This window comes from Cohnella sp. GbtcB17 (genome assembly GCF_019091135.1).
Taxonomy (GTDB): domain Bacteria; phylum Bacillota; class Bacilli; order Paenibacillales; family Paenibacillaceae; genus Cohnella.
Map to the genome: position 1 here is coordinate 1 of NZ_JAGXJW010000063.1, position 46,254 is coordinate 46,254.

At 60.7% G+C, this 46,254-nt stretch carries 42 protein-coding genes and 1 riboswitch; of the genes, 37 read left to right on the forward strand and 5 right to left on the reverse strand.

Annotated features, from left to right (window positions below; genetic code table 11):
* Positions 1 to 472: 472 nt before the first annotated feature.
* The 8 genes from KVT38_RS27205 (at position 473) to KVT38_RS27240 (ending at position 8,194) form a co-directional block, all read left to right on the forward strand.
* Positions 473 to 661, forward strand: a complete 189-nt coding sequence (locus KVT38_RS27205) for a glutamate decarboxylase (RefSeq protein ID WP_090109932.1) — start codon at positions 473 to 475, stop codon at positions 659 to 661.
* A 173-nt stretch (positions 662 to 834) separates the two neighbouring features.
* Positions 835 to 1,722, forward strand: coding sequence for an acetyl-CoA carboxylase, carboxyltransferase subunit beta (gene accD, locus KVT38_RS27210; protein ID WP_217596899.1), 888 nt, complete (start codon positions 835 to 837; stop codon positions 1,720 to 1,722).
* Entirely contained in the window at positions 1,712 to 2,677 is a 966-nt protein-coding gene (locus KVT38_RS27215; RefSeq protein WP_217596900.1) for an acetyl-CoA carboxylase carboxyltransferase subunit alpha, read from the forward strand. Before accD ends, KVT38_RS27215 begins: the two co-directional genes overlap by 11 nt.
* A 158-nt stretch (positions 2,678 to 2,835) precedes the next feature.
* Complete coding sequence (pyk, locus tag KVT38_RS27220) at positions 2,836 to 4,590, forward strand: pyruvate kinase (RefSeq protein ID WP_217596901.1); 1,755 nt, start codon at positions 2,836 to 2,838, stop codon at positions 4,588 to 4,590.
* A gap of 97 nt (positions 4,591 to 4,687) precedes the next feature.
* Positions 4,688 to 5,152: an acyl-CoA thioesterase gene (locus KVT38_RS27225; protein ID WP_217596902.1), complete on the forward strand. Its 465-nt coding sequence runs from the start codon at positions 4,688 to 4,690 to the stop codon at positions 5,150 to 5,152.
* Positions 5,153 to 5,285: 133 nt separating this feature from the next.
* A complete protein-coding gene (locus tag KVT38_RS27230; RefSeq protein ID WP_254639597.1) occupies positions 5,286 to 5,696 on the forward strand; it encodes an FxsA family protein in 411 nt (136 codons plus the stop codon).
* Positions 5,697 to 5,857: 161 nt separating this feature from the next.
* A complete protein-coding gene (ppk1, locus tag KVT38_RS27235) occupies positions 5,858 to 7,951 on the forward strand; it encodes a polyphosphate kinase 1 (protein WP_217596903.1) in 2,094 nt (697 codons plus the stop codon).
* An 81-nt stretch (positions 7,952 to 8,032) separates the two neighbouring features.
* Positions 8,033 to 8,194: a mechanosensitive ion channel protein MscL gene (locus KVT38_RS27240; protein ID WP_090109908.1), complete on the forward strand. Its 162-nt coding sequence runs from the start codon at positions 8,033 to 8,035 to the stop codon at positions 8,192 to 8,194.
* A 66-nt stretch (positions 8,195 to 8,260) separates the two neighbouring features.
* Here KVT38_RS27240 and KVT38_RS27245 read toward each other — a convergent pair whose 3' ends face one another.
* On the reverse strand, positions 8,261 to 9,793 hold the full coding sequence (locus KVT38_RS27245; RefSeq protein WP_217596904.1) for a Ppx/GppA phosphatase family protein: 1,533 nt from the start codon (positions 9,791 to 9,793) through the stop codon (positions 8,261 to 8,263).
* Between the two features lie 167 nt (positions 9,794 to 9,960).
* On the opposite strand from KVT38_RS27245, the gene KVT38_RS27250 reads away from it, so the two are divergent.
* The 6 genes from KVT38_RS27250 (at position 9,961) to KVT38_RS27275 (ending at position 16,840) form a co-directional block, all read left to right on the forward strand.
* The gene (locus tag KVT38_RS27250) at positions 9,961 to 10,272 is read left to right on the forward strand and encodes a hypothetical protein (protein WP_217596905.1); all 312 of its coding nucleotides are present in this window, start codon (positions 9,961 to 9,963) and stop codon (positions 10,270 to 10,272) included.
* Positions 10,273 to 10,589: 317 nt separating this feature from the next.
* Positions 10,590 to 11,702 (forward strand): citrate synthase, encoded by a 1,113-nt coding sequence (gene citZ / locus KVT38_RS27255; RefSeq protein ID WP_217596906.1) that lies wholly within the window; start codon positions 10,590 to 10,592, stop codon positions 11,700 to 11,702.
* A gap of 152 nt (positions 11,703 to 11,854) precedes the next feature.
* The gene (icd, locus tag KVT38_RS27260) at positions 11,855 to 13,150 is read left to right on the forward strand and encodes an NADP-dependent isocitrate dehydrogenase (RefSeq protein ID WP_217596907.1); all 1,296 of its coding nucleotides are present in this window, start codon (positions 11,855 to 11,857) and stop codon (positions 13,148 to 13,150) included.
* Positions 13,151 to 13,413: 263 nt separating this feature from the next.
* Complete coding sequence (gene mdh / locus KVT38_RS27265; protein ID WP_217596908.1) at positions 13,414 to 14,358, forward strand: malate dehydrogenase; 945 nt, start codon at positions 13,414 to 13,416, stop codon at positions 14,356 to 14,358.
* A gap of 111 nt (positions 14,359 to 14,469) precedes the next feature.
* Complete coding sequence (locus KVT38_RS27270) at positions 14,470 to 15,594, forward strand: M24 family metallopeptidase (protein ID WP_254639598.1); 1,125 nt, start codon at positions 14,470 to 14,472, stop codon at positions 15,592 to 15,594.
* Positions 15,595 to 15,607: 13 nt separating this feature from the next.
* Positions 15,608 to 16,840, forward strand: a complete 1,233-nt coding sequence (locus tag KVT38_RS27275) for an aminopeptidase (protein ID WP_217596910.1) — start codon at positions 15,608 to 15,610, stop codon at positions 16,838 to 16,840.
* Positions 16,841 to 16,963: 123 nt separating this feature from the next.
* Here the strand turns inward: KVT38_RS27275 and KVT38_RS27280 are convergent, their stop codons facing one another.
* Positions 16,964 to 17,812: a hypothetical protein gene (locus KVT38_RS27280; protein ID WP_217596911.1), complete on the reverse strand. Its 849-nt coding sequence runs from the start codon at positions 17,810 to 17,812 to the stop codon at positions 16,964 to 16,966.
* The gene (locus KVT38_RS27285; protein WP_368859170.1) at positions 17,809 to 18,357 is read right to left on the reverse strand and encodes an RNA polymerase sigma factor; all 549 of its coding nucleotides are present in this window, start codon (positions 18,355 to 18,357) and stop codon (positions 17,809 to 17,811) included. The genes KVT38_RS27280 and KVT38_RS27285 overlap by 4 nt, the downstream gene beginning before the upstream one ends.
* A 141-nt stretch (positions 18,358 to 18,498) precedes the next feature.
* On the opposite strand from KVT38_RS27285, the gene KVT38_RS27290 reads away from it, so the two are divergent.
* Entirely contained in the window at positions 18,499 to 18,924 is a 426-nt protein-coding gene (locus KVT38_RS27290; RefSeq protein WP_217596912.1) for a DUF2269 family protein, read from the forward strand.
* A gap of 77 nt (positions 18,925 to 19,001) precedes the next feature.
* On the opposite strand, the gene yfbR is transcribed toward KVT38_RS27290, so the two are convergent.
* Positions 19,002 to 19,631: a 5'-deoxynucleotidase gene (yfbR, locus tag KVT38_RS27295; RefSeq protein WP_217596913.1), complete on the reverse strand. Its 630-nt coding sequence runs from the start codon at positions 19,629 to 19,631 to the stop codon at positions 19,002 to 19,004.
* Positions 19,632 to 19,813: 182 nt separating this feature from the next.
* Here yfbR and pnpS point away from each other — a divergent pair, with 182 nt between their 5' ends.
* The 11 genes from pnpS to KVT38_RS27350 all read left to right on the forward strand — a co-directional run bounded on the left by pnpS (position 19,814) and on the right by KVT38_RS27350 (position 31,694).
* Positions 19,814 to 21,628, forward strand: coding sequence for a two-component system histidine kinase PnpS (gene pnpS, locus KVT38_RS27300; protein WP_217596914.1), 1,815 nt, complete (start codon positions 19,814 to 19,816; stop codon positions 21,626 to 21,628).
* Positions 21,629 to 21,741: 113 nt separating this feature from the next.
* A complete protein-coding gene (locus KVT38_RS27305) occupies positions 21,742 to 22,473 on the forward strand; it encodes a response regulator transcription factor (protein ID WP_217596915.1) in 732 nt (243 codons plus the stop codon).
* A 113-nt stretch (positions 22,474 to 22,586) separates the two neighbouring features.
* The gene (locus KVT38_RS27310; RefSeq protein WP_217596916.1) at positions 22,587 to 24,689 is read left to right on the forward strand and encodes a molybdopterin-containing oxidoreductase family protein; all 2,103 of its coding nucleotides are present in this window, start codon (positions 22,587 to 22,589) and stop codon (positions 24,687 to 24,689) included.
* A 656-nt stretch (positions 24,690 to 25,345) separates the two neighbouring features.
* A complete protein-coding gene (locus tag KVT38_RS27315) occupies positions 25,346 to 25,744 on the forward strand; it encodes a Fur family transcriptional regulator (RefSeq protein ID WP_217596917.1) in 399 nt (132 codons plus the stop codon).
* Positions 25,717 to 26,421, forward strand: coding sequence for a winged helix-turn-helix transcriptional regulator (locus KVT38_RS27320; protein ID WP_217596918.1), 705 nt, complete (start codon positions 25,717 to 25,719; stop codon positions 26,419 to 26,421). The genes KVT38_RS27315 and KVT38_RS27320 overlap by 28 nt, the downstream gene beginning before the upstream one ends.
* A gap of 153 nt (positions 26,422 to 26,574) precedes the next feature.
* Positions 26,575 to 27,525: a thioredoxin-disulfide reductase gene (gene trxB / locus KVT38_RS27325; protein ID WP_217596919.1), complete on the forward strand. Its 951-nt coding sequence runs from the start codon at positions 26,575 to 26,577 to the stop codon at positions 27,523 to 27,525.
* A 63-nt stretch (positions 27,526 to 27,588) separates the two neighbouring features.
* A complete protein-coding gene (locus KVT38_RS27330; protein WP_217596920.1) occupies positions 27,589 to 28,152 on the forward strand; it encodes a peroxiredoxin in 564 nt (187 codons plus the stop codon).
* A gap of 160 nt (positions 28,153 to 28,312) precedes the next feature.
* Positions 28,313 to 29,059: an oxygen-insensitive NADPH nitroreductase gene (gene nfsA, locus KVT38_RS27335; protein WP_217596921.1), complete on the forward strand. Its 747-nt coding sequence runs from the start codon at positions 28,313 to 28,315 to the stop codon at positions 29,057 to 29,059.
* A gap of 132 nt (positions 29,060 to 29,191) precedes the next feature.
* Positions 29,192 to 29,827 carry a hypothetical protein gene (locus KVT38_RS27340; RefSeq protein WP_217596922.1) on the forward strand — a complete coding sequence of 212 codons (636 nt, stop codon included), beginning with the start codon at positions 29,192 to 29,194 and terminating at the stop codon, positions 29,825 to 29,827.
* A 132-nt stretch (positions 29,828 to 29,959) separates the two neighbouring features.
* On the forward strand, positions 29,960 to 30,511 hold the full coding sequence (ssuE, locus tag KVT38_RS27345; RefSeq protein WP_217596923.1) for an NADPH-dependent FMN reductase: 552 nt from the start codon (positions 29,960 to 29,962) through the stop codon (positions 30,509 to 30,511).
* A 214-nt stretch (positions 30,512 to 30,725) separates the two neighbouring features.
* Complete coding sequence (locus tag KVT38_RS27350) at positions 30,726 to 31,694, forward strand: aldolase catalytic domain-containing protein (RefSeq protein WP_217596937.1); 969 nt, start codon at positions 30,726 to 30,728, stop codon at positions 31,692 to 31,694.
* Between the two features lie 69 nt (positions 31,695 to 31,763).
* Here the strand turns inward: KVT38_RS27350 and KVT38_RS27355 are convergent, their stop codons facing one another.
* Positions 31,764 to 32,069: a hypothetical protein gene (locus KVT38_RS27355; protein ID WP_217596924.1), complete on the reverse strand. Its 306-nt coding sequence runs from the start codon at positions 32,067 to 32,069 to the stop codon at positions 31,764 to 31,766.
* Positions 32,070 to 32,226: 157 nt separating this feature from the next.
* On the opposite strand from KVT38_RS27355, the gene KVT38_RS27360 reads away from it, so the two are divergent.
* The 11 genes from KVT38_RS27360 to KVT38_RS27410 all read left to right on the forward strand — a co-directional run.
* Entirely contained in the window at positions 32,227 to 32,691 is a 465-nt protein-coding gene (locus KVT38_RS27360) for a gamma-glutamylcyclotransferase family protein (RefSeq protein ID WP_254639599.1), read from the forward strand.
* 207 nt (positions 32,692 to 32,898) lie between these two features.
* Positions 32,899 to 34,515: a copper resistance CopC/CopD family protein gene (locus KVT38_RS27365; protein WP_217596925.1), complete on the forward strand. Its 1,617-nt coding sequence runs from the start codon at positions 32,899 to 32,901 to the stop codon at positions 34,513 to 34,515.
* 46 nt (positions 34,516 to 34,561) lie between these two features.
* The gene (locus KVT38_RS27370) at positions 34,562 to 35,431 is read left to right on the forward strand and encodes a sensor histidine kinase (protein ID WP_217596926.1); all 870 of its coding nucleotides are present in this window, start codon (positions 34,562 to 34,564) and stop codon (positions 35,429 to 35,431) included.
* Positions 35,400 to 36,119 carry a response regulator gene (locus KVT38_RS27375; RefSeq protein ID WP_217596927.1) on the forward strand — a complete coding sequence of 240 codons (720 nt, stop codon included), beginning with the start codon at positions 35,400 to 35,402 and terminating at the stop codon, positions 36,117 to 36,119. Before KVT38_RS27370 ends, KVT38_RS27375 begins: the two co-directional genes overlap by 32 nt.
* Positions 36,120 to 36,279: 160 nt before the next feature.
* Positions 36,280 to 38,076, forward strand: coding sequence for a sensor histidine kinase (locus KVT38_RS27380; protein WP_217596928.1), 1,797 nt, complete (start codon positions 36,280 to 36,282; stop codon positions 38,074 to 38,076).
* Positions 38,069 to 39,625: a response regulator transcription factor gene (locus KVT38_RS27385; RefSeq protein WP_217596929.1), complete on the forward strand. Its 1,557-nt coding sequence runs from the start codon at positions 38,069 to 38,071 to the stop codon at positions 39,623 to 39,625. Before KVT38_RS27380 ends, KVT38_RS27385 begins: the two co-directional genes overlap by 8 nt.
* A 187-nt stretch (positions 39,626 to 39,812) precedes the next feature.
* Positions 39,813 to 40,772: an ABC transporter permease gene (locus KVT38_RS27390; RefSeq protein ID WP_254639601.1), complete on the forward strand. Its 960-nt coding sequence runs from the start codon at positions 39,813 to 39,815 to the stop codon at positions 40,770 to 40,772.
* Between the two features lie 14 nt (positions 40,773 to 40,786).
* Positions 40,787 to 41,692 carry a carbohydrate ABC transporter permease gene (locus tag KVT38_RS27395; protein WP_217596931.1) on the forward strand — a complete coding sequence of 302 codons (906 nt, stop codon included), beginning with the start codon at positions 40,787 to 40,789 and terminating at the stop codon, positions 41,690 to 41,692.
* A gap of 105 nt (positions 41,693 to 41,797) precedes the next feature.
* A complete protein-coding gene (locus tag KVT38_RS27400) occupies positions 41,798 to 43,540 on the forward strand; it encodes an ABC transporter substrate-binding protein (protein WP_217596932.1) in 1,743 nt (580 codons plus the stop codon).
* A 212-nt stretch (positions 43,541 to 43,752) separates the two neighbouring features.
* Positions 43,753 to 44,370, forward strand: coding sequence for a YcnI family copper-binding membrane protein (locus tag KVT38_RS27405; protein WP_217596933.1), 618 nt, complete (start codon positions 43,753 to 43,755; stop codon positions 44,368 to 44,370).
* Positions 44,371 to 45,011: 641 nt separating this feature from the next.
* Positions 45,012 to 45,118, forward strand: a riboswitch (TPP riboswitch).
* A 363-nt stretch (positions 45,119 to 45,481) separates the two neighbouring features.
* On the forward strand, positions 45,482 to 46,254 hold a 773-nt coding region (locus tag KVT38_RS27410), incomplete at its 3' end, for a phosphomethylpyrimidine synthase ThiC (protein WP_217596934.1).

Below are 46,254 nucleotides of genomic sequence, written 5' to 3' on the forward strand. Positions count from 1 at the left end.
ATCGCTCGAAATAACGAGCTAGGCTGCGAAAATGGAATCACTGTGGGGCATGACTCCAGTTTTAGGGGGCCTAGCCGCTTTTGCACGATAGATCAGCCCGTTCGCTTTTTTTGGCTAACTACCGTCCACTTTTGCGCGATTGCAATGTGCGGCGGACGACAGTTCGACACGAAGGCCCGCAAACCGTGGGCGTCTTCTGGCATCTAGCAGCCGGCTTGCAGCCACACGCCGCGCGGCCTGCGCGAAATAAATTCGGCGCAGTCGGCGCGGGAATGCCGCGCCGTCCGAATGGCAGTCAAAGCCGCGCCGCAAGCGGAGATCGCCGCCGTACGCGGCCGCCGGGACGGCATCCCGCTCCGCCGCGTCAAGGCCCGCCGGCCCCGTCGCCAAGGGGCTCACGGTTGCTAGTCCCGATCTTTGTATGCTATCATTTCCTTATTGTAGAATCGATCACCTATGGAGGTACCGCGTCATGTGGACGGTCATTTATATTGCGCCGACCGCCAAGATTGCGGAGCGGATCCAGAGCCGTCTGGAGGGCGAGGGCTTTCTCGTCCGGGTCCGGGCGATCAATCTGGTCAAGCCGCAATACGAGATATTGGTGCCTTCCGGTGAAGTGCAGGAAGTTCAAGAAGTGCTCGGCAGTATATTGCATATGTGACTCATGCGGCAGATTGCCGTCCTTTCGCGGGTCGGATCGTCCTATGCATGTCGCGCCTGATAGCTGCGGATTTCGTCCGCGCGGGTCGCGTTTTCTCCGTACGGTGCATCACCGTGCGGAGCACCGCCCGCCGCCGGCGGGACCGCCATTTTTGCGCCTTGTGAGGTGTCGCTGTGTTTAAGGATTTATTCCAGAAGAAGAAATATGCTACCGTACCTTCCGTCTCCCAGGCCCCCGCGGCAAGCGAGCGGCCGAAGCGCGAGATTCCCGAAGGACTGATGAATCGCTGTCCCAAGTGCGGCAACATCCAGTTCAGCAAGGAGTGGGAGAAAAACCTCAAGGTGTGCTCCACCTGCGGACATCATTCGCGCCTCAACGCCCTGGAGCGCATCGCGATGACGCTCGACGACGGGCGTTTTTTTGAGATCGACGCGGACCTTACCTCCGAGGATCCGCTTGAATTCCCGGGCTACAAGGCGAAGCTCGAGCAGCAGAAGGCAAGCTCCGGCTTGAAGGACGCGGTCGTCACGGGCGAAGGCGAGATCGGGGGCGTCCCGGTCGTCGTCGGCGTCATGAGCTTCGACTTTTTCAGCGGCAGCATGGGTTCCGTCGTCGGCGAGAAGGTGACGCGCGCCATCGAGCTTGCCGCCGCGAAGAAGCTTCCGCTGCTGCTGTTCTCCACATCGGGCGGCGCCCGGATGCAGGAGAGCATCCTCAGCCTGATGCAGATGGCGAAGACGAGCGCAGCGCTTGCGAAGTTCCAGGAGGAAGGCGGCTTGTTTATCTCAGTCTTCACCGATCCGACGCTCGGCGGCGTATCCGCCAGCTTCGCGAGCCTCGGCGATTATATTTTGGCCGAACCGGGCGCGATCGTCGGCTTTGCCGGACGCATCGTCATCGAGCAGACGATCCGCCAGAAGCTGCCCGACAACTTCCAGACGGCCGAGTTCAATCTCAAGCACGGCCAGCTGGACAAGGTCGTGCATCGCAAGGACATGAAGGCGTTTTTGACCAAGCTGCTGGAGATGCATGTCGGAGGAGGTGCTTCAGATGGACAATAAGCTCCCCTTCGAAGGCCCGTTGTCCGAGCAGCGCCGCAAGATCGACCATCTCAAAAAAGTCGGCGTCGAGCAGAACATCGACTTCAGCGAGGAGATCGCCCGGCTCGAAGAAGCTTACAAGAAGCTGGAAGACGAGATATACAGCAATCTGTCCGGCGCGCAGATCATGCATCTCGCCCGCGTGCACTCGAGGCCGACGACGCTCGATTACATCAACGAGATTTTCGAGGATTTTATCGAGCTTCACGGCGACCGGCTGTACGGAGACGATCTGGCGATCGTCGGCGGCATCGCGAAGCTTAATGGCGTGGCGGTGACGGTCGTCGGCCACCAACGGGGTAAAGATACGAAGGACAACATCCAGCGGTTTTTCGGCAGTCCGCATCCCGAAGGGTTCCGCAAGGCGCTGCGCTTCATGCAGCAGGCGAACAAGTTTGGCCGGCCGATCATCACCTTCATCGATACGAAGGGCGCCTATCCCGGCGACTCCGCCGAGGCCAGAGGGCAGTCCGAAGCGATCGCCCGCAACCTTAAGGAGATGGCCCTGCTGCGGGTGCCCGTCATCTGCGTCGTCATCGGCGAAGGCGGGAGCGGCGGCGCGCTGGCGCTTGGCGTCGGCAATCGCGTCCTGATGCTGGAAAATTCGATCTACTCGGTCATCTCGCCGAACGGAGCGGCGTCGATTCTCTGGAAGGACGCCTCCAAAGCCGATCAGGCCGCCGAAGCGATGAAGATCACGGCCAAGGACCTGCTCGAATTCGGCATTATCGAGGAGATCGTGCCCGAGCCCAAGGGCGGCGCCCATCTGGATCCCGTCCGGACGGCCGAAGCCGTCAAGACCGCGATCTGGCGCCATCTCGAGGAGCTGTCCGGCATGACGCCGGAGGCGCTCGTGGAGGACCGGTACCGCAAGTTCCGCAGCGTGGGCAAGTTCGCCGCGCCAGAGTTGGTATGAGCAAGGCCACGCGCCCTTCCGATCCTCGGACGGGCGTTCGGCATGATTTTTAACGCATCAATGCCGCTCGCGGCGTCTGAACAGGCGTCAGGGCGGATACAATCGGTGGTATACGGTATGATCCGTTCGCCCGACATCCAATGGAGGTTATCTTAACCATGCGCAAAACGAAAATCGTCTGTACGATCGGCCCATCCAGCGAATCGCTCGAAAACACCAAAAAACTCATCAACGCCGGTATGAACGTCGCCCGCCTGAACTTTTCCCACGGCGACTACGAGGAGCACGGCAACCGGATCAAAAATATCCGCCAGGCTTGCGAAGAACTGGGCAAGACGGTCGCCATCCTGCTTGACACCAAAGGCCCCGAGATTCGTCTCGGCAAGCTGAAGGAAGAGCCGATCGAGCTCGTCGCCGGCGAGCATATCACGCTGACGACCGAGGAGATTCTCGGCGACCGCGAGCGCATCCCGGTCACCTACAAGGACCTGCCGGGCGACGTCCACGTCGGCTCGACGATTCTGATCGACGACGGCCTCATCGGCCTGACGGTCACCAAGGTCGAAGGCACCGAGATCGAGTGCCAGATCGTCAACAGCGGCCCGATCAAGAGCAAGAAGGGCGTCAACGTGCCGGGCGTCGCCATCTCCATGCCGGGCATCACCGAGAAGGACGCCAACGACATCCGCTTCGGCATCGAGCAGGGCGTCGACTTCATTGCTGCCTCGTTCGTACGCCGCGCGAGCGACGTGCTCGAGATCCGCGAGCTGCTCGAGAAGCATGACGCGCGCTACATTCAGATCATTTCCAAGATCGAGAACCAGCAGGGCGTGGACAACCTCGACGAGATCCTCGAAGTGTCCGACGGCCTGATGGTCGCGCGGGGCGACCTGGGCGTCGAGATTCCGGCCGAGGAAGTGCCGCTCGTGCAAAAGCAAATGATCGAGAAGTGCAACCGCGTTGGCAAGCCGGTCATCACGGCGACCCAGATGCTCGACTCGATGCAGCGCAATCCGCGTCCGACGCGCGCCGAAGCGTCCGACGTCGCCAACGCCATCTTCGACGGCACCGACGCCATCATGCTGTCCGGCGAGACGGCCGCAGGCAAGTACCCGGTAGAATCGGTCCAGACGATGTCCCGCATCGCCGAGCGCGCCGAGTCCGCGCTTCGCTACCGCGAGATTTTCACGAAGCAGGCCGAAGCTCAGCAGACGACCGTCACCGAAGCGATCAGCCAGGCGGTCGCCAACTCGTCGCTCGACCTGAACGCCAAGGCGATCGTGACCTCCACGGAGAGCGGCTACACGGCGCGGATGGTATCCAAGTACCGTCCGAAGTCTCCGATCATCGCAGTGACGCCGGTCGAGCAGGTTCGCCGTCGCCTGCAGCTCGTATGGGGCGTCATCACGGTGGACGGCAAGTCGGCTTCCACGATCGACGAGATGGTCGACATCGCCGTACAAGGCGCGATCCACTCCGGCCTCGTGCGCCTCGGCGACACGGTCATTATCACGGCGGGCGTGCCGGTAGGCCGTTCGGGCACGACGAACCTGATCAAGATCCACAACATCGGCGAACTGATCGCCAAAGGTCAGGGCATCGGCTCGCAGAGCGCGACCGGACGCGTCGTCGTCGCGACGTCGCCGGACGAAGCTGTCAGCAAGATGACGGAGGGCGCCATCCTTGTCACCCCGGCGACGGACAGGGAGTATATGCCTGCGATTCAGCAAGCCGCGGCCGTCATCACCGAGACGGGCGGCATCACTTCGCATACGGCGGTCGTCGGCCTGAACCTCGGCATCCCGGTCATCATCGGCGTCGAGAACGCAACCCAGCTGCTGCACGACGGCATGGAGATCACGCTGTACGCGGAGCACGGCGTCATCTACACCGGACAAGCCAAGGTACTCTAATACGACGGCTAATACACGGCAACGAACATCGGGACGACAGACGGAGCAAGCTCCGCTTGCGTCCCTTTCTTTTATGCACACAAGGAGGACTTAAGCAATGGCAAGCGCATGGCTCCTGCACCCGCTAAGAGTGAGGTACCAGGAATGCGACCAGATGGGCGTCGTTTATCACGCGAATTACGTGAACTGGTTCGAGATCGGGCGAACCGAATGGGTGAGGCGCATCGGCTGCGATTACCGGGAGATCGAGTCCAAAGGGCTGCTTCTGCCGCTCGTCAAGCTCGACGTCAACTTCGTGCAGCCGGCCCGTTACGACGATTGGGTGACGGTGTGCACGCGGGTCGCGGACAAGACGGCGCTGCGGATCGAGTTCGAATCGCGGATTATGAAGGGCGACCTGACGGAGAGCGTCGGACGCGTGTCCAAGGAAGATCCGGAGGGCGAACTGCTCGTATCGGGCGGTACCAAGCATGTCTGGGTGAACAAGCAATGGAAGCCGGTGCGGCTCGACCGGGAGCTGCCGGAGGTGTGGGCTGCCTTCAAGGCATTGGCCGAAGCTTAACCGGGCAAGAGAGACGCGCATTCGACGCCTTTTAACGATATCCCCTTCGGTCAGGAACGCCGTGCCTTCCGCGGTCCGCTGCAACGCCGCTTCCTGCGCAGCCGTATAAGAGAAGACGAGAGGAGAGTTTGCCATGCTGCTAAAACGCTTGATGTGGTTCGCAATCGTCTTCGTGCTGCTGGAGGCGTGCGGCATTTATATGATGCAACGATGGATCGGCGGCTGGCCGGCCTTCCTGCTGCTGCTCGCGGGCGCCGTCGTCGGCGCGCTGCTGATGCAATCCGAAGGCCGCAAAGTGTGGGGCGAAGCGCGTCGTCAGCTATCGTCCGGCCAAATGCCGGGCCACGCGATCCTGGACGGTATCTGCGTGCTCGCGGGCGGATTGCTGCTGATCGTGCCGGGCTTTTTGTCGGACCTCGTCGGTCTCGCGATGCTGCTGCCGTGGACGCGCTCGCTGTTCAGGCTCGGTCTTTACGGCTGGCTGGCCGGCAAGGTGCAGTCCGGGGCGTTTCGGATATCGGGCGGCGGATTTCGAAGGTTCTGAAGACGGAGAAGGTGGCGAAAAAAATCAGAACCGCTCGATTTTACATTCCCTTCACGTTCGATTGACGCTGCGATAACATCCCACTAACATAATGGTCATAAGACTGTAGCTCCATATATTGCAGCGCAATGGTTCGATTTGAAAAGGGGAGAGCGAGACGCATGCACGGATCCCAGAAATACATTAACCGTGATCTCAGCTGGACGGAATTCAACCGGCGCGTTCTGGAGGAAGCCGAGGACCCCGGCACGCCGCTGCTCGAGAGATTTCAATTTTTATCGATCGTGGCGAGCAACCTCGACGAGTTCATGAGCGTCCGCGTAGCCGGACTGCGCGAGCAGCTCAAGGCCGGCTTCAACAAGCCGGACTTTACCGGCTACACGCAAGGCGGCTTGCTGAAGCGGCTGTCCAAGCGGATCGGGCGAATGGTGAAGCTCCAGTACAAAACCTACAGAGAATTGCTGCGCCTGCTTTCCAAGGAAAATGTTGCGATCGCGTCCTGGGCCGATCTGAACGAAGAGCAGCAAGCGGCGATGGCGGTTTATTTTCAGGAGATCGTCTTTCCGGTATTGACGCCGATGGCGGTGGACACGAGCCGCCCCTTCCCGCTGCTGCACAACAAGGAGCTGTATCTGGCGGTCGTGCTCAGACCCGAGGACATGGTCGGGCATGACCAGGAGAACGGCATTTATTTTGCGATCGTGCAGGTGCCGTCCATCCTTAAAAGAACGATCGAAGTCGCCAAGCGCAAAGGAAGCCGCAAAAACGCTTATTTGCTCCTGGAGGAGCTGATCCGGGTGCAGATCGGACAGCTGTTCAGCGGCTACGTGACCGAATCGGTGCATGCTTTTCGCGTGACGCGCAATGCCGACCTTGCGCTGAACGAAGAAGGCGCGGAGGACCTGCTCAAGGAGATGGAGAAGGAGCTGCGCCGCAGGCGGAGAGGATTCCCCGTGCGCCTCGAGATCGAGAAGGGAATGTCGGTTCAAGCCAGAGAGCTGCTTATGGAGGAGCTCGAGATCGGCGATGAGGAAATATTCGAGATCGACGGTCCGCTCGACCTGACGTTTCTCTCGAAGTTCACGGGATCGCTTCCGAACATGGAGCAGCTGCGCTATCCGCCGATCGAGCCGGTCTATCCCGCCGCCTTCGACGTGTCGGAAGACATCCTGTCGGTGCTGCGGGAGCGGGGAGACGCGCTCGTCTATCATCCGTACGAATCGTTCGAGGTCGTTAACGACTTTATCAGCGAGGCCGCGGAGGATCCGGACGTGCTGGCGATCAAAATGACGCTCTATCGGGTCAGCGTCAACTCGGTGCTCGTTCAGGCGCTCGCGAGAGCCGCCGAGTCCGGCAAGCAGGTGACGGTCGTCGTCGAGATCAAGGCCAGATTCGACGAAGCGCGCAACATTGCGTGGGCCAAGCAGCTTGAGCGCGCGGGCTGTCATGTCGTCTACGGCCTGGTCGGCCTGAAGACGCATGCCAAGATCACGCTTGTCGTGCGTCGGGAGGCCGGCTCGCTGCGGCGGTACGTGCACGTTGGTACCGGCAACTATAACGAAAACACGGCCAAACTGTACACGGACGCCGGACTGTTCACCTGTCATCCGTGGATCGGCGCGGACGCATCGGCGCTGTTTAACGAGATGACCGGCTACTCTACGCCGCACGACTGGCGCGCGTTCGCGGTCGCGCCCGCGGGTCTGCGCCCCCGGCTGTACGAGCTGATCGACCGCGAGATCACCAGCGCGAAGCAGGGCAAGCCGGCGCGAATCGTTGCCAAGATCAATTCCCTGTCCAGCCAGCCTATGGTAGATAAGCTGTACGAGGCGTCGCAGGCCGGCGTCAAGGTAGATTTGATCGTGCGCGGCGTATGCTGCCTGCGTCCCGGCGTGCCGGGCTTAAGCGACAACGTGCGCGTCGTCAGCATCGTGGATCGTTTTCTCGAGCACGCCCGCATCCTGTACGTGTCCGCGGACGGCGAGGACGAGGTATTCATCTCGAGCGCGGACTGGATGAGCCGCAACCTGAGCCGGCGCGTCGAGCTGCTCTGCCCGGTATACGACCGCGGCCTCCGGCTCGCGCTTCGCAACATGCTTGAGCTGAACCTGCAGGACAACGTCAAAGCCAGGGAGCTCCTGCCTTCCGGCGGCTACGTTCGCGTCCAGAACGAGCATCGGCCGCTTCGCAGCCAGTTCGCTTCCTGCGACATTCCGCTTTGGAAGACGGTCGCCGACTCCAAAGATTTCACATGAATAACTAATTCGTCTAATCTGCCATTTACATTCCCGGCATAAGATAATATTGCGGGATGGAAATGGAGAGGAGGGACGAGGATGATCGAATTCGATGTCATCGTCGGCGGCGAAGTCAAGGAGACGCTGAGACCGAACACGTCGCGGCTGAAGGAAGTGTACGACTACATCAACGAGCAGATGAAGCTGATGCGAGGGAAGTACGGCTACGAAGTCCGAGTGATGCGCAGAATTTTATATTAAAAAAAAGGAAGCCCGCAGGCGTCCTTTTTTTTATGAACGAATAGGTAGCGACGATTCGAACGCGAGCTAGATGAGTCGCAGCGAAGGCGCGAGTCCCCAACATTTCTTGAAGTCCTTGGCAAGCGCAAGCACCTCGGTCGTCTCGACGGGCAGCGCATGGCTGGCCGCGGCTTCCAGCAGCAGACGACCGCCGCCGCCGGCGACATGCAGCGACGTGATCGCCTGGGATTCGCTGCGATCCAGCGCCGCCGCCAGCTGCAGCAGCATGCCGAGCTTGGCGCAGAGCTCCTCGTCGCCGGGACGAACGAGCGCCCGATAGGCGGACAGGCTGCGTTTCAGCGCATTTGCATTGCGGTAGGAGGCGATTGCCGCGACGAGCAGCTTTTCGCGATGGGACATGCCGTTCCAGTGCGCGTGCATAAGAATGTAGAACGTATGCTGGGCGCAGTCGTTGTAATCGAGCACGGCTCCGATGCGGAACAGCCGGGAGGCTGCGCTCAGCAGCCTGCGCCATTCGGCGGGCGTTTCGACGCCCGACGCGAGCTGGTCGTACAGCGCGAGCGAGAGCCGGTTCACCTGATCGAGATGGCTCGGCGGCGCTCCGGGGTACAGGGCGCGCAGATTGCGAATGCTCTCTTCCGCGACGGCGTCGTCGCCGTCCATCTGCAGATCGGGCAGGCAAGTGTCGTAGAACAAGCCGTCGCGGAGGCCCGCGCCGCATACGACGATGCCGGATGAGCGGCACGCGCGCAGCACGGCTTGCAAGATGACGAGCCCGGGGACGATGACGTCCGCGCGGTCCTTGGACAAGCCGGGCAGCTTCCTGCGCTTATCGACCGTCAGCGGCGCGAGCAGGTCGACGGAGACGTCCAGACTGGCGGACGAGATCTCGTAGCCGTGCAGGTTGGCAAAGGGATATTCGTCCAGCCGCTGCCGTAGCTTGCCGAGCGCGCGCACGGTGCCTCCCAGTCCGATGATCGGAAGTCCGGGCTGCCCGGAGATCCACGCTTGGGCCGACAGCTTGTCCAAAATGTCGGACTCCATCGCATCGAGCGTCGACTTGGCGACGGGGCCTTCGCCGAGCTCGAACCGGGTAGACGTATTGACGCAGCCGATGGGAAACGAGACCGAAGAGACGATCTCGCGATTGCGGAGCAGCGTGATCTCCGTGCTGCCGCCGCCGATATCGACGACGAAGCCGTCCTCGATGTTCATCGTCCGAAGCATGGCGAGGCTGCCGAGCCGGGCTTCCTCTTCGCCGGGGAGCAGCTCAATGACAAGGCCCGTCTCCTCGAAAAGCGCGGACAGCGCCTGGTCCCGGTTCGTCGCTTGGCGCACCGCGGCGGTCGCGACCGTGCGGATGCGCTCCACGCCGTGGATGCGGCAGATGCGCTTGTAGTGGCGCAGCACCTCGCCGAGCTCGGACACGGCTTCGGCAGGCAGCCTGCCGTCCGCCGTCAGGCGCTGGCTGAGCCTGGCCGGCCAACGGCCTTGATCGATGACGCGGTAGGCGCCATCCTCGGTCACGCGGTAGACCGACAGACGAACCGTATTGGAACCGATATCGATCATGCCCGTCGTTTGGGCTGTAAATGGCATAAGATCCTCCTCCGGCAGCGTTCGCGCTGAACGCTGTTATCGTTCTATTCTATCATCACCGGCCGCCGCGCAAAAGCGCCGGGCGCGCTGCAATGGGCGAGTGGGCATAATTCCGCGGAGCGCTTGGACACAATACGTGTAACATCAGCCAGCGCGGGGAGGATCTTATGGAAAAATCCAAGTATTACGTATCGGTCCAGGCCAGGACGATCAATACGCATCGCGGCGACGCCGCCTACGAGTTCGAGATCGAGGCGGGCGAAGAAGAGCTCGTGCAGCTTCAGGAGCTGTTCGATTCGATGGACGAATTCGACCAAGCCGGCTATTGGCGGGCCCATCAACCTTTTTTGGAATACAGCCACGATCCGGAAAACGACGGCTACGATTATTATTTGAAGGAAATCTATCGCCGCTTGAGCGATTGGGGCACGGAGGAGACGAAGCGCCATATTGCGACGATGGACGTCGATACGATTTGAGGCTCGGACCTGTACCGATCCTGCCGCCCGCGCGGCGATCCGAATGCTTCGGAATCGCCGCGCCGACGCGTCAACGCGCGAATGTGAGAGTATTCGTCTATATATGCGATAAAGCATTTTTATGCTTCGTTCGGTTCCATTCGCAATTGAAATCGTTTATCATTGAATAAGGCTTTAAAAACCGAAAGTAATTAGGGCTCCATGCGGATGAAGCGGAAGCGAGCCTGAGGGCACATCCGAACCGCCGGCCCTGAATTCCGTAAAGCGCATCGTGCGCTTATTTGATTCGTTATCTTGGGATTGAAGGAGAGAGAACCATGACAGCTACCAAAGGACTTGAAGGAATCGTCGCCGCATCCTCGTCCATCAGTTCCATTATCGACGGCGTGCTGACGTATCGCGGGTACAACATCGACGAGCTGGCCGAGAAGGCGAGCTTCGAAGAGGTCGCATATCTGCTTTGGAACGGCAAGCTCCCGACGCAAAGCGAGCTGGACGCGCTGAAGTCGCAGCTTGGCGAAGCGGCGGCGGTGCCTGCCGAAGTTATCGACGGCCTTCGTCTTTATCCGAAGGACGCGAACTCGATGGCGGCGCTCCGCACGGCCGTATCCAGTCTGGCGCTGTACGATGCCGAGGCGAACGATCCGGGCAAGGAAGCGAACTATCGCAAGGCGATCAAGCTGCAAGCCCAGATGGGCACCGTGATCGCCGCCTTCGCGCGCCTGCGCCAAGGCAAGGAGCCCGTCGCGCCGAAGTCCGGCGTCGGCGTCGCGCACAACTTCCTGTACATGCTGACCGGCGAAGAGCCGTCCGAAGTGGCGGTCACCGCGCTCGACAAGGCGCTCGTTCTGCACGCGGACCACGAGCTTAACGCTTCGACGTTCGCGGCGCGCGTCACCGTCGCGACGCTGTCCGACATCTACTCCGGCGTCACGTCCGCGATCGGCGCGCTGAAGGGCCCGCTGCACGGCGGCGCCAACGAAGCGGTCATGGTCATGCTGGACGAGATCGGCACGCTGGACAATGTCGAGCCGTACATCCAGAACAAGCTGAACAACAAAGAGAAAATCATGGGCTTCGGCCACCGCGTCTACCGGACGGGCGACCCGCGCGCCAAGCATCTGCAGCAAATGTCCAAAAACCTGAGCGAGCTGAACGGCGACAGCCGTCTGTACGACATGTCCGTCCGCATCGAGGAGCTCGTGACCAGCCAGAAGGGGCTGAAGCCGAACGTCGACTTCTACTCGGCTTCCTGCTACACGCTGCTCGGCATTCCGCGCGACCTGTTTACGCCGATCTTCGCCATCAGCCGTGTGTCCGGCTGGACCGCGCACATCCTCGAGCAGCTCGCGGACAATCGTCTGATTCGCCCGCGCGCCGAGTATGTCGGTCCGGTCGACCAGCACTACGTGCCGGTCGACGAGCGTTAATCGACCGCTCCAGGCAAACGGCGTGCCGTACGACCATCCGGTTGTGCAGCGCGCCGGTTTGACGCGCGTTTCCGCGCGCCTATGAGGGCACGGCGCGCAGATGTTTGCATCCTTTTCCACCATCACTTTTAATTCCAGGAGGCTACCCATCCATGCAACTCGAAAAATTCGAACTGCCGCAAGCCGGCGAACCGATCAAAGTCGACCAAAACGGCGTCCTGAACGTCCCTAACAATCCGATCATTCCGTTCATTGAGGGCGACGGCACGGGACGCGACATCTGGCGCGCTTCCAAGCGCGTGCTCGACGCAGCCGTCGAGAAAGCGTACGGCGGCGAAAAGCAAATCGCCTGGTACGAAGTGTTCGCCGGCGAAAAGGCGTTCAACGCTTACGGCGAATGGCTGCCTGCCGACACGCTGACCGCGATCCGCGAATACATCATCGCGATCAAGGGCCCGCTGACGACGCCGATCGGCGGCGGCATCCGTTCCCTGAACGTTGCGCTTCGCCAGGAGCTTGATCTGTACGTGTGCCTGCGTCCGGTTCGCTACTTCGACGGCGTGCCTTCGCCGGTCAAGCGTCCCGAGCTGGTCGACATGGTCATCTTCCGCGAAAACACCGAGGACATCTACGCCGGCATCGAGTATCAAGCGGAGACGGCCGACGCGAAGAAGGTCATCGAGTTCCTGCAGCAGCAAATGGGCGTCAAAAAGATCCGCTTCCCCGAGACTTCGGGCATCGGCATCAAGCCGGTATCCAAGGACGGCTCCGAGCGTCTGATCCGCGCCGCGATCGAATATGCGATCAAGCACAAACGCAAGTCGGTCACGCTCGTGCACAAGGGCAACATCATGAAGTTCACCGAGGGTGCGTTCAAGAACTGGGGCTACGAGCTGGCCGAGCGCGAATTCGGCGACCAAGTATTCACCTGGAACCAATACGACGCGATCAAGGCGGAGCAAGGCGAAGAAGCGGCTAACGCTGCGCAAAAGTCCGCGCTGGCCGAAGGCAAGATCCTCGTGAAGGACGCCATCGCCGACATCGCGCTGCAGCAAGTGCTGACGCGTCCGACGGACTTCGACGTCATCGCGACGCTGAACCTGAACGGCGACTACCTGTCCGACGCCCTGGCTGCCCAAGTCGGCGGCATCGGCATCGCCCCTGGCGCGAACATCAACTACATGACCGGCCACGCGATCTTCGAAGCGACGCACGGCACCGCGCCGAAGTACGCCGACAAGGACGTCGTCAACCCGGGCTCCGTCATCCTGTCCGGCGTCATGATGTTCGAGCACCTTGGCTGGCTTGAAGCGGCCGACCTGATCTACAAGGGTCTGGAAAAGTCCATCAACAGCAAGATCGTCACGTACGACTTCGCCCGTCTGATGGAAGGCGCGACCGAGGTTAAGTGCTCGGCGTTTGCGGATGAGATCATCAAGAATATGTAGTATTTATCGGGGGCTTGCCCCCGTATCCCCCTTCCCCTGCACAACCCCCTAGATCCCCCTTCAAAGGGGGACTCCGAGGGCGCTGCCCTCTGGACACCCTGCCGAATAACGGTTGGGGGACAGAGGCGCAATGGCGAGGGAATGCCGGGGGAGAATAGCTTGAATGACAGTCCTCTTTGTCGGTGCTTACGTGTCGGCGAGGGGGATTGTTGTTTTTCGGGGCGGGTAACCTATTCGTGAGGAACTTTTAGGAGGGAATTCGAATGGCAATGAAACGGGCGAAAATTACGGTCGTGGGCGCGGGATTTACGGGGGCGACGACGGCGTTGATGCTGGCGCAGAAGGAGCTCGGGGACGTCGTGCTGGTCGACATTCCGCAGCTTGAAAATCCGACGAAGGGCAAGGCGCTGGATATGGCCGAAGCGGCTCCGGTGCAAGGCTTCGACGCCAAGATCGTCGGCACCTCGGACTATGCCGATGCGGCCGATTCGGACGTCGTCATCATTACGGCGGGCATCGCGCGCAAGCCGGGTATGAGCCGCGACGATCTTGTGAGCACGAACGCGGGCATCGTCAGGTCCGTCTGCGAAAACGTGAAGGCGACCAGTCCGAACGCCTACGTCATCATCCTTTCCAACCCGGTCGATGCGATGACCTACGTCGCCAACAAGGCGCTCGGGTTTCCTAAAAATCGCGTCATCGGCCAATCCGGCGTCCTGGATACCGCCCGCTACAATGCATTCCTAGCGCAGGCGCTGAACGTGTCCGTCGAAGACGTACGCGGCGTCGTGCTCGGCGGACACGGCGACGACATGGTGCCGCTCGTGCGCTACACGACGGTCGGCGGCATCCCCGTCGAACAGCTGCTACCCAAGGACCAGATTGATGCGATCGTCGCGCGGACGCGCGTCGGCGGCGGCGAGATCGTCAGCTTGCTCGGCAACGGGAGCGCCTACTATGCGCCGGCCGCTTCGCTCGTCCAGATGACCGAGGCGATCCTGAAGGACAAGAAGCGCATTCTGCCCGTCATCGCCCTGCTGCAAGGCGAATACGGCTACGACGATCTGTTCATGGGCGTGCTGGCCGTGCTCGGCGGAGACGGCATCGAGAAGGTTATTGAGCTCGATCTGACCTTGGACGAGAAGACTGCGCTCGCCAAGTCCGCGGAGTCGGTCCGCAGTGTCATCCGGATCGTCGAAAATGCCTGATCTTGCCTGAACGAATATACGGCAGCTTGCGCTTGGCTTCGACTCCAAGGTCCGACGACCTTGGAGTTGTTTATGCCGTGACGCAGCGAACGAGCGAAGGAGTTGATCCGATTGTCATCGGAAGTGTATGAGGCCAGGCGAGATCGTCTTGTTTCTTATTTGGAAAAGGAAGGGATTCGAATCGGCCTGGTGACTTCGCCCACGAACGTCGCCTACCTCACGGGCTTCGTTTGCAACCCGCACGAGCGATTTCTGGCGCTTGCGCTGGACAGCGCGAATCGCGCTGCGAAGCTGTTCGTGCCGCTGCTGGACGCGTCGGCGGCCGAAGAAGCGGCGTCCGGCCTTGCGATCGTGCCGATCTCGGACGTCGACGACGCCTACGCGGTGCTGGGCGAGCAGATGCCCGCAGCAAGCGCGGCTTCGATAGGCGTCGAGAAAGGTACCGTCTCGCTCGCCAAGGCGGAACGGCTTCAGTCGGTTTATCCCGGCGCAGGCTTTGCCGATCTGGAGCAAGCGATTCTGGACATGCGGATCGTGAAGAGCGCAGACGAGATCGGTCGGATTCAGCGGGCGGTCGATATCGTCGAGGGTGCGCTGGCGCACGCCGTTTCGCAAGTTCGCATCGGGATGACCGAGCTTCAACTGGCTGCGGAGATCGAGCGCAAGATGAGAGAGCTCGGCGCGGATCGTCCGGCCTTCGAGACGATCGTGCTCACGGGACCGCGTTCGGCGCTGCCTCATGGCGTGCCGGGTCCGCATGCGATCCGCAGAGGCGACTTCCTGCTCATCGATATCGGCGTACAGGCAGACGGCTATTGCTCGGACATCACGCGGACCTTCGTCGTCGGCGAAGCTTCGGAGGAGCAGCGCGCCATATACGAAGCGGTGCTTGCCGCCAACGAAGCGGGCATTGCTGCATCCGCAGCGGGCGTACCTGTATCGGCAGTCGATGCTGCGGCGCGGGAGACGATCGGGAAGGCCGGCTTCGGACCGCTGTTCACGCATCGGGTCGGGCATGGCTTCGGCATGGATATCCACGAGCAGCCGTCCATGTCGGGTACGAACGGCACGCCATTGGCGCCGGGGATGGTATTTACGGTCGAACCTGGCGTCTATGATTCGGTCGTCGGCGGCGTACGAATCGAAGACGATGTCTATATCCGGGAAGACGGCACGGCCGGCGTGCTTACGCGTTACCCGAAGCAATTGTCCGTTATCCAGGCGGATCAACTTTAAGGAGGGCTCTACATTGAGCGAATTTGCGCAAAAGCTGGACCGCTATGCGGCGCTCATCGTCAAGGTCGGCGCCAACGTGCAGCCGGGCCAGACGGTGGCGGTCAACGCGTCCCTGGACAGCGCGGAGCTGGCAAGGCTGGTCGTCCGTAAAGCGTACGAGGCCGGCGCGCGCAGCGTGAAGGTATTTTGGACGGACGAGGTCGTCACGAGGCTGAAGTACGATCTGGCGCCGGACGAAGCTTTCCTGGAAGAGCCCAAGTGGTCTGCAGCCGAAAAGCTGGAGCTGGCCCGCGCGGGAGCTGCGTCGATCAATCTGATGTCGGACGATCCGGATTTGCTGAGCGGCGTGCCCGGCGAGCGGATCGCCAACGCCCAGAAAGCGGCGAGCCGGGTCATGAAGGACTATCGCGTGCTGTCCCGCGGCTTCAAGTTCAGCTGGACGATCGCGACCGCACCTTCGAAGGGATGGGCGGACAAAGTATTTCCCGACGCGCCCGAGTCCGATCGGATCGGACTGCTGTGGGAAGCGATCTTCAAGCTTGTGCGCGCGGACCGCGAGGACACGCTGGCCGCATGGGAGACGCATCTTTCCGAGCTGAAGCGCAGGGCCGATATTCTGAATGCCAAGCAGTATCGCGCACTGCGTTACGCGGCGCCGGGCACGGACCTGACGATCGAGCTTCCGACCGACCATATCTGGCTCGGCGGGCGCAAGCAGAACGCCGACGGCGTCTGGTTCGTGCCGAACCTGCCGACGGAAGAGGTGTATACGGCGCCGAAGCGCGACGGTGTGCGAGGCACCGTGTCGAGCACAAAGCCGCTGAGCTACGCCGGACAGATCATCGACGGCTTCTCCTTTGAATTCGAAGGAGGCAGGGCGGTTCGCACTTCCGCGGCGAAGGGCGCCGAAGCGCTCGCCACGCTCGTTCAAATGGACGAAGGCGCCGCGTATCTCGGCGAAGTCGCGCTAGTGCCGCATCGGTCGCCGATCTCGGACAGCGGCCTGCTGTTTTACAAGACGCTGTTCGACGAGAATGCGTCTTGTCATCTGGCCGTTGGCGGCGCTTATTCGGCTTGCATCGCGGGCGGGGCCGACATGAGCCAGGAGGAGCTGGCGGCTCGCGGGCTGAACAACAGCACTGTCCACACCGACTTCATGGTCGGCTCGGGCGAGCTGGACATTTTCGGCGTGAACGCGGACGGCGGCGAAGAGCCGGTATTTATTAAAGGGGCATGGGCGTTTTAAAAGGAGACTGCGCATCAAAGACCGGCTATCCGTACGGATGCCGGTTTTTTGGCGATTCCCGTTAAGGGACGAGGACGGCTGCATGGAGACGAGGAACAAACGTCAACCCCCCGGGTCATGACTTCAGGAGCTTTTATCCGGCATGCCGTTTGAATTTTGAACAAACGCCTTTGCCGACAAATCCAGCGTAAATGTGCGATCTCGCGGTCCGCCGGCCGACTCCCCGCCGGGCCCTTCCGAAGAAGGCAGGACCAGACGGTCTCCGCTGACCGAAGGGGGCTTGCCTGGCGGATAGTAGGACATGTCCGCCGTCGTCCCGTCTTCCTGCTCGAAGCGGAGAGGAAACGCCTGTCCGCTGTCGTCGACCGCATAGGCATAAAACGCAATCGCCCTGCAGTCGGCATATTGCGGAGCGAGCACGAATACCTCGGCTTCGGGGAACGTCAATTTCATCATTTGAACTTTGTCTGGCGAAGGCTGAACGAACGTCAGCGCGGGCAGCTCGGCGATGACGCGCTCGCCACCGTCCGCGCCGACATATTCGACGCGGTAATCGCCTTCGAAACGGATGTCCGTCTCCGTGCCGAAGCAGCTTGGCGCACCGAGCGACTCCTGCTTTTCCGTGCCGATCGGAACGACCTGCAGCCGTCCCGACTTCGCCATGCCTTCCGCCCGGACGATCGCGGTCGATGTAGACGCAGGGGGACTGCTGCTTCGCGCAGGAGAACCTGCGATCAGGCCATTCCTCCCGGATGGGTCCGGCCAATCGATCGGATATCGGATCAGCAGCAGGACGGCAAGCAGCGCAGCCGCAGCTCCGGCGAACGCAAAGGGAGACATTCCGCGCCTCGCCCGCTCTTGCTTGCCGGAGATGCGCCGTTCGATGCTCTCCCGCATTCTTTCATCGAATGGTTGGCGGACGAAGGGGCCTTTGCCCGCGCGTTCGTACCAAGCCGGTTTATCTTTTCTCATGACTGCGACTCCTCCTTCAATAGGCGCTGCACTTTTTCACGGGCGCGGTGCAATCGGGATTTGACCGTCCCCGGCGGGACGTTCAGCAGCTTGGACATGGCTTCCGTCGACAAGTCGTAGCGGATATCGAGCACGAGCGCCTCGCGATATTTGTCGGGCAGCGCCATAATCGCTTCCCAGATGCCGTCGGCATACGTTTCCTCCATATATTCGCTCTCCGCCGAACGGCCGGTTCGTCCGGGCCGGATGGAGGGAAGCAAGCGTACGAGACGCAAAAAGGAGGAGCGCTTGTAGCGAAACGCCGTGTTGCGCGCGATCGTCAGCAGCCAGGTTTTAAAGGAGGAGCGGCCCTTGAACGTTTCGATGCGGTAGTAGGCCTTGATGAACACGTCCTGCGTGATTTCGTCCGCCAGCTCTCTGTTTTTCGTCAAAAAGTAAGCATAATTCCATATATCGTTCCCGTATCGGTCCATGATCTCGCGGAGCGTGGCCGTGTCCATGGTCGTCGATACGTGCTTTAAAAATTCGTATTCCACCGCTGTCACCTCAACCAATAGGACTCCTTGGGCGGACGTTCGGTTCCATTTCCGAAAAATGAATTCGAAAGTCGGTTTTTTACTTGTCGGCCCGGTTTGTGTATACTAGGTGTGACTTGTCTTATTATGGTTGTGGAGGTACATATCGCGATGTATGACGTTATGATTTTTCTGCACATCGTCGGGGCGATCGGAATGGGGATTTATGCCATTCTGCCGTTTCTGGCCAAGCGCTTCCGCCAGCTGTCCACGCCGGCCCAGGAAGGTCTTGCCAGCGGTCTGGTGACCGCAGGCCGAATCGGCCAATATTCCTTGGTGCTGCAGCTGCTGACGGGAGGCTATCTGGTTTCTCAAGCGGATTACGCCGTTTCCTGGATGGTCACGATCGTTGTGCTGTTTGTAGCGATCGGCGCACTGTCGGGCATCGTGCAGGCGCCGCTCAAGCGCATCGTCTCCGCGGCTTCCGGCGGTCAGGACGCTTCGGGCAACATCTCGCGCGTGCAGACGCTGAGCTTCGTCATTTTGGTTCTTTTCCTGGTCATCGTCTGGCTGATGAAGAATCCCTGGTTAGCTTAAGTTTTGGCACGATTAAGCACTCATGAGGCTCTGCCCGGCGCGACATGCGCAGGCGGAGCCTTTTGCGTGAAGTCTCCTTAATCGGCATCGGCATCGTCACCTGGATCGTCCTCCCGCTCCCGTTCGGACAGCTCGTCGATCGTCTTTTCGAAGCTCGGGGCGAGCCGGTTCAGGAACCAATCGATCTCCGGCATGCCGAGTGCGGCGAGCCGTTCCTCGAACTGTCTGCGTGCGGTGGCGAATTCGCGATTGCCGGCCGACATCTCCGATACGCATTTGAGATAGCCGTCGAGGATATCGGCCGCCTTTACGTACCGGTTCATTTCGTCGTCCTGTGATTGACGCATAAGAAGGGGTTCGTAGGCATTAAGGAGCTCGGGCGGCACGGTGCCGAGCAGTCTTTCGGCGGCCAGCCGCTCCAAGTCCCGGAAGTTCGACAGCAGCGCAGGATTATGATGCTTGACGGGCGTCGGGATATCCCCGGTGATCACCTCGGTCGCATCGTGGAACAGCGCGCGGCTCGCCGCTTTGTCGGGATCGACGTCCCGTCCGAATACGTCTCTTGCGATTGTGCACAGCAGATGGGCGAGAAGCGCGGTATGGTAGGAATGCTCGGCAACGTTTTCCCTGGTGGAATTGCGCATAAGGCTCCATCGTTCGATGTATCGCAAGCGGTACAAGTAAGCTAAAAAATGATGCTGCTGCATATCGGCGAGCCTCCCTTATCGTTCCTTCCATAACTATAACGTACATCAAACGCCGCAGACACCCCGGCCGTCTGTAAAGTCGGTTCGAATTTACACTGCGCTAATACTCCTGTGTTAAGATGAAAGAAAAGTCCGCAATTGGAGGATTGGCTATACGCATGGCAAGCCGCACGGGAGCGCACATGAGCAAATTCCGCTTGAAGCTGACCGCGTTGTTTATGCTGCTCATCGGGTTGTCCGTACTCGCGGCGGGCATTTTCACGGGACAATTTTACAAGCACAACCATCTGGAAGCGTTAAGCAATCACATGGAGACCCAGCTTCACGTGCTCTCGGCCGCCGCGCCTTGGCCGAAGGACGGGTCCAAGGCGGCCCGGACTGAATATTTGGAAGCGCAGGCGATCCGATTCAAGGAACTGGCGGACATGCGGATCACGTATATCGGGACCGACGGCGAAGTGCTCGGGGACTCGGATCACGCGCCGGGTACGATGGACAACCACGCCGGGCGCGAGGAAGTGCGGGAGGCGCTTGCGAGCGGCCTGGGCCGGAGCATCCGGCATAGCGACACCCTTGACGAGAACATGCTGTACGTCGCTTATGCGGTCAAGGACGGCCAGTCGGGGCAGACGCTCGGCATCGTCCGGCTGGCGATGTCGCTCTCCGCTGTCGAGAACAGTCTCGATCGCATGTGGATAGCGCTTGCGCTCGGACTGCTCGCGGTATTCGCGCTCGCCGCGCTTGTCAGCTACCGGGTCGCGCTCAGCGTCACAAGACCGCTCGAGCGTATGACGACGGCGGCCAAGCGAATGGCGGGCATGGACTACAAGGTACGCATTCCCGACGCCGGCAAGGACGAGATCGGCGAGCTGGGCAGGGCATTGAACGCGATGGCCGCCAATCTTCAGGATCATATGGGAGAGATTCGCAGGAACGAGCTTCATCTTCAGTCGGTGCTCGACCATATGATCAGCGGCGTCGTCATGATCGGCCCGGACGGCCGGATCCGCATCTACAACCGGAGCGCCGAGCTGCTGCTCGGCAGCCTGGCGCGCGAGCGGGTCGGCCGCAGCTACACCGAGGCAAAGCAGCAGTACGAGCTGCTGCAGCTCATCCGCAGCGGCTTCGAGACCGGGGAGCCGATTCACGAGGAGCTGACGGTCTACTATCCGGAAGAGCGGCTGCTCGAACTGCATCTGGTGCCGATTCCGATGGACGACGATACGGCGCCCGGCCTGCTCCTCGTCCTGCAGGACGTGAGCGCGATTCGCCGCCTTGAGCGGATGCGCAGCGAATTTGTGGCCAACGTATCGCACGAGCTCAAGACGCCGGTCGCCGCGGTCAAAGGATTCGCGGAGACGCTGCTTGCCGGCGCGGTCAACGACCCGGAGACGGCTCGGTCCTTTCTGAAGATCATCCAGGACGAGAGCGACAGGCTAAACCGGCTGATCGGTGACATTCTGGAGCTGTCCAAGATCGAGTCGCGCCGTTCGCCGCTGCAATTTTCCCCGATCGACCTGCGTTCGTTCCTGGACAGGCAGCTGGAGTTCCTCGGGCCGGAGGCCGCCAAGAAGGAGATTTCCCTGGAGCTCGACGCGCCGGAGGAGCTGTTCATCGAAGCCGACGAGGATCGGCTTGGACAGATCACGCTGAACCTGCTGCAAAACGGGATCAGCTACACCCCGGAAGGCGGACGCGTTCGGGTGAAGGCGGTCATCGTCGAAACCGAGAGCGAGGAGGGCGGCGACCCTCTGGAGCATGTCCGGATCACCGTATCCGATACGGGCATCGGCATTCCGAAGAAGGACCTGCCGCGCATATTCGAGCGTTTCTACCGGGTCGACAAAGCTCGCTCGCGCAGCTCGGGCGGCACTGGACTGGGGCTGTCGATCGTCAAACACCTGGTCGAGCTGCACCATGGGACGATTCGCGTGGAGAGTATGGTCGGCGTCGGATCGACGTTTATCATCGAGCTCCCGCTGATCCAGGACTATTAGCATGAAGTAATTTTACATGGCGTTGACATTCGGATGATGCTGAATTTACGGCGGCATGATAAATTGACAGAAGAGCCGGGACGTCAAACGGACCGATCGGACTGGAGGAGCTTATGTCGGACAAGGTGCTTATTATTGAAGACGAACCTACGATAGCGCGTCTGGTTACGTACAACTTGTCGCAGGACGGCTATGAGACCGAGGTGATCGGCAACGGCGCCGAGGGACTGCACAAGGCGATCCAAGACGAATACGCGATTATATTTCTGGATCTGATGCTGCCTGGGATGAACGGCTTCGAGGTGCTTCAGAAGCTGCGCCAGCACGGCGTCAAGACGCCGGTCATCATCCTGACCGCCCGCAATGCGGAAGAAGAAGTCGTGCAGGGGCTCAAGCTCGGCGCGGACGACTATATCACCAAGCCGTTCGGCGTCGCGGAGCTGCTCGCGCGCACGTCGGCGGTGCTGCGTCGCTCCCGCAACGAGGAGACCAGGCCCAAGGCGGATCCGAGCGGAGAAAAGGTGATCTCGCTCGGCGCGCTGCAAATTTATCCCGACAAGTACGAAGTGCAGGTCGGCAGCGAATGGATCACGCTTCGTCCGAAGGAGTTCGAGGTGCTGCTGTACCTGGCCGAGCGTCCGGGCATCGTCATCACGCGGGACGATCTGATGAACGTCGTATGGGGCTTCGACTACATCGGCGGTCAGCGTACGGTGGACGTGCACGTCAGCTCGCTGCGCAAGAAGCTGGAGCTGAACCAGCAATCGGTGCAGATCGAGTCGATCCGCGGCGTCGGCTACAAGCTGACGGTTAGCCGGAAGACGGGTATTGCCGGCAAGGCGTGAATTGGCGGTTCAAGCAGGCAGTTCAAGCAGGACGGATTCGACCGTATCGGACGGCGGATTCGTCTTCTTTGTGTTAAAATTGGAGGAACGGATTTGAAGGAGTTGACGCGGAAATGAACGATTATACGGCGCAGCGGGACGGCGTGTTCCATTCGGTCTGCTCGCTCGATTGCCCCGATCAATGCGGCTTGCTCGTGCACAAGCGAGACGGGATCATCGTCAAGGTCGAAGGCGACCCGGATCACCCGGTTACGCGCGGCGCGATCTGCAACAAGGTTCGCCATATGGCATCCCGCATCTACGACGAAAAGCGTCTGACCACGCCGCTCCGGCGCATCGGTGCCAAAGGCGAAGGCCGGTTCGCACCGATCTCCTGGGACGACGCGATTGCGGAGATTACCGATCGTTGGAAAGCACTCATCGCGGCACAAGGTTCCGAAAGTATACTTCCATACAGCTTCTACGGCAACATGGGCCGCATCGGGACCGAGGGGATGGGGACGCGTTTTTTTAACCGGATGAACGCGTCGGAGCTCGACCAGACAATCTGCGAAGCGGCGGGGACGGTCGGCTACCGGTATACGATGGGCGGCAGCTACGGCACCGATCCGGAGCAGACGGTCGGCGCCAAGCTGTTCATCTTCTGGGGCATCAATGCGGTCAGCTCGACCATGCATCAGGTCACGAACGCGGAGCAGGCGCGCAAGGCCGGCGCGAAGATCGTCGCCATCGACGACCACCGCAACCGGACCGGCACGTGGGCGGATTGGTTTATCCCGCTGCGTCCCGGCACGGACACGGCGCTGGCGCTCGGCATCATGCACGTCCTGTTCGCGGAAGGGTTGACGGACGAGGCGTTTTTGCGCGAGTACACGGTCGGCCACGAGGAGCTTCGGGCGCATGTTGCGGCCTATGATCCGGCGACCGTATCGGGCATTACCGGCGTGCCGGAAGCGGACATCGTCGAGTTGGCCAGGTTGTACGGGCGCACTTCGCCGTCGTTCATACGCATCGGCAACGGCATTCAGCACCACGACAACGGCGGCATGAACGTGCGGACGATTGCTTGCTTGCCCGCGCTGACCGGGCAATGGCTCGTGCCTGGCGGCGGCGCGATCAAGGGCAACGGCGGCTACGTCTCGCACAACGCAAAGGCGCTCGAACGACCCGACCTACGGGGCGGCCGGCGCGCGCGGCGCGTCAACATGAATCGGATCGGCAGCGCGCTGCTGGAGCTGGATCCGCCGATTTCTTCTATATATGTATACAATAGTAATCCCGCTATCGTCGCGCCGGAGTCGAACAAGGTTCGAGAGGGACTGGCTCGCGAGGATCTCTTTACCGTCGTGCATGACCTGTTCCTGACGGAGACGGCCAAGTATGCGGATATTGTGCTTCCCGCGACGTCGGCTTTTGAGAATACGGACTTGTACCATTCGTATTGGCATCATTATGTACAAATTCAGCAGCCGGTTGTGGCGCCTTACGGACAGAGCAAATCGAACAACGAGGTGTTCCGGCTGCTTGCCGCAGGGATGGGATACGAGGACGATGCGTTCAAGGACGACGACGCGGAGATGATTCGACAGGCTGTCGATTTCCCGGGCAATTCCGCCTATGAACCGGTCACCTACGAAGCGCTGGTAGAAAAACAATACGTGCGCGCGGACGTGAAGCCGCTGTTCCCCGGCCGGCTGCGGACGCCTAGCGGCAAGATCGAGCTGTACTCGCAGGCGATGGAGCGGCACGGCTTGCCGCCGCTGCCGACGTACGCGCCGCTCAGCGAAGAAGGGGACGAAGCATTCCCGTTCGCTTTCATTCCGGCTCCGAATCACAATTTCTTGAACTCGACGTTTTCGAACAACGACAAGCACGCGAGCATGGAAAAAACGCCGAAGCTTCATATGAACGCAGCCGACGCGGAAGCGCTCGGCATCGAGGACGGGGCAGAGGTGCGAGTCTGGAACGCGCGCGGCGAAGCGTGGCTGACCGCCGCGATCGGTGAGGACGTCCTGCCCGGCGTCCTCGTCAGCCAGGGACTGTGGGCGGACAAGGGAGACGGGCGCAGCGCGACCGTCAACGCGCTCACGCCCGACCGGTTGTCTGACATGGGCGGCGGCGCGGTATTTTTCTCCGGCCGGGTCGCGGTAGAGCGAGCGTCCTTGGCTGCGGAGAAGCCGAACGCGCCGGCCGAGGCTATGGGCAGCGCGATCTGAGACGGATTGACCGCGCGGACCAGGAACTGCCTTATAGCAGGGCAGCGCCTGGTCCGTGTTTTTTGTTGCCCACTTTGTGGGAGCCGCACCCCCGTAAACTCGCAGACTATCGATTAACGTGCACACTTCAAGCGCCTTACTCTCGTGAATTCGCCAACTATCGAATTACGTGCATGATTGGGCAGGTTACTCCTCATGGTCTCGCCAACTATTGAACTACGTGCATACTTGGGCAGGTTACTCCTCGTGGTCTCGCCAACTATCGATTAACGTGCATACTTGAGCTGGTTACTCCTCGTGGTCTCGCTATCTATCGAACTACGTGCATACTTGGACTGGTTACCTCTCGCGATCTCGCCAACTATCGAACTACACGCACACTTGGGCTGGTTAATCCTCATGGTCTCTCTAACTATCGATCTACGTGCATACTTGAGCTGGTTACTCCTCGTGGTCTCGCCAACTATCGAACTAAACGCATACTTCGAGCGCTGCACCTTAGCATATTCGCCAACTATCGATCAACGTGCATACTTCAAACGCCGCACCCTCGCATGCGCTTGACAAAACCATTAAATAAATTTAAACTAAATCTAAATTTAAATAACGCATTGAATTCCGCACACCAATCCAATTCAAATAAAGAGGGGATTCCCATGACCAAGCGCAATTTGACGGCCCCCCGCAAGCTTGTCTACGACATCGTGATGCAGGCCGACGATCATCCGACGGCCGCGGACATTATCGATCGCCTCAAGGCGCAGGGACAATCCGTCGCTTACGCCACCGTATACAACTCACTCCGCTATTTGACCGACGAGGGTCTCATTCACGAGCTGAAGCTCGAAGGCAAGACGAGCCGGTACGACGGCCGCGGCGAGGACCATGCGCACATCGTGTGCGTATCCTGCGGCAAAGTCGACGAGGTGATGACGCCGCCGCCGGCCGAATGGCTGGTTAAGGTCGCCCAAGAGAGCGGATACGCGCTGACGGACGAGCAATTTATTTTCAAAGGAGAGTGCCCCGCATGCCGGACATCCAAGCAGAAGAATTGATGGGCGCCTACTGCGACACGACGCGTCGGATCGTCGTCGTCAGCGCGTACCCGGCGCGGCTGCAGCCGCTGCTCGCCGAACTGACGACGCGCTGCTACGACGTGCTCGTCTTCCGCCATGGGCAGGAGGCGCTGCTCTCCAGCCTTCAGATCGATCTGCTCATCGCCGACCGTTCGGTCGCGGGTCACGATCCGCTTAGCGGCATGTCCGAGCTGAAGACGCCCGCGCTATATCTCGTCGAACCCGCCGCGCTGCAGGACGAGCATGCCGTCCCGGGCACGGAAGCAAACCCAAGCGAGGCTTGGCCAAGCGACGTCGGCGCACTGCTCGCGCGTATCGAGGACTTGGCAGGCAAGAGCGCCCCGGCAGCCGGACCCGACGAAGCGGCTTTCAAGGACATCCGCATGGATCTGCGGCGGGTGACCGTCCAGCGGGACGGCCGGCGCGTCGAGCTGACCAAGACGGAGTTCGATATTTTGCGGGCATTGCTAATGTCGGGCGGCGGCGTGCTGTCCCGTCAGGACCTGATGGAGAAGCTGTGGGGCGAAGGCTACTTCGGCGGCAGCAACTCGATCGATGTCCATATCAAGAGCTTGCGCAAAAAGCTCGGCGACGACCCGAAAAATCCGCGCTATATCGTGACCGTCCGCGGCGTGGGCTATCGGACGGCTGACTAGCCCGATCCCGTTCGCCGGACGATGGCAGACGACGGCGCCTTCGCCTTTTCTTCATCAAACGTTCATGCCGCCTTCATTCGGCCTTCATGCCGACACGGCGGTCCGGTGTTAAGATAAATTCATCGAACGCCAAGGTTGAGAGGAGAGAGTCATATGAGACACACGATCATCGTCGGCACGGGTCCTGCGGGACTGACCGCCGCCATCTATCTGGCCCGCGCGGGGCTCGCTCCGCTCGTCATCGAAGGCCCCGAACCCGGCGGCCAGCTCACGACTACGACAGAGGTCGAGAATTTTCCGGGGTTCCCCGATGGTATCATGGGCCCGGAATTGATGGATAATATGCGCAAGCAAGCGCAGCGCTTCGGCGCCGAATTCCGGAGCGGCTGGGTGACGAAGGCCGATCTGTCGAAGCGTCCGTTTACGCTCACGGTCGACGGCAAGGAAGAGCTGCAGGCGCAGACCGTCATCGTCTCGACGGGCGCGTCGGCCAAGTACCTGGGCATCCCCGGGGAAAAGGACAATGTCGGACGCGGCGTCAGCACCTGCGCGACGTGCGACGGCTTCTTTTTCAGAGGCAAGAAGATCATCGTCATCGGCGGCGGCGACTCCGCGATGGAGGAAGCGAACTTCCTGACCCGCTTCGCGTCGGAAGTTGTGCTGGTCAACCGCCGCACCGAGCTGCGCGCCTCGAAGATCATGCAGGAGCGCGCCCGCGACAACGCCAAGATCAGCTGGAGCCTGAACCGCACGCCGCTTGAAGTGGTCGCCGGACCGCTCGGCGTGAAGGGTCTCAAGGTGCTGAACAACGAGACCGGCGAAGAAGAACTGATCGAAGCGGAAGGCGTATTCGTGGCGATCGGCCATACGCCGAACACGAAGTTTCTGGAAGGCCAGCTGAAGACGGACGAGACCGGCTACATCCTCGTCACGCCCGGCACGACCGAGACGAACATCCCCGGCGTATTCGCCTGCGGCGACGTCCAGGACAGCAAGTACCGCCAGGCGATCAGCGCCGCGGGTACCGGCTGTATGGCCGCGCTGGACGCCGAACGGTTCCTGGAGGCGAACGAATCGCCAGCTGCGATCGCTTCCGTTTTCTGAGAAGCCTTTGTTGAAATAGATTATGCCCATACATCAAACTACATTCAGGAGGATTTATCCCTTATGACGACCATCGCCAATCCGTATCCTTTCGCCAAAGTCGGCCTTCCCGCTCCATCGTTTAACCTGCTGTCCACGAAAAACCTCGACTCGCTCGAGGAAAAAGTATCGCTTGAAGATTATCGCGGCAAATGGCTCGTTTTCTTCTTCTGGCCGTTCGACTTCACGTTCGTCTGCCCGACCGAGATCCGCGGCTTCAGCGACAGCTACGACGAATTCAAAGCGCTCGATTGCGAGGTGCTGGGCGCGTCGGTGGACAGCATCTACACGCATAAAGCGTGGATCGAGACGCCGGTCGAGAACAACGGCATCGGCGCGATCAAGTTCCCGATCGTGTCCGACTTCACGAAGGAAACCGCGCATGCTTACGGCATTCTCGACGACGCGTCCGGCGCGGCGCATCGCGGCCTCTTCATCGTCGATCCCGAAGGCGTGCTGCGCTACCAGGTCGTGACCGACATGAACGTCGGCCGCAGCGTGGACGAGACGCTTCGCATTTTGCAGGCGCTCCAATCCGGCGGTCTGTGCCCGGTCAACTGGAAGCCGGGACAAAAGACGCTCGGCTAATCCACAATAATACGATAGGATGGACCGGAAGCAAGACTTCCGGTCCATTTCCCCGTTGGCGGCGGAAGCTTCAAGGTTGCGTAATGAGGGGAAAAATGGGAAGAAGCTTGCGGCTTGGCGAAAATGGAAGCAGGCGGAAGAAGAGAGGGGGGATATCGCGATGAACGAGGTTGTCGCGCAGCTTATGCAGCACCGCTCCGTTCGATCCTTCGATCCGACGCCGGTACCCGAGACGGATCTGCGCGAGATCGTCGCGGCCGGACAGATGGCGTCGACGTCGAGCAACGTACAGGCTTACAGCGTCGTTGCGGTCACGGACCCGGCACTCAAGCGCGAGCTGTCCGTCTTGACGGGCAATCAGGCGTATGTCGAGACATGCCCGGTCTTTCTCGTCTGGTGCGCGGATTTGAACAGGCCATCCAGGGCAGCCAACACGTATATAGAATCGGATGCCGACGTGTACGCGGATTCTGCGGAAAGCTTTATCGTCGCGACGGTGGACGCGGCGCTGGCCGCGCAAAACGCCGCGATCGCCGCCGAGTCGATGGGCTACGGCATTTGCTATATCGGAGGCATTCGCAACCGGATCGAGGAAGTATCGACGCTGCTCGGCCTGCCGAGCCTGGCGTATCCGGTGTTCGGCATGTGCGTGGGGCTGCCGGTTCAACCGAGCGGACAGCGGCCAAGGCTGCCGGTCGAAGCGGTGCTCCATTGGAACCGGTATGACGCCGACGGCGTATTCGGGCCGGTCGCCGAGTACGACGAGACGATGACGCGATATTTGCGAATGCGGACGGAAGGCCGCAAGAGCACGCCCTGGACGAAGATTATGGCGGAATGGCTGACGCGTCCCAATCGGCTTCACATGCTGGATTACTTAAAAAATCGGGGCTTCCTGAAGCGTTAAAACGGGTCTTTTTTGTGACAGCCGTCGCTGCGCTTGTGATCGCGCCGTCCGTTGGCCTATACTACTTTTATTGCGGCACCTATTGCGACACGCCGGCTCTTGAGAGCCGTTTGAAGGAGGATGGACGCGATCTTGAGTCCAGTATGGAAAGGGGCGGCAGCGGCGCTGCTGGCTGCGGCGCTGCTCGCCGGATGCGCGTCGGGACGCTCGAATACAAACGGCGAATCCGGTACGGCGGCAGCTTCCCCGACGGCATCCGCGCAGGCTTCCGCCCCGGCGAGCGAGGTATTGCCGGCCGACGGCGAGGCGAAGACCTACCACTTCGACCTGAAGTCGACGTCGGTCGAGCCGCTGCCCAAGTGGGCCGGGCAGGTCGATATGACCAAGAAGGATCCGCTGTACGTATCCGGCACCGATCTGGAAGGCGCGCTTTCGATCGATCTGAAGCTGTCGCGCAAAGGGAACTATTTGATCGCCGGCGGAGAGGGCGTACTCTGGAACGGGCAGCGCTCCGTCAAGTTCGCCATGCCGGACAATTCCACGTTGATTGAAAAACAGCTGAGCGCGGACGGCACGCTTGTGTTCGGCGGCCTGCAGGCGCATTCGGACGAGATCGACCGCGACTTTTCCTTCGATCTTCGTTTCGTCCCGGAAGCCAGCGAGCTCGAGCTTCGCTTGCCGAACAAGGACGGGCTGATCCGTTTCGGCCAGAGCGCCGTGCTTGAACGGCACAAGGAGGAGGTCGCGCAGATCACTGCGGCTTCCTGATGTTCGGTGCCCCATCTTCAGACAGATGGGGCTTTTCGCGCGGGACGATGCTTGACCCCCGCCAAGGCAGCGCTTATAATGAATTAAAATCCGATGGCAAAAATCGGAATAACGGAAAAGGTGTGAGCATTCATGTCCAAGATCGTCATTTTGCAAGGCAGCCCGACCGCTAAATCCCGATTGAACGGCGTGCTCGATCGCGTGCGCAGCCAGATCGAAGAGAGCGGCGCCGAAGTGTCGGTGATCAACGTTCGCGATTTGCCCGCGGAGGACCTGCTCCATGCCCGGTTCGACAGCCAGGCAATCGCCGAGGCCAATGCGCTCGTAGCGGCCGCGGACGCCGTCGTCATCGCTTCTCCCGTATACAAGGCATCCTTCACCGGGATTTTGAAGGCTTATCTCGACCTGCTGCCGCAAAAAGGGCTGGAAAACAAAATCGTGCTGCCGCTCGTCGTAGGCGGCACGATCGCGCATCTGCTCGCCATCGACTACGCCTTCAAGCCGGTGCTGTCGGTTCTGGGCGCCAGAAACATCCTGACCGGCGTATTCGTGCTGGATACGCAGGTGACTTGGGGCGAGGACGGCAAAGCCCTGATCGAAGAAGACATCGCGGGCCGTATCGACGCGGCGACTTCGCTGCTCGTGCAGGAAGCGCGCTGGCAAACCGAGCGGTCGCAGGGCTAAGCGTTCAGGCCTCTTTCATACGCCGTATATACGCAACCGATCGGAGGCGAATGCGCAGCCGATCGGTTGCTTTTTGTTAAATCGTGAGCAAAAGCTTGTGGACGAACGCCCTTTCGTTATAAAATTGATGTCATGTTGTGTATTGCGGGGATATGTTGAGAATACGAACGGTGGACGTTAGCGATACGGCAGCCAAAAGGAGAAGGTAGTCATGATGACCATTCACAGCAAAACGAGCCATTGCAAAATCGTCGATTGCACGGTGCGCGACGGCGGACTTGTCAACAATTGGGACTTCAGCGCCGAATTTGTGCAGGATCTGTACCAGAGCCTGAACGAATCGGGCGTCGAATATATGGAGATCGGCTACAAAAATTCGCCGCGCCTCCTGAAGGGCGCCGACCAGGCCGGACCTTGGCGTTTTCTGGACGACGACTTCCTGCGCAAGGTGATCCCGCACAAGCTGAACACGAAGCTGTCGGCGCTCGTAGACGTCGGCCGCGTCGACGAGAACGACATCCTGCCGCGGAGCGAGTCGCTGCTGGACCTGATTCGGGTCGCCACGTACGCGCGCGACACGGAGAAGGCGATCGAGCTCGGCACGCTGTTCCACGAGCGCGGCTACGAGACGACGATCAACATCATGGCGCTGTCCAACGTGATGGACAACGAGCTGAACGAGGCGCTGGCGATGATCGGCGACAGCCCGATCGACGTTGTCTACATCGTCGATTCCTACGGCAGCCTCGATCCGGACGATATGCGTTTTCTCGTGGAAAAGTTCAAGCGCACCCTGAAGCACAAGCGTCTTGGCGTGCACACGCACAACAACATGCAGCTGGCGTTCGCCAACACGCTGGCCGCGGCGGATCTCGGCGTCGAGCTGCTTGACGCTTCCGTCTACGGCATGGGCCGCGCCGCCGGCAACACGCCGACCGAGCTCCTGCTCGCCAAGCTCACGAATCCGAACTACAGCCTCCGTCCGGTGCTTGGCATGATCGAGCGCCACATGCTGAAGCTGCGGGAAAAAGAGGAGTGGGGCTACCTCATTCCGGACATGATCACCGGCACGCTCGACGAGCACCCGCGCTCGGCGATGGGCTGGCGCGCTTCGCCGGAGCGCGACCGCTTCACGGATTTTTACGACAAGATGACGACGCCGGAGGTTTACCCGGGCAAATAAGCGAAAAAACGGGACGAAGCAGCGCCGCCTGCTTTGTCCCGTTTTGCGTTTGCAGCGATATTCCGCCGTTTAGCGATAGCCGCCGAGCTCACCCTGGCCGCGGACGGCAGCTGCGCGTTTTTGGGGATTGGGGTGGAAGAAGGCGTCTCCGCTCAGCGACTTGCCGCCTACCGTGACCGCTTGAACGGAGACGTCGATGTCCAGCGATTCGGCGAACCGCTGAAGCAGCTCTTCCTGCTGCATGCCGTCCAGCTCGATGTACCAGGAAAACGTGCCGTATTGCTGAATGACGAACAGCCGCGCGCGCTCGAAAGTGACCGGCCATTGTTCCGAGCCTTGGCGCACTAACAGGGATGCCAGTTCAAAAGTTTCCATGATTGCAAAATCGCTCCAGTCGTTGAAGGAATGCCGGCCCGGTTGGCGGGACGAATGCGGCGAGCTATGATAGAGAGAACGAAGGCTGTCGCGCCTCTGTGGATTCATTGTAGCCGTTCGCGGGGCATGCGCGCAAACGAGGAAGGGAGCAAGGCGGATGAGCGAAACGGGAGCGGACAAGAACATGTTGAGCGACAGCCGGCTTCGGACCGCGGGACTTCACCGGATCTTCGTATACGGATCGCTGCTGCCCGGACTGGAGAACGCCGGCCTCATCTGGCCTTTCGCCCGGTCTGAGCCGCAGCCGGGTGCGGTGAGCGGACGTCTCGTTGCTGTGGAAGGTTATCCGGCGCTAGTTCCGCCGCGGCCGGGAACGCCTTCCGATCGGCGCGTGCGCGGCCTGTGGACGCTCGTGGACCGGGAGACGCTGGCGCGCCTCGACCGGCTGGAGGAATATTTCGGACCCGAAGAAAATAACGATTACGAGCGCGTCCGTGTGCGCGACGCCGACCGACCAGATGTGCAAGGCTGGGTCTACGTGTGGCCGGACGACAGAGGACGACCCGACGCTGGCGTCGATTGGTGGCCCGACGCGAGGCCTGGTCTGCGTTCCGCGGATTAAAAGCGGTTTATGCGCTGTCGATTTCCGCGGCGAATATGGCCCCTTCGCGTCATGCGAAGGGGTCAAGGCTTCGCTTATACTGATAGTTACGAATTTTACGGACCGACGGAAGGCGGGGAATGCGGCGACATGAGAAGTTTTGAAATAGCCGGAGCAGGCAACCGCGGTTGGCGGAGTATGGCCGTGCGGAAGGCTCGGCGGACGGGGATGCTGGCACTATGGCTCGTCCTGATCGCCTCCGTGACGGCGGTGTTCGCGCCGGCCGCATCGGCGCACGCCGTATTGGAGAAAGCCGTGCCGGCACAGGACGCACAGCTAGCGGCGGGGCCCGACTTCGTGGAGCTGACGTTCAACGAACGGCTCGACGGCGGCTCGTCCGCGCGTCTCTCCGTCCTGAACGGCGACTCGAAGACGGTGGCATCGGGCAAGCCGGAGCGGCTCTCGCAGGGAAAGGGGCTGCGGCTTGCGCTGCCCAAGCTTGGCGAAGGTCATTACACCGTGAGCTATTCGGTCATCTCCGCGGACGGGCATCCCGTCGAAGGGGCGTACGTTTTTACGGTGGGCGATCCGCCCCCGCTGACGGACGCGGCCGAACTCGATCCGCACGCCCAGCTCGGACATAATTCCCACAACCACGGGGGCGAGCAGGATCTGACGACCACCCGATTTATTTTTTACGCCAGCCGGGTGTTGTTTTTCGCTTCCCTGCTCGTGCTGTCCGGGCTGCTGCTGTGGGGGCTGCGGCGCGAGGCGTCGGCCGCGGAGCGGACGTCCCGGGAGACGTGGATCGGCTGGACGGCCCAGTTCGGGGCGCTGGCGACGCTCGTCTACGTCGTCCTCCAGATGTCGAACCTGACCGAGGGCGAGCCGTTCTCCGAATGGGGACGCATCTTGACCGATACGACGGTCGGCCGTCTCTATGCCGCCCAGCTCGTGCTGGCGTTCGCGGCGCTGTTGCTTCGCGGCTTGAACCCAACCGCCAGACTAGCTTGGGTGCTGCTCGCGCTTGCGGCCGAGACCTGGAACGGACATGCCGCCGCCTTCAGCCCCGAAGCCTACACGCTGGCGCTCGACTTCGTCCACTTGCTCGCCGCGGCCGTCTGGTCGGGCGGACTCGTGCTTCTCGCCGCCGTCTGGCATCGCGAGCGGCCCGAGGCGGGCAGGTTCGCGATCCGTTTTTCCAAATGGGCGCTGCTCTCCTTCCTGGTGCTCGCGCTGACGGGCGCGCTCAGCACGCTGCAATATTTGCCGACGCTCTCCTATCTGTTCGAGACGTCCTGGGGAACCTGGCTGCTCATCAAGATCGGCCTGTCGCTGCTGGTCGTCGTCACGGCGTTCCTCATTCGCTTGCGGCTGCGCAAGGGCGAGCTGCCGCGCGCCGGCCTGCTGAAGGCGGATCTCGGCCTGCTCGGGGCCATCGTGCTGAGCGTCGGCGTGCTGACCTACCAGAATCCGCTGCCGGCCAACGAGCCGATCTCCTACCACGAGATGGGCACGGACATGCACGTGACGCTTCGCATTACGCCCGGCGTGCCGGGAGACAATGCGTTTACGCTGAAAATATGGCTGCCGGACAGCGTCGGCGCGCCAAAAAAGGTCGCGCTTCGCCTTCGTCCGCTCGGCAGCGGGGACGTCGGATTCATCGACGTGCCGCTCGAAGCTTACGAGGATTCGGAGCTCGACGATTTCCCCGACTTCACGAAGGCGACCTTCCAGTCGAAGGGTCCTTATCTGGCGTTCCGGGGGCGCTGGGAGGCGCAGATTCGGGTAACGGACAGCACCGATACGGAGATCGTCAAATCGACGGATTTCCGGATTTATTGACGGATCGCGGACGAAGCCGCAGCGAGCGGGGACGGGAGGAAAGCCGATGAACGATCGCCGGATTAAATGGATGATCCTGCTCATCCCGACGCTGACGATCGGCTTGTGGGAGTATGTCCGGCATGCCTTTCTGCTGCCGTACATGACGATGGACCTGGGCAATTTTCTCGCGCCGTTCATCGTGCTGGCCGTGACGCTTACGCTCGTGCGGGGGCTGTTCGCGAGGCTTGAATCGTCCCAGCGCGCGCTTTCGCGCGAGCGCTCGCTCAGCGCGGCGCTCGAAGAGCGGGAGCGGCTCGCCGGCGAGCTGCACGACGGCATCGCGCAGTCGCTGTTCCTGCTCGCCGTCAAGCTGGACAAGCTCGATGCGTCGCCGAACGAAGCGGCGCGCGCGGCGACGGCCGGCGAGCTGCGCGAGACCGTCCGCGATGTGCACGAGGACGTGCGCCAGGCGATCGCCAGGCTGCGTCTGCCGCCCGAAGCGGCCGATCACGGCTGGGTGGAGCCGCTGCGCGAATTGCTCGGGGAGACGGCAGCTTTGACCGAGGCGGAGGCGGAGTTCCGCTGGGACATTCCGGAGGACATGCTGGGCGCCAAGGAAAAAGTCGAGCTGCATGCGTGCCTGCGCGAAGCGCTGGTCAACGTGCGCAAGCACGCCCGCGCGGAGCGCGTATACGTCGTCGGCGAGCGTACGCCGGACGGCGGCTTCCGCTGCGCCGTCGTCGACGACGGCGTCGGCTTCGCGGGCGATCCGCTGGAGGCGCCCGGCAGATTCGGCTTGCGCATGGTTCGCGAGCGCGCGGGCCGCATGGGGTGGACGTTCCGCGCAGAATGCAGGGACGGTCTGACCGTGATCGAGCTGACCAAAAAAGGAGCGAACGCGGATGGAAGGCAAATGGCGGGTTCTGCTCGTTGACGACCACCGGCATGCACGGCAGGGCATGCGGGAAATCGTGGAGGGTTGTCCCGATTTTCTCGTCGTTGGAGAAGCTGCGAGCGGCGAGGAGGCGATCGGCCTCATGCCGGACGCTTGTCCGGATCTGGTGCTGATGGACATCCATATGCCCGGAATGGGCGGATTGGCGGCGTCCAAGACGATCAAGGAGGCTTATCCTGCGGTCAAGATCGTCATCGTGACCGTGTCCGACGAGCCTGCCCACCTGTTCGAGGCGCTCAAGAAGGGCGCGCAGGGCTACTTGCTCAAAAATCTCAATCCATCCGCCTGGCGGGAATATTTGCGCGCCGTCGCGGCCGACGACGCTCCGCTGAGCGCGGATATCGCGCTGTCGATTCTGAGAGAGTTCGCCGGACGCGGAGGCGCGGCCGCCAGTTCGGGCGACGGCGCGGCCGGCGCGCGCAGCCAGGGCAAGCGGGCCGAAGGGCCGGAGAGCGGCGAGCCGCTGCGCGAAGACCTGACGCCAAGAGAGAAGGAGATTCTCCTCGAGGTGGCGCGAGGACTGACGAACCGGGACGTCGCGGCCGCGCTCGGCGTATCGGAGCATACGGTCAAAAACCATTTGAAAAACATTTTGCAAAAGCTTCATCTCGGCAACCGGGTGCAGTTGACCCGGTATGCGTACGAGCAGGGGATCGTCGACACATGACGGTCCGCTGCTTTTTTTCGATTTTCAGAAAAAACGCTGATTTTGATATGAAAAATCGTATACTTGAATAGGTTTCCGATATCGGCAGGCCTCGCTACAATCAAGCTGAATGGAAATGACAGCGCTTACCAATTCGCGGCGCGCGAAAGAGGGGCGGAATATGCGGACGTTTTTCCGCCACTTCACCAATCACATGAAAATCAGGAACAAGCTGATCGTTTCCTTTATCGCCGTCGTCCTGGTGCCGACGTTGATCGTCGGCGTCTACCTCACCGTGGAGCTGAGGAAAATGGCGTTGCGGGGCGCGGCGGAGCAGATTGAGACGAATATGGACCGGGTCAAGAAACGGACGATGGACATGCTCAACGTTTCATACGACATTTCCTACCGATTGTCCAACGATACGCGTCTCGGCCAGCTCGCCAACGGGACGTACAATTCGACCTACAGCGTCGTCGACGCTTACCGGGAATATCCCGACTTCAAGGAATACGTGAACCTGTACCGTGAGATTACGAGCATACGCCTGTACGTGGACAATCCGACGCTGCTCGACAACTGGGAGATCATCCCCACGGACGAGCAAACGAAAAATACGGATTGGTACCGATGGGCCAAAAAATCCGACGGCCTGATTCGCTGGAGCTATATCACGGATGCGAGAGACGGGCTGCGCTATCTCAGCTTGATCCGGCGCATCGACTTTTACAAGCATTCGACGAACGGCGTGCTCGTCATCAACGCGAATTCGGCGATGCTGAACGGCATCCTGAGCCAGGAGTCGTTCGATACGATGCTTGTCGCCGACCGCGACATCGTGGCGGCGAACCATCCGGAGTCGGTCGGCAAGACGCTGCAAGATCTGGCGATCGATCCCGATATCGCCGATCGGCGAAGCGGCGCTTTTATGACCAAGCTTGGCGAGCGCCGCGTGCGGATCCAGATCGTCGATCTGTATCCGGACAACGCGCTCATCAATCTGCGAATTCTGTCCGTTTTTTCGGTCGACGATATCGTACGCGAGCCCAACCGGATCATCCGGTCGGCGCTGGTCGCGATCGGACTTAGCCTCGTCGTCGCGCTTGTTCTGATCCTCGTCCTGTCCAAGCTGATCGGCGGCCGGCTGCTTCGCTTGAGCAAGCACATCTCCAGAGTCGCGACGGGCAAACTCGATCTGAGGCTGGCGATCGACGGGAAGGACGAGATCGGGCAGCTCTCCCGCCAGTTCAACGCGATGCTCGGCAGCATCCGGGCGCTCATGGGGGAGGTGAACGAATCCAACCGGCAGAAAAGAGAGCTGGAGACGAGGCAAAGCGAGATCAAGCTTCGAATGCTGGCCAGCCAGATCAATCCGCATTTTTTGTTCAACACGCTGGAGTCGATCCGCATGAAGGCGGTCGTGAGAAAAGAAACCGATATCGCCCGGACGGTAAAGCTGCTCGGCAAGATGATGCGCAAAAACCTGGAAGCGGGCAGCGGCGTCATCCCCGTCTCTGCGGAGATCGATATGATCGGTTGTTATCTGGACATTCAAAAATTCCGCTACGAGGACAGGCTGCAGTACAAGCTGGATATCGATCCGGCCGCGCTGTCCGAGCGCATTCCGTCGCTCGTCGTTCAGCCGATCGTCGAGAATGCCGTCATCCACGGCATGGAAAACAAAGAGGAGGCGGTAACCGTTGAAGTCGCGCTGCAAAGCAGTGCGGAAGGACTGCTCGTCGAGGTGAGGGACGACGGCGCCGGCATGTCCGAGGAGCGATTGGCGGAAGTGATCGCCAGCTTGAAGGATCCGGGAGGCGCGGAGTCTTCCGATCATATCGGTCTGCGCAACGTGAACGCTCGCCTCCAGCTTTCTTACAGCGCCGAATACGGGCTTGCCATCGAGAGCGCACCCGGCGCGGGAACGCGCGTCCGATTCATTATACCGAGAAGGAAGGGGGATCAGGCGGATGTATAAGATCGTCCTCGTCGACGACGAGCCATCGATTCGGGAGGGGCTTGCGGAGCTGCTGGACTGGGAATCGCTCGGGTATCGTATATCCGGTTCAGCTGCGAGCGGCAAGGAAGCGCTGAATCTGAATGCGCGAATCCGGCCGGATCTGATGATCGTCGATATCCGAATGCCGGGCATGGACGGCATGGAGCTCATTCGCGAGCTGAAAAAAGAGGAAGCCGATGTCCGCGTGCTCGTCCTGAGCGGCTATGCCGACTTTAACTACGCCCGGCAGGCGATCGCGCTCGGCGTTGACAATTATATGCTGAAGCCCGTGGATGAGGACGAGCTGGCGGACAATCTGCGCGCGATCAAGCGTACGCTCGACGAAAGGGAGGCAAAGCGCGAAGCGGAGTTGCGAACGGTGGAGGCGCGTCTTTCCGAACGGCTGGAAGCGATGCTGTCCGAAGCGCCGGCGAGCGACGGGACATGGGCGGCGGAGATCGCTTCTTGGGCCGGGGAAGACGCGGGCTTCCGGGTCGTGTTGATCGACGTGGCTGCCGACGGCGATGGGGCGGCGCCCGCGCACCGGCAGATCGCCGAGCGGCTGAAGGGCATGTATGAGAAAACGGGCTCGGGTCTCGTCTTCGACGCGGGAGCGTCGATCGGGCTGCTGCTCGCGGACCGCCTGCTTCGCGATTCCGTACGGCGCCGGCTGACGACGGCCTTGCGCGACTGGGAGGCGCTCGCCGGCTGCCGGGTGTTCGCGTCGGCAGGCGAGGGCGTCCCGGACGCTGCCGGCATTCCTGTCTCGCTCGCGGCGGCCAAGCTGCGCGCCCGGCAGCGGTTCTTTTACGACGGCGCGGACTTTATCGACGACGAGACGGCATGCCGCTTGCCGTCCCGACCGGCGATCCCGTTGGATCCCGAAGCGCTGCTTCGGCAGGCGGAGCGGCTGTATCTTGCGGTCTGTTCGGGCAGCGAAGCCCGCGTGGCGCCGCTGGTCGAGGAGATCGGCGATCTGATGCTGGCTGCCGGCGAAGGAGAACATTCGCTCAAAGTCAGATTCGTCCAGCTGCTGACGCGTCTGCTGGAGAAGCTGTCGGCCCGTCGGCCCGGTGCCGGCTCCGTCCCGGCTTTGCTCGAGTCGAAGCTGCTGGCGATACACCGCGCGGGCGGCTACCGGACGATGCTCGATCAGATCTCCGTCCTTCTGGGAGAAGCGATTCGCCTGACGGACGACGGCGGGGGCGAGCGTCAGATTCGCAAGATGATGCAGCTGATCGACACGCATTACAAAGACAATTTGAAGCTGGAAAAGCTGGCCGAAGCGTTTAATTACAACAGCGCTTATCTGGGTAAGCTGTTCAAGTCCGTGACCGGGGACTCGTTTAACGCCTATCTCGACAAAGTCCGGATCGCCAAGGCCAAGCAGCTGCTTCAGGCCGGGCATAAAGTATACGAGGCGGCGGAGCAGGTCGGCTATCCGAACCCCGATTATTTTCACGGCAAGTTCCGCAAGTACGAGGGCTTGTCGCCTGGCGCGTACCGAAGCCGGTTTGAATCGTCGTGAGCGCGGATCCAAAAGGACGGATAATGCAGCGGATTCAGCTGTTTTATCCGTCTTTTTCAGAGACTTTCTGAAAACGTTTTCTGAAATCGCTGATTTTAGACGGAAAGCGGGGCGGATTTGCCGGGTAGGAGCATTGAAAGCGTTCTCCTATAATGAGATCAAGCAAGGAGGTCATCGCATGAGATCAATGCCGGCAAGTCAAGAAAGACCGCTTGAAAGCGCATCGCGCAAAAAGGGCGGCGTCTTCTGGAAAACGTTTTTCCAGCAGCGCTACCTGTACCTGATGTCCGTGCCGTTCGTCTTGTGGGCGTTCGTATTCAGCTACTTGCCGTTATGGGGCTGGACGGTGGCCTTCCAGAAGTTCAAGCCGGGCATCGCCTTCGGGGACCAGAAGTGGGTCGGCCTCCAGTACTTCCGTGAGCTGTTCGCGGACGAGCAGTTTTACCGGGTGCTTCGCAACACGCTCGCCATGAGCACGATGGGGCTCGTGGCCGGCTTCGTCGTCCCGATCGTGTTCGCCGTCGTGCTGAACGAAGTGCGGGCGATGCCGGTCAAGCGGTTCGTGCAGACGGTCTCCTATCTTCCCCACTTCGTCTCCTGGGTAGTGGTGGCGGGGATCGTCACGAAAATGCTGTCCACCGAAGGCGGCGTAATCAACGAGATTCTCGTCTCGCTCCATATCGTCGACGAACCGATCCAGTTTATGGCCAGAGGAGGACTGTTCTGGTACATCGTCACCGCCTCGGACGTGTGGAAGGAGATGGGCTGGAATACGATCATCTACCTCGCCGCCATCGCGGGGATCGGACCGGATCTGTACGAGGCGGCCAAAGTGGACGGGGCTAGCCGGCTGCGGCAGATCTGGCACATTACGCTCCCGGGCATCCGCCCGACGATCGTCGTCCTGCTCATCATGTCGATCGGGCATTTGGTCGGGATCGGCTTCGAGAAGCAGTTCCTGCTCGGCAACCCGCTCGTCAGCGACTATTCCCAAGTGCTCGACCTGTACGCGCTGAATTACGGTCTCGGTCTCGGACGTTTCTCGTTCGGCACCGCGATCAACATTTTTAACTCCGTCATCAGCGTGTTCCTGCTCCTCGTCGCCAACGGCATCTTCAAACGCACGACCAAAGAAAGCATCTTCTAAGGAGGCCGGCCCGCATGCAGGCGATCAGACGTTTTGCCGGCCGTCCATGGTCGGATCAGCTATTCGAACTCGTCGTGTATTTCATCTTGATCGTCGTTACTGTCGTTACGCTCTACCCTTTCCTGAACGTGCTCGCCATCTCGCTGAACGATTCGACGGACAGCGTGCGAGGCGGCCTGACGATCTATCCCAGGGTGCCGACGTTTAAAAACTACGAGACCATTTTCGCATTCGGCGGCTTGATCACGGGGCTTAAAATATCCGTGCTGCGCACGGTCGTCGGGACGGTGCTGGGGCTGGTCAGCGCATCCATGCTGGCGTTCACGATCAGCAGGGCCGATTTTCAGGGCAGACGGTTCGTCTCCGCGTTCCTGGCGCTGACGATGTACGTATCCGGCGGGCTCATTCCGTTTTATATCCTGATCCGCGACCTCAACATGATGAACACGTTCGCGGTGTACGTGCTGCCCGGTCTCGTGAGCGCCTTCAACGTCTTTATCATCCGCTCGTTCATCGATGGCATTCCGTATGCCTTGCAGGAATCCGCGAAGCTCGACGGCGCGAACGACTGGACGATTTTCTGGCGCGTCATCCTGCCGCTTACGAAGCCGGCCCTGGCCACGATCGCTCTTTTCCTGGCGGTTGGGCAATGGAACGCCTGGTTCGACACCTATCTGTATAACGGATCGGACGAAAAGCTCACGACGCTGCAATTCGAGCTCATGAAGGTGCTGCAAAGCACGACGACGAACGCCGACCAGTTCCGCGGACGGAATATGACGGAGGTCATGCGTCAGATCTCGCCCGAATCGGTCAAAATGGCGATCACGATCGTCGTGACCGTGCCGATTCTCGTCGTCTATCCGTTTTTGCAGAAGTATTTTGTCAAAGGCATGACGCTCGGCGCGGTCAAGAGCTGAAGCTGACGCTGTTGGTCACATGCCGCCGCTTGCCGAAGGGATCCGCAGGGCTCGCTCCTGTCCACATACGGTCCACCATTCAGATCAAACGGAGGGTTTCAAGCGATGAAAAAGAGAATGAAGGTAAACGCGCTGCTGCTCGCCGGCGCCATGACGCTGAGCTTCCTGTCCGCCTGCAGCAAGGATAACGGCGATAGCGGCGCCGCAAGCTCCAAGGCTGCGCCATCCGGTTCTTCGGCGGCTTCGGACGCGGGCAAGCAGGATGAAGACTTGTCGCCCGTCACATTTACTTACTTTTCCGAAGACCCGAATCCGAACTGGAACAACATGCAGGACGACGTCTCCAAGGAGATCACGAAAAAAACCGGCGTCACGCTGGATGCCGAGTTCGCGGTCGGCGACCCGGCGCAAAAAGTCGCGCTCATGGCCGCAAGCGGCGAATATCCCGACATCATCGCGGCCAAAGGCGACATCGGCAAGCTGGTCGACGCGGGCGCGGTGCTTGACCTGACCGAGCTGATCGACAAGCACGCGCCCAACATCAAAAAAGTGCTTGGCCCCTATTTGAACCGGGCAAAGTATACGACCGAGGATCAATCGATCTATGCGATCCCTACCTGGTCCGCGGTGGACGAGGTCAAGGCGGTCGCGGGCGGGGGCTTCGAGCTTCAGCATCGCGTCGTGAAGGAAGCGGGCTACCCGACCATCCGCACGGTACAGGATTACGAGAAGGTCATCAAGGACTACCTCGCCAAGCATCCGACGGACGAGAACGGCAACAAAAACATCGGCTTGTCGCTGAACGCGGACGACTGGCATATGTACATTTCCGTGACGAACCCGGCGACCTTCGTGACGGGCGGTTCGGACGACGGCGAATATTTCATCGACCAACAGACGCACGAAGCGATCTACCACTTCCGGCGCCCGGAGGAAAAGGAATACTTCCGTTGGCTCAACCACATGAACGCGGAAGGACTGCTCGACAAGGAAAGCTTTGTGCAAAAATACGACCAGTACAAAGCGAAGGTCGCCTCCGGCCGCGTGCTCGGCCTGATCGACCAGGACTGGGATTTTAACGACGGCCAGCATGCGCTCAAGACCGCGGGCAAGTTCGATCAGACGTACGGCCACTATCCGGTCACGATGGGCGAGCAGTACAAGGAGACGTCTTTCTGGCCGACGGGCTTCATGGGCGGATACGGCATCTCGATCTCCAGCAAAGCCAAGGACCCGGTTCGCATCATCAAGTTCCTCGATTACCTCGCTTCGGACGAGGGCCAGGTGCTGAACAACTGGGGTATCGAAGGCAAGCATTATGTCGTCGAAAACGGCAAACGCGTCGTGCCCAAGGAAGTCCAGGAACGCATCAACAACGACAACACCGCGTTCACCAAGGAGTCAGGCATCGGCTTCTACTGGAACATCATGGTCCACTACGGAGACGGCGTGAAGGACCCGACCGGCAACTATTACACGAAAAACAGTCCGGAGCTGATCACCGAGGGCTACAGCGACGTGGAGAAGGAAACGCTGGCGGCATACAAGGCGACGACATGGAAGGACTTGTTCCCGAAGGAAGACGAGTTTAACGTGAAGGCGTACGGCGCCGCGTGGAACATTCAAATTCCGGGTGAGGACGAAGTGTCCATCCTCGGCAACAAGATGAAGGATATCACCTGGAAGCGGATTCCCGAGGCCATTCTGGCGAAGCCCGAGGACTTCGACAAGATTTGGGATGCCTATCAGAACGACCTGATCAAAGCGGGCGTCGAAAAGATGGAGAAGGGCTATACCAAGTACGTGCAGGACCGCGTGAAGCTGTGGAGCGCGGACGAAGGAAAATAACAGTCGGCCAACCTCCGCGTCCTGTTTGGGACTGCGGAGGTTTTCTCGTGTGCGGCTTGTATGTGACGGCGGAGGTTTTTTCGTATGCGGTCTGTTTGGGACTGCGGAGGTTTTTCTCATATGCGGCGGCTATGGCTCTTTGGAGTCATGCGCGAGGGAGGCGGGGGGGCGTACAATGGGGCTTATCCATCGTTATGAAAGGTTGGTTTGCGTTGAAGAAATTTGGAGCTTTGCTATTCGCCGCCACGCTGGCGTTCGGCTATGCGGGCATGGCGAGCGCGCACGTCCGGGTCGAGCCTGCGGAGGTCGCGCAGAACGCGTACCAGGTGTTCACGATTCGCGTCCCGAGCGAAAACGAGGGCGTCAACACGACACAGGTCAAGCTGGACGTGCCCGCTGGCGTGGAAGTATCGCGCTTCGAGCCGTATCCGGGCTGGACGAGCACAACCGAGAAGGATGCGGACGGCAAGGTCGTCTCCGTCACCTGGAAGGCGGACGGCCAAGGCATTAACGAAACGGAGTTCGTACAGTTTCTGTTCCAGGGGCATGTCGCGGAGGATGCGAAGGAGCTGGTGTGGAAGGCGCATCAGACTTACTCCGACGGCGCGGTCGTCGACTGGAGCGGCGCACCGGACGCCGATACGCCGGCATCGGTGACGGCAGTAGTCGCCGGGGCAGCCGACGGCGACGGGCACGGGCAAGCCGGCGCCGCTTCGGCGGACGCATCGGACAGCGACCGCGATCCGCTGACGCTGGGCCTTGCGATTGCAGGCCTGGTAGCGGGCCTGGCCGCGCTCGCGACCGCGCTGCTGCGCAAGAAGTCGCGCTGATCGGAAGGCGGTAGGGCGCTGGCGGGAGGCGGCGCTAGCCCGCGAGGCGTTAGCGGCATCGCGGGCCGCCATGGCCTCCAAACTAGCTGCCTCGGGGCCGATAGCGGAAGAAAGTTCCGCTATGGTCTCCCAAACTAGCTGCCTCGGGGCCGATAGCGGAAGAAAGTTCCGCTACGGTCTCCCAAACTAGCTGCCTCGGGACCAATAGCGGAAAAAAGTTCCGCTATGGTCTCCCAAACTAGCTGCCTCGGGGACGATAGCGGAATAAAGTTCCGCTATAGTCTCCCAAACTAGCTGCCTCGGGGCCGATAGCGGAAGAAAGTTCCGCTATGGTCTCCCAAACTAGCTGCTTCGGGGCCGATAACGGAATAAAGTTCCGCTATGGCCTCCCAAACTAGCTGCCTCGGGACCAATAGCGGAAGAAAGTTCCGCTATGGTCTCCCAAACTAGCTGCCATAGCGCCGATAGCGGAAGAAAGTTCCGCTTTGGTCTCCCAAACGTGCTGCCTCGGGTCGCTCGCCAACAAGCGCTTGCGTCAGCGAATGCCGCTAATGGCTAAAGGGGCGTTCGCCAGCGAGCGATAGCGGTCGCGGGAACCTTGGATTGACACCTGGTCGGCGGCCGTTGTACAGTTGAAACATGAATTCCACTGGGGGCGCCCGCAAGGGCTGAGATAAGGCAGCGATGCCTTGGTCCCTTTGAACCTGATCTGGGTCATGCCAGCGTAGGAAAGTGGACCAATGTGCGTAGCAAGCTGCATCGGATCGCAGCGTCGCGTGCCGTTAGGCCGGGGCGTTGCGGGATTGAGTCGTCTTTTCGCATCCGCGGGAGGCGTTCGTCCTTATATCCGCCCCATGCAGTTCGAAGCTGCTCGTTTTGGCCGCTCCCGACGGGGCGGCTTTTTTGCATCGTCTGCACAGAAGCCGCGTCCCGTACGGAGCGCCAAACCCGGCGTTCTTGCTTGTCCGTGGACAGACGAATCTGTCTCCGGTCGCAGACGCCCGCCGCAGTTTCGCCAAGCCGTCATTGTGTTTTCTTTTTTCGCATCGCGCGCCCTTGTCGGCCTCCCGGAGGAATTCGCATGAATTCATTCCAGGGAGGTTTTTTAACGATGTCGATCATGAACCGGGCGCTGCCCGGCAGCCGCAAAGTGTATGTAAACGGAGACGGAGGCGTTCGCGTGCCGATGCGCGAGATTCGCCTCTCCGACAGCACGGCGAGGGACGGCTCCTCGCAGCCGAACGAGCCGCTGCTCGTTTACGATTCCAGCGGTCCTTATACGGACGACGGCTACGAAGCCGATATCCGAAAAGGACTGCCGACGATCAGGGACGAATGGATCGCGGCCAGAGAGGATACGTTCGAATACGACGGAAGGGAGTCCGTGCCGTCAGACGACGGCTTCCGATCCGAGACAAGCGCCCGCTCGCAAGGCGCGCCGGCGTATCCGGGGCTTAAGCGCAGGCCGCGCCGGGCGGCGGAAAGGCGCAATATTACGCAGCTCCACTATGCGCGCCGCGGCATCGTCACGCCCGAAATGGCCTATATCGCCGTCCGGGAGGGCGTGTCGTCCGAGTTCGTACGAGACGAGGTGGCGGCCGGGCGCGCCGTTATTCCTGCCAACGTCAATCATCCGGAATGCGAACCGATGATTATCGGACGGCATTTTCACGTGAAAATCAACGCCAATATCGGCAACTCCGCCGTCGTCTCCTCCATCGAGGAGGAAGTGGAAAAAATGACGTGGGCGACCCGCTGGGGCGCGGATACGATCATGGATCTGTCGACGGGCAAAAACATTCACGCGACCCGCGAATGGATTCTGCGCAACGCCCCGGTTCCCGTGGGCACAGTGCCTATTTACCAGGCGCTCGAAAAAGTCGG

What these genes read in the sequence shown, in the direction of transcription:
- KVT38_RS27205 (WP_090109932.1), top strand. Translation starts at nt 473, where the DNA reads ATGTGGACGGTCATTTATATTGCGCCGACCGCCAAGATTGCGGAGCGG.
- KVT38_RS27215 (WP_217596900.1), top strand. Translation starts at nt 1,712, where the DNA reads ATGGACAATAAGCTCCCCTTCGAAGGCCCGTTGTCCGAGCAGCGCCGC.
- pyk (WP_217596901.1), top strand. Translation starts at nt 2,836, where the DNA reads ATGCGCAAAACGAAAATCGTCTGTACGATCGGCCCATCCAGCGAATCG.
- KVT38_RS27225 (WP_217596902.1), top strand. Translation starts at nt 4,688, where the DNA reads ATGGCAAGCGCATGGCTCCTGCACCCGCTAAGAGTGAGGTACCAGGAA.
- KVT38_RS27230 (WP_254639597.1), top strand. Translation starts at nt 5,286, where the DNA reads ATGCTGCTAAAACGCTTGATGTGGTTCGCAATCGTCTTCGTGCTGCTG.
- ppk1 (WP_217596903.1), top strand. Translation starts at nt 5,858, where the DNA reads ATGCACGGATCCCAGAAATACATTAACCGTGATCTCAGCTGGACGGAA.
- KVT38_RS27240 (WP_090109908.1), top strand. Translation starts at nt 8,033, where the DNA reads ATGATCGAATTCGATGTCATCGTCGGCGGCGAAGTCAAGGAGACGCTG.
- KVT38_RS27245 (WP_217596904.1), bottom strand. Translation starts at nt 9,793, where the DNA reads ATGCCATTTACAGCCCAAACGACGGGCATGATCGATATCGGTTCCAAT.
- KVT38_RS27250 (WP_217596905.1), top strand. Translation starts at nt 9,961, where the DNA reads ATGGAAAAATCCAAGTATTACGTATCGGTCCAGGCCAGGACGATCAAT.
- citZ (WP_217596906.1), top strand. Translation starts at nt 10,590, where the DNA reads ATGACAGCTACCAAAGGACTTGAAGGAATCGTCGCCGCATCCTCGTCC.
- icd (WP_217596907.1), top strand. Translation starts at nt 11,855, where the DNA reads ATGCAACTCGAAAAATTCGAACTGCCGCAAGCCGGCGAACCGATCAAA.
- mdh (WP_217596908.1), top strand. Translation starts at nt 13,414, where the DNA reads ATGGCAATGAAACGGGCGAAAATTACGGTCGTGGGCGCGGGATTTACG.
- KVT38_RS27280 (WP_217596911.1), bottom strand. Translation starts at nt 17,812, where the DNA reads ATGAGAAAAGATAAACCGGCTTGGTACGAACGCGCGGGCAAAGGCCCC.
- KVT38_RS27290 (WP_217596912.1), top strand. Translation starts at nt 18,499, where the DNA reads ATGTATGACGTTATGATTTTTCTGCACATCGTCGGGGCGATCGGAATG.
- yfbR (WP_217596913.1), bottom strand. Translation starts at nt 19,631, where the DNA reads ATGCAGCAGCATCATTTTTTAGCTTACTTGTACCGCTTGCGATACATC.
- pnpS (WP_217596914.1), top strand. Translation starts at nt 19,814, where the DNA reads ATGAGCAAATTCCGCTTGAAGCTGACCGCGTTGTTTATGCTGCTCATC.
- KVT38_RS27305 (WP_217596915.1), top strand. Translation starts at nt 21,742, where the DNA reads ATGTCGGACAAGGTGCTTATTATTGAAGACGAACCTACGATAGCGCGT.
- KVT38_RS27310 (WP_217596916.1), top strand. Translation starts at nt 22,587, where the DNA reads ATGAACGATTATACGGCGCAGCGGGACGGCGTGTTCCATTCGGTCTGC.
- KVT38_RS27315 (WP_217596917.1), top strand. Translation starts at nt 25,346, where the DNA reads ATGACCAAGCGCAATTTGACGGCCCCCCGCAAGCTTGTCTACGACATC.
- KVT38_RS27320 (WP_217596918.1), top strand. Translation starts at nt 25,717, where the DNA reads ATGCCGGACATCCAAGCAGAAGAATTGATGGGCGCCTACTGCGACACG.
- trxB (WP_217596919.1), top strand. Translation starts at nt 26,575, where the DNA reads ATGAGACACACGATCATCGTCGGCACGGGTCCTGCGGGACTGACCGCC.
- KVT38_RS27330 (WP_217596920.1), top strand. Translation starts at nt 27,589, where the DNA reads ATGACGACCATCGCCAATCCGTATCCTTTCGCCAAAGTCGGCCTTCCC.
- nfsA (WP_217596921.1), top strand. Translation starts at nt 28,313, where the DNA reads ATGAACGAGGTTGTCGCGCAGCTTATGCAGCACCGCTCCGTTCGATCC.
- ssuE (WP_217596923.1), top strand. Translation starts at nt 29,960, where the DNA reads ATGTCCAAGATCGTCATTTTGCAAGGCAGCCCGACCGCTAAATCCCGA.
- KVT38_RS27350 (WP_217596937.1), top strand. Translation starts at nt 30,726, where the DNA reads ATGACCATTCACAGCAAAACGAGCCATTGCAAAATCGTCGATTGCACG.
- KVT38_RS27355 (WP_217596924.1), bottom strand. Translation starts at nt 32,069, where the DNA reads ATGGAAACTTTTGAACTGGCATCCCTGTTAGTGCGCCAAGGCTCGGAA.
- KVT38_RS27360 (WP_254639599.1), top strand. Translation starts at nt 32,227, where the DNA reads ATGAGCGAAACGGGAGCGGACAAGAACATGTTGAGCGACAGCCGGCTT.
- KVT38_RS27365 (WP_217596925.1), top strand. Translation starts at nt 32,899, where the DNA reads ATGCTGGCACTATGGCTCGTCCTGATCGCCTCCGTGACGGCGGTGTTC.
- KVT38_RS27370 (WP_217596926.1), top strand. Translation starts at nt 34,562, where the DNA reads ATGAACGATCGCCGGATTAAATGGATGATCCTGCTCATCCCGACGCTG.
- KVT38_RS27375 (WP_217596927.1), top strand. Translation starts at nt 35,400, where the DNA reads ATGGAAGGCAAATGGCGGGTTCTGCTCGTTGACGACCACCGGCATGCA.
- KVT38_RS27380 (WP_217596928.1), top strand. Translation starts at nt 36,280, where the DNA reads ATGCGGACGTTTTTCCGCCACTTCACCAATCACATGAAAATCAGGAAC.
- KVT38_RS27385 (WP_217596929.1), top strand. Translation starts at nt 38,069, where the DNA reads ATGTATAAGATCGTCCTCGTCGACGACGAGCCATCGATTCGGGAGGGG.
- KVT38_RS27390 (WP_254639601.1), top strand. Translation starts at nt 39,813, where the DNA reads ATGCCGGCAAGTCAAGAAAGACCGCTTGAAAGCGCATCGCGCAAAAAG.
- KVT38_RS27395 (WP_217596931.1), top strand. Translation starts at nt 40,787, where the DNA reads ATGCAGGCGATCAGACGTTTTGCCGGCCGTCCATGGTCGGATCAGCTA.
- KVT38_RS27400 (WP_217596932.1), top strand. Translation starts at nt 41,798, where the DNA reads ATGAAAAAGAGAATGAAGGTAAACGCGCTGCTGCTCGCCGGCGCCATG.